Annotated in this window: 50 protein-coding genes and 3 pseudogenes; 22 read left to right on the top strand and 31 right to left on the bottom strand. The window is 64.1% G+C overall.

Annotated elements, in window-relative coordinates:
• Positions 1-169: 169 nt before the first annotated feature.
• The 5 genes and pseudogenes from V5B44_RS25470 to V5B44_RS25455 all read right to left on the bottom strand — a co-directional run bounded on the left by V5B44_RS25470 (position 170) and on the right by V5B44_RS25455 (position 4,953).
• Positions 170-2,230, bottom strand: a complete 2,061-nt coding sequence (locus V5B44_RS25470) for a methyl-accepting chemotaxis protein (RefSeq protein WP_332362080.1) — start codon at positions 2,228-2,230, stop codon at positions 170-172.
• Positions 2,231-2,483: 253 nt separating this feature from the next.
• A pseudogene (locus V5B44_RS25465) lies at positions 2,484-2,684 on the bottom strand (isocitrate lyase); the annotation flags it as partial.
• Positions 2,685-2,787: 103 nt separating this feature from the next.
• A pseudogene (locus V5B44_RS26930) lies at positions 2,788-3,060 on the bottom strand (HepT-like ribonuclease domain-containing protein); the annotation flags it as partial.
• A 51-nt stretch (positions 3,061-3,111) separates the two neighbouring features.
• Positions 3,112-3,405 carry a nucleotidyltransferase family protein gene (locus tag V5B44_RS25460; protein ID WP_332362078.1) on the bottom strand — a complete coding sequence of 98 codons (294 nt, stop codon included), beginning with the start codon at positions 3,403-3,405 and terminating at the stop codon, positions 3,112-3,114.
• Positions 3,406-3,573: 168 nt separating this feature from the next.
• Positions 3,574-4,953, bottom strand: a complete 1,380-nt coding sequence (locus tag V5B44_RS25455; protein ID WP_332362076.1) for a pyridoxal phosphate-dependent decarboxylase family protein — start codon at positions 4,951-4,953, stop codon at positions 3,574-3,576.
• A gap of 381 nt (positions 4,954-5,334) precedes the next feature.
• On the opposite strand from V5B44_RS25455, the gene V5B44_RS25450 reads away from it, so the two are divergent.
• Positions 5,335-6,249 carry a retron St85 family effector protein gene (locus V5B44_RS25450; protein WP_332362074.1) on the top strand — a complete coding sequence of 305 codons (915 nt, stop codon included), beginning with the start codon at positions 5,335-5,337 and terminating at the stop codon, positions 6,247-6,249.
• A complete protein-coding gene (locus V5B44_RS25445; RefSeq protein WP_332362072.1) occupies positions 6,246-7,187 on the top strand; it encodes a retron St85 family RNA-directed DNA polymerase in 942 nt (313 codons plus the stop codon). The genes V5B44_RS25450 and V5B44_RS25445 overlap by 4 nt, the downstream gene beginning before the upstream one ends.
• Positions 7,188-7,628: 441 nt before the next feature.
• On the opposite strand, the gene aceA is transcribed toward V5B44_RS25445, so the two are convergent.
• The 15 genes from aceA to V5B44_RS25370 all read right to left on the bottom strand — a co-directional run bounded on the left by aceA (position 7,629) and on the right by V5B44_RS25370 (position 26,325).
• Positions 7,629-8,927, bottom strand: coding sequence for an isocitrate lyase (aceA, locus tag V5B44_RS25440; protein WP_332362069.1), 1,299 nt, complete (start codon positions 8,925-8,927; stop codon positions 7,629-7,631).
• 243 nt (positions 8,928-9,170) lie between these two features.
• A complete protein-coding gene (locus V5B44_RS25435) occupies positions 9,171-14,339 on the bottom strand; it encodes a RecQ family ATP-dependent DNA helicase (protein WP_332362068.1) in 5,169 nt (1,722 codons plus the stop codon).
• A 113-nt stretch (positions 14,340-14,452) separates the two neighbouring features.
• On the bottom strand, positions 14,453-15,715 hold the full coding sequence (locus tag V5B44_RS25430; protein ID WP_332362066.1) for an ABC transporter permease: 1,263 nt from the start codon (positions 15,713-15,715) through the stop codon (positions 14,453-14,455).
• Positions 15,712-16,425: an ATP-binding cassette domain-containing protein gene (locus V5B44_RS25425; RefSeq protein WP_332362064.1), complete on the bottom strand. Its 714-nt coding sequence runs from the start codon at positions 16,423-16,425 to the stop codon at positions 15,712-15,714. Before V5B44_RS25425 ends, V5B44_RS25430 begins: the two co-directional genes overlap by 4 nt.
• 9 nt (positions 16,426-16,434) lie before the next feature.
• On the bottom strand, positions 16,435-16,959 hold the full coding sequence (locus V5B44_RS25420; RefSeq protein ID WP_332362062.1) for a DUF2796 domain-containing protein: 525 nt from the start codon (positions 16,957-16,959) through the stop codon (positions 16,435-16,437).
• A gap of 297 nt (positions 16,960-17,256) precedes the next feature.
• Positions 17,257-18,015: an EAL domain-containing protein gene (locus tag V5B44_RS25415; RefSeq protein WP_332362060.1), complete on the bottom strand. Its 759-nt coding sequence runs from the start codon at positions 18,013-18,015 to the stop codon at positions 17,257-17,259.
• 81 nt (positions 18,016-18,096) lie between these two features.
• Complete coding sequence (gene malQ / locus V5B44_RS25410) at positions 18,097-19,623, bottom strand: 4-alpha-glucanotransferase (protein WP_332362058.1); 1,527 nt, start codon at positions 19,621-19,623, stop codon at positions 18,097-18,099.
• Positions 19,624-19,761: 138 nt separating this feature from the next.
• The gene (locus V5B44_RS25405) at positions 19,762-20,565 is read right to left on the bottom strand and encodes a flagellar brake protein (RefSeq protein WP_332362056.1); all 804 of its coding nucleotides are present in this window, start codon (positions 20,563-20,565) and stop codon (positions 19,762-19,764) included.
• 76 nt (positions 20,566-20,641) lie between these two features.
• Complete coding sequence (locus V5B44_RS25400; protein ID WP_332360325.1) at positions 20,642-20,965, bottom strand: EscU/YscU/HrcU family type III secretion system export apparatus switch protein; 324 nt, start codon at positions 20,963-20,965, stop codon at positions 20,642-20,644.
• A gap of 58 nt (positions 20,966-21,023) precedes the next feature.
• A complete protein-coding gene (locus V5B44_RS25395; protein WP_332362054.1) occupies positions 21,024-22,184 on the bottom strand; it encodes a flagellar hook-length control protein FliK in 1,161 nt (386 codons plus the stop codon).
• A complete protein-coding gene (locus V5B44_RS25390; protein ID WP_332362052.1) occupies positions 22,181-22,504 on the bottom strand; it encodes a flagellar protein FliT in 324 nt (107 codons plus the stop codon). Before V5B44_RS25390 ends, V5B44_RS25395 begins: the two co-directional genes overlap by 4 nt.
• Positions 22,501-22,914 carry a flagellar export chaperone FliS gene (fliS, locus tag V5B44_RS25385; protein WP_332362050.1) on the bottom strand — a complete coding sequence of 138 codons (414 nt, stop codon included), beginning with the start codon at positions 22,912-22,914 and terminating at the stop codon, positions 22,501-22,503. Before fliS ends, V5B44_RS25390 begins: the two co-directional genes overlap by 4 nt.
• 9 nt (positions 22,915-22,923) lie before the next feature.
• Positions 22,924-24,330, bottom strand: a complete 1,407-nt coding sequence (gene fliD / locus V5B44_RS25380) for a flagellar filament capping protein FliD (RefSeq protein WP_332362048.1) — start codon at positions 24,328-24,330, stop codon at positions 22,924-22,926.
• Positions 24,331-24,369: 39 nt separating this feature from the next.
• Entirely contained in the window at positions 24,370-24,741 is a 372-nt protein-coding gene (locus tag V5B44_RS25375) for a flagellar protein FlaG (protein WP_332362046.1), read from the bottom strand.
• An 87-nt stretch (positions 24,742-24,828) separates the two neighbouring features.
• Positions 24,829-26,325, bottom strand: a complete 1,497-nt coding sequence (locus tag V5B44_RS25370; RefSeq protein WP_332362043.1) for a flagellin — start codon at positions 26,323-26,325, stop codon at positions 24,829-24,831.
• 514 nt (positions 26,326-26,839) lie between these two features.
• Between V5B44_RS25370 and surE the strand changes: the two genes are divergently transcribed.
• The 4 genes from surE to rpoS are packed head-to-tail and all read left to right on the top strand — an operon-like array spanning position 26,840 to position 30,172.
• Positions 26,840-27,583, top strand: a complete 744-nt coding sequence (gene surE, locus V5B44_RS25365; RefSeq protein WP_332362041.1) for a 5'/3'-nucleotidase SurE — start codon at positions 26,840-26,842, stop codon at positions 27,581-27,583.
• Positions 27,580-28,239, top strand: coding sequence for a protein-L-isoaspartate(D-aspartate) O-methyltransferase (locus V5B44_RS25360; protein WP_332360320.1), 660 nt, complete (start codon positions 27,580-27,582; stop codon positions 28,237-28,239). Before surE ends, V5B44_RS25360 begins: the two co-directional genes overlap by 4 nt.
• On the top strand, positions 28,236-29,213 hold the full coding sequence (locus tag V5B44_RS25355) for a peptidoglycan DD-metalloendopeptidase family protein (protein ID WP_332362039.1): 978 nt from the start codon (positions 28,236-28,238) through the stop codon (positions 29,211-29,213). The genes V5B44_RS25360 and V5B44_RS25355 overlap by 4 nt, the downstream gene beginning before the upstream one ends.
• 2 nt (positions 29,214-29,215) lie before the next feature.
• Entirely contained in the window at positions 29,216-30,172 is a 957-nt protein-coding gene (gene rpoS / locus V5B44_RS25350; protein ID WP_332360318.1) for an RNA polymerase sigma factor RpoS, read from the top strand.
• Positions 30,173-30,180: 8 nt separating this feature from the next.
• Here rpoS and mltB read toward each other — a convergent pair whose 3' ends face one another.
• Genes mltB through V5B44_RS25330 form a run of 4 tightly spaced genes read right to left on the bottom strand, consistent with a single transcriptional unit; the run spans position 30,181 to position 35,042 of the window.
• Positions 30,181-31,182 (bottom strand): lytic murein transglycosylase B, encoded by a 1,002-nt coding sequence (gene mltB / locus V5B44_RS25345; protein WP_332362037.1) that lies wholly within the window; start codon positions 31,180-31,182, stop codon positions 30,181-30,183.
• Positions 31,179-33,152, bottom strand: a complete 1,974-nt coding sequence (locus V5B44_RS25340) for a transglutaminase TgpA family protein (protein ID WP_332362035.1) — start codon at positions 33,150-33,152, stop codon at positions 31,179-31,181. Before V5B44_RS25340 ends, mltB begins: the two co-directional genes overlap by 4 nt.
• Positions 33,142-34,116, bottom strand: a complete 975-nt coding sequence (locus tag V5B44_RS25335; RefSeq protein WP_332362033.1) for a DUF58 domain-containing protein — start codon at positions 34,114-34,116, stop codon at positions 33,142-33,144. The genes V5B44_RS25340 and V5B44_RS25335 overlap by 11 nt, the downstream gene beginning before the upstream one ends.
• A complete protein-coding gene (locus V5B44_RS25330) occupies positions 34,116-35,042 on the bottom strand; it encodes an AAA family ATPase (protein ID WP_332360314.1) in 927 nt (308 codons plus the stop codon). Before V5B44_RS25330 ends, V5B44_RS25335 begins: the two co-directional genes overlap by 1 nt.
• 110 nt (positions 35,043-35,152) lie before the next feature.
• On the opposite strand from V5B44_RS25330, the gene V5B44_RS25325 reads away from it, so the two are divergent.
• The 4 genes from V5B44_RS25325 (at position 35,153) to V5B44_RS25310 (ending at position 39,031) form a co-directional block, all read left to right on the top strand.
• On the top strand, positions 35,153-36,079 hold the full coding sequence (locus V5B44_RS25325; RefSeq protein ID WP_332360313.1) for a histone deacetylase family protein: 927 nt from the start codon (positions 35,153-35,155) through the stop codon (positions 36,077-36,079).
• A gap of 142 nt (positions 36,080-36,221) precedes the next feature.
• Positions 36,222-37,100, top strand: a complete 879-nt coding sequence (dapA, locus tag V5B44_RS25320; protein WP_332362031.1) for a 4-hydroxy-tetrahydrodipicolinate synthase — start codon at positions 36,222-36,224, stop codon at positions 37,098-37,100.
• A gap of 15 nt (positions 37,101-37,115) precedes the next feature.
• Positions 37,116-38,264: an outer membrane protein assembly factor BamC gene (bamC, locus tag V5B44_RS25315; RefSeq protein WP_332360311.1), complete on the top strand. Its 1,149-nt coding sequence runs from the start codon at positions 37,116-37,118 to the stop codon at positions 38,262-38,264.
• Positions 38,264-39,031, top strand: a complete 768-nt coding sequence (locus tag V5B44_RS25310; RefSeq protein ID WP_332360436.1) for an MBL fold metallo-hydrolase — start codon at positions 38,264-38,266, stop codon at positions 39,029-39,031. Before bamC ends, V5B44_RS25310 begins: the two co-directional genes overlap by 1 nt.
• Positions 39,032-39,093: 62 nt before the next feature.
• Here V5B44_RS25310 and V5B44_RS25305 read toward each other — a convergent pair whose 3' ends face one another.
• Complete coding sequence (locus V5B44_RS25305) at positions 39,094-39,444, bottom strand: hypothetical protein (protein ID WP_434735530.1); 351 nt, start codon at positions 39,442-39,444, stop codon at positions 39,094-39,096.
• Between the two features lie 260 nt (positions 39,445-39,704).
• Between V5B44_RS25305 and V5B44_RS25300 the strand changes: the two genes are divergently transcribed.
• From V5B44_RS25300 to V5B44_RS25290, 3 genes are all read left to right on the top strand, one after another.
• Positions 39,705-40,109 carry a hypothetical protein gene (locus V5B44_RS25300; protein ID WP_332362029.1) on the top strand — a complete coding sequence of 135 codons (405 nt, stop codon included), beginning with the start codon at positions 39,705-39,707 and terminating at the stop codon, positions 40,107-40,109.
• A 127-nt stretch (positions 40,110-40,236) separates the two neighbouring features.
• Positions 40,237-41,484, top strand: a complete 1,248-nt coding sequence (locus V5B44_RS25295) for a NupC/NupG family nucleoside CNT transporter (protein ID WP_332362027.1) — start codon at positions 40,237-40,239, stop codon at positions 41,482-41,484.
• Between the two features lie 375 nt (positions 41,485-41,859).
• Positions 41,860-42,672, top strand: a complete 813-nt coding sequence (locus V5B44_RS25290; protein ID WP_332360308.1) for a fibro-slime domain-containing protein — start codon at positions 41,860-41,862, stop codon at positions 42,670-42,672.
• A 113-nt stretch (positions 42,673-42,785) separates the two neighbouring features.
• Here the strand turns inward: V5B44_RS25290 and V5B44_RS25285 are convergent, their stop codons facing one another.
• Both V5B44_RS25285 and cobT read right to left on the bottom strand, forming a co-directional pair.
• The gene (locus V5B44_RS25285) at positions 42,786-43,106 is read right to left on the bottom strand and encodes a heavy metal-binding domain-containing protein (protein WP_332360307.1); all 321 of its coding nucleotides are present in this window, start codon (positions 43,104-43,106) and stop codon (positions 42,786-42,788) included.
• An 81-nt stretch (positions 43,107-43,187) separates the two neighbouring features.
• Entirely contained in the window at positions 43,188-44,222 is a 1,035-nt protein-coding gene (cobT, locus tag V5B44_RS25280) for a nicotinate-nucleotide--dimethylbenzimidazole phosphoribosyltransferase (protein ID WP_332362025.1), read from the bottom strand.
• Between the two features lie 65 nt (positions 44,223-44,287).
• Between cobT and cobU the strand changes: the two genes are divergently transcribed.
• Both cobU and V5B44_RS25270 read left to right on the top strand, forming a co-directional pair.
• On the top strand, positions 44,288-44,833 hold the full coding sequence (gene cobU, locus V5B44_RS25275; RefSeq protein WP_332362023.1) for a bifunctional adenosylcobinamide kinase/adenosylcobinamide-phosphate guanylyltransferase: 546 nt from the start codon (positions 44,288-44,290) through the stop codon (positions 44,831-44,833).
• Between the two features lie 80 nt (positions 44,834-44,913).
• The gene (locus tag V5B44_RS25270; protein WP_332362021.1) at positions 44,914-45,378 is read left to right on the top strand and encodes a universal stress protein; all 465 of its coding nucleotides are present in this window, start codon (positions 44,914-44,916) and stop codon (positions 45,376-45,378) included.
• A gap of 82 nt (positions 45,379-45,460) precedes the next feature.
• Here V5B44_RS25270 and V5B44_RS25265 read toward each other — a convergent pair whose 3' ends face one another.
• Positions 45,461-46,939: a cobyric acid synthase gene (locus tag V5B44_RS25265; protein WP_332362019.1), complete on the bottom strand. Its 1,479-nt coding sequence runs from the start codon at positions 46,937-46,939 to the stop codon at positions 45,461-45,463.
• 34 nt (positions 46,940-46,973) lie between these two features.
• On the opposite strand from V5B44_RS25265, the gene cbiB reads away from it, so the two are divergent.
• The 4 genes from cbiB to V5B44_RS25245 all read left to right on the top strand — a co-directional run bounded on the left by cbiB (position 46,974) and on the right by V5B44_RS25245 (position 50,861).
• Positions 46,974-47,930, top strand: a complete 957-nt coding sequence (cbiB, locus tag V5B44_RS25260) for an adenosylcobinamide-phosphate synthase CbiB (protein WP_332362016.1) — start codon at positions 46,974-46,976, stop codon at positions 47,928-47,930.
• 113 nt (positions 47,931-48,043) lie between these two features.
• The gene (locus V5B44_RS25255; protein ID WP_332362014.1) at positions 48,044-48,940 is read left to right on the top strand and encodes a cobalamin-binding protein; all 897 of its coding nucleotides are present in this window, start codon (positions 48,044-48,046) and stop codon (positions 48,938-48,940) included.
• Positions 48,941-48,963: 23 nt separating this feature from the next.
• Positions 48,964-49,581 (top strand): PAQR family membrane homeostasis protein TrhA, encoded by a 618-nt coding sequence (gene trhA / locus V5B44_RS25250; protein WP_332362012.1) that lies wholly within the window; start codon positions 48,964-48,966, stop codon positions 49,579-49,581.
• Positions 49,582-49,724: 143 nt separating this feature from the next.
• Entirely contained in the window at positions 49,725-50,861 is a 1,137-nt protein-coding gene (locus V5B44_RS25245) for an EAL domain-containing protein (protein WP_332362010.1), read from the top strand.
• 101 nt (positions 50,862-50,962) lie between these two features.
• Here the strand turns inward: V5B44_RS25245 and V5B44_RS25240 are convergent, their stop codons facing one another.
• Positions 50,963-51,532, bottom strand: coding sequence for a lipid-binding SYLF domain-containing protein (locus tag V5B44_RS25240; RefSeq protein ID WP_332362008.1), 570 nt, complete (start codon positions 51,530-51,532; stop codon positions 50,963-50,965).
• A 237-nt stretch (positions 51,533-51,769) separates the two neighbouring features.
• Here V5B44_RS25240 and V5B44_RS25235 point away from each other — a divergent pair, with 237 nt between their 5' ends.
• Positions 51,770-53,182: a bifunctional enoyl-CoA hydratase/phosphate acetyltransferase gene (locus V5B44_RS25235; protein ID WP_332344952.1), complete on the top strand. Its 1,413-nt coding sequence runs from the start codon at positions 51,770-51,772 to the stop codon at positions 53,180-53,182.
• Between the two features lies 1 nt (position 53,183).
• Positions 53,184-54,369, top strand: a pseudogene (locus V5B44_RS25230) (acetate/propionate family kinase).
• 25 nt (positions 54,370-54,394) lie between these two features.
• Here V5B44_RS25230 and fabI read toward each other — a convergent pair.
• Entirely contained in the window at positions 54,395-55,243 is an 849-nt protein-coding gene (gene fabI / locus V5B44_RS25225; protein ID WP_332360295.1) for an enoyl-ACP reductase FabI, read from the bottom strand.
• A 68-nt stretch (positions 55,244-55,311) separates the two neighbouring features.
• Positions 55,312-55,572 (bottom strand): hypothetical protein, encoded by a 261-nt coding sequence (locus V5B44_RS25220; protein WP_332360294.1) that lies wholly within the window; start codon positions 55,570-55,572, stop codon positions 55,312-55,314.
• A gap of 391 nt (positions 55,573-55,963) precedes the next feature.
• Between V5B44_RS25220 and V5B44_RS25215 the strand changes: the two genes are divergently transcribed.
• A partial coding sequence (locus tag V5B44_RS25215; protein WP_332362006.1) for a hypothetical protein occupies positions 55,964-56,834 on the top strand: 871 nt, incomplete at its 3' end.

Below are 56,834 nucleotides of genomic sequence, written 5' to 3'. Positions count from 1 at the left end.
GGTGACCTTGACCTGCCGTCCGCTACAAGTTCGAGTTCACCAACTCGCTGGCGCCGTTGCGACCAACTATCGAGACAGGTTGGCCGCGTTGAGTTGGCCAAGAGTGATGCGAAGAGAAACGCCTCATCTCCGCTGGCCCAAGCCATCGATGCTTGTGATGGCTGATACTTCAATGCGGAAGAGGTGCAAATGCTCTATACGATACGGGAGGCTCTCCGGCGATGAACTCGGGATTCTTTTTGTAAAAACTGAAGCAGTTTTTCAGTTGGTTGGCCCTTGTTGAATCAAGATCCGTGAACTCAACCCCGCACAGGAATCCGTCAGCATCTTTCCTTTGCCAGGCGACCCGCGCGGTCATTCTCAATGGCTGCTGCTTCCGGTATGCGTCCAAGTCTTCGTTCGGCAAATAGAGCTGTAGCGCAAGCGGTTCATTTTGAGGCACCGCGTCAACGATCCTCAGGCGAAGGCCGTTCATCGAGAAGTCACTCGCGACAGCTTCAGTTTCGGTCGCTCCGCTTATCACTTTCACGCGCAGGCTATTTTGCGCTCGTGGCGCACGCCGTTTCTCATGCTGTCCGGCGCTGATCGTCTGCCCTCCCGTGAAGGTGAAGCCGTCCATGATGTCGTTCAGTCGGCCGGCCACGACGCGAAGATCCTCGCCAATGGCCGCCGTCGTCTGCACCTTCATCCCGTTGGCGTGCAAAATCTTGAACAGATCATCCTGCCGCGACTCCAGCAACCCGAAATGGTCCACTTGTTGTTGGCTGGCCTGGGATATTCCCTGATTTGACTTGACCGTCTCGACCGAGGTAATCGCAATGCCTTCGATGGTTTGTGCCATGGTGCGCGCCTGTTCCTGCGTGACGTCCACCTTTTCAACAACAACGTCCATCGATACCACCACTTGCTGAATTTTCCCTGACAACTGTTCGATGATCTGGCTGACTTCCGAGGCAGACTGGGTCGTACGCTCTGCGAGTTTGCGCACTTCATCCGCCACCACGGCAAATCCACGACCGGATTCTCCAGCTCTGGCCGCTTCGATGGCTGCGTTGAGTGCAAGTAAGTTGGTTTGGCCTGCAATCTCCTTGATGACGTTCACGATGCTGTGGATCATCTGGGCGAACCGTTCCAGTTCCTGGATTTCGCCCGATGCGTGGCCAACCTGGCGAGTGGTTGCCTCCATTGAAGCAATGTTCTGGCGCACGTTTTCAATCCCTTCCCTCGCCAGCTTCTCGACCTGATCCGAGCGATTCGCTGCGTCGATGGCTTGCACCTGGACGCCTGCAGATATCTGATGGACGTGGTGCATCGCCTTGCTAACCTCATCAGAACGGCATTCCTGCTGTTTGCTGACTTCGGCGATTTCATTCGATATCGCTGCCACCTGGAAAGCAGACTGTTCCATGTTGCGGCCGCAGTCATCGACCTCCTGCAGCACTGTCTGGAGTTTATGTTGCATCTTGTCAAGCGCCTGCAGCAGTTCCCCGATCTCATCACGCGATGCGACTTCGATGACGTTGTTCAGCTTGCCCTCCGCCACGAGTGCCGCAACGCCCAAAGCATCGTTGAGGGCTCGATTGATCCGCCGCACGATGAAGAACGACAACAACATCCCTGCCACCACCGCGGCAACAGCCAACAAAACGGAGAGTCGCTGCGCATGGGCAGCGGAGTTGACAACCTGCGAGCGCGATTTGGCCGCCATTGAATGCGATGACTGAATATTGTCTACGATCAGTTGCCTGATCTCGCGCCACGCCGGTGTTTCCTCCGCAATCGTCAGTTCTCTCGCAGTGGGAAGGTCTTTGGCTGCCGCAAGACTGACAATCTTCTCCTGAATCTGCCGCTGTTTCTCTCGTAGGCTCGCTATTTTTTGCAGCGATTCAGTGGATTTCGCGTTGTTTGCCGCCAAGGCTTGAGCCGTTTGAAAAGATTTTGTGAAATCAGCGGAGGCTTTCGAGAAATTGTCAAAACCTTTTTTGTTCTCCGGTTCAAGCTGTATGTTGCGTAGGGCTTGCCCCATCTGCAGACCTTGTGCGTACATCTCCGTGTACGAGAGCAGTTCCGCCTGGTCCTTATCGACGAAATTGGAAAACCGGCCTGCAGTCTCCCCAATACTCAGAATGGCAACAGCTAGCGCCACTCCAAAGAAAACGAATATCGTACCGATGAGCAGTGAGAACTGGGCGCGGATTCGCAGGTTGCAGAGAAATGAAGGTGTTTGCATGACCGCTGGATGCCCCTGTTATTGTGTATGGATTGATTCTACATTCCCGGGAGCATGAGCTTCAACAAGTGTAGGCGAGTCTTCGGGGCGCTGCCATTGCCCGTCCATGTCGGAGTACGGCCTCGGTCTCAGCCCCGCAGTCGATCAATGAGCTAGCATGGCGCGAGCAGACCACATCAGCGTGTGAAGTAGGATCAGGAAACGCGGTTTTCTGTCGTGTCGGCAGCTCGAGCCTGCGGGATTGCCTGATCGCTCAGTGGAAATGTTCTTCGGTCGAACCGGTCGGCGCGGTCACCGACGAGGTGCCGCCCTGGATGACGGTGGTGACTTCGTCGAGGCAGGCGGTACCCACTTCGTGCGGATGCGAGACGAAGCTGTCGCCACCATCGCGGGCCGCGAATTCCGGCTCCTGGACTGGCTCCTGGACCTTTTCGACGTCGGCCGTCATGCCGCGAGCAGAGAGAACTGTTCAAGCAGGTCAGGCGACGCCATTCGGTTCGAGGTCCAGGCGGCGAGGGGCTGTTGTCTCCCAAGCCAGATTCGATCAACTGTGCCTTGAGCACCGGCAGATGGTCCTGAACCCTTGTCCAGACCACTGAGGCATCGACGCGGAAATACTCGTGCGTCAGGATGATCCTCATTTCGTAGGCATTCCTGGACTGTTGCCACAGTGCTGAGTGCGCTTCCTGTAGCGACGGGTCAAGCTGCATGATCGTGTTGCCTGCCTCGCCGATGACGATCAGGCCTTCGATGACGGCTCGCTGCGTCTTGCCATCGGCCAGAAACCAATCCTTGCTCATTTCGCCAATGTCGGATTCAACATGGCTGATAGCTGAGCAGCATGTCCCGAATCCGCTCAGGCAGCCTGCGAGGTTTGCGGGTCATACGGATACAGCCTCCTGAAGCACGTTCTGTCGAAAGCGCTCGTGCAGTGCCATTGGCGTAAGCACGTCGGTCCTGACACCAAGCAGCGCTTCGACTTCTCGCTTGATTCTGACCAAGCTGATCAGCGAAGTCTTGCCGTCAATGGGGTCCACTAGCAGATCCAGGTCGCTGTCGTCAGTGTCGTCGCCATGAACCACGGACCCAAAGACACGAGGATTTCTGGCGTCGTTGGCTTCCACGATCCGGTGTAACTCGCCGCGATGCCTTTGCAGTGCTTCAGAGGGTTTCAATTGCGATTCCGCTCTCCAAGAAGTGCGCTAAAATTATTCAACCGTGTAGTGGCCGTGATCGACCCTAAGCGGAAGTAGCCCGATTGGGATAGCGGACGTTCAATGCTTCGCACGCAGCGGTGCGGCTCTGCCGCGTCCCGCTGCATGCGTTTGTTGGACGCCTCCATCCTACTGGAACTCCCTCAAAGCGGCCATCAACGCATCGACATCCTCCGGCTCGGCTCGGAAGCTAGTAACACAGGCGCGCAGCGAGGGTTTACGCCTACTGAGGCGAACCTCGGAGATCCATACGCCTTTGGCCTGGACCCCAGCGACTACTGCCGCTGCGCTCAGGCGCCCTGCTTCGAGAGCTGGTCCGGTGAAGCAAACAACAGGCAGGGGCGTATCGTTGACGATCCGCCAGCGCGCGGACAAGAGACGCTCGCGGATCATATCCCCGATATAAGCCTGATGCTCGATTGCGGCCCGATAGCCTTTCTCACCCAATTCCGCCAGTGCCATGAAGAGCTTGAGACCGATGAAGCGACGAGACCATAGGATGCCTGACACATACAGTTCTTTCACACCTGATGTTGATGGGGGCATGTAGCTGGGGTCCACCGCAAAGGCTGCGGCCACCGCGTCCCGGTGTCGACAGAAGAACATCCCCGCACCCATGGGTACTGAAAGCCATTTGTGGGCATCCCACGTGATCGAGTCGGCCCGCTCGATACCTGCAATGGCTGTCTTCAGACGCGGCGATAGACAAGCCGCGCCCCCCCAGGCTGCATCTACGTGGAGCCAGAGGGATTGCTCTCTGCTAAGGTCGGCAATAGAGGACAGAGGATCGACGACGCCAGCGCCAGTAGTCCCCGCCGTAGCGACCACCATCAAGGGTCGCCTGCCCGCTGCACGATCCGCTGCAATCGCTTCAGCCAATGCATCTACATCCATGCGCAGGGTTTCGTCCACAGGAATGACGCGCAGGGCATCACGCCCGATTCCTGCCCCATGGGCGATTTTCTCAAAGGAGTGATGGCTCTCGGCCGACAGGTAGATCGTTGGGCGCGACAGTCCGGCCGTCAGCCCGGAGCGCGCGAAATCCGGGAGGTCCCGTGTCATCGCCACGATGACGGCGCTCTGGTTGGCTTCTGAGCCCCCGCTAGTGAAGCTGGCGAACCATGCATCGGGATCGCCGCCTAGCTTACGGGTCAGAAAGCGCAGCGTGTGCCGTTCGATCTCGTTAGCGCCTGGCGCGTGTGAATAGACGCATATCTGAGGATTGGTCACAGCGACCAGAGCATCGGCCACAACGGCTCCTGGTTGGACACTGGGATTGAAGAGCCCGAAGTATCGCGGGTGCGTGGGCTGCACCTGCCACTCGGACAGCATGCGCATTACATCGTCCTGTAACGCCTCCGCCGACATCGGGACGGCGAACTCTCCGTAACGCTCTGCTAGATGAGCCCGGATCTCGGGCGTACTCACGCTTGGGCTCACCGGACGCTCCCCGACACTCTGGTAGAAGTCCGCAACAGCAGCCGCCATATGATTCCAGCGATCAATCATTGTTACTCTCCTCCAATCGCTCTATTTGCGTCCAACGTAGAGCTAAGCCGCCTGCGGAGGCAGACGCCGCTTGGCCGCGGAAGGCATGATGCCACCAGCGCCTGGAGCGGCCAAGCGACGGCTGTCGTAGCGAGTCAGCTTGAGCGCGGGGCTGGGCCTCGCTGCGCGGCCACGTAGGCCCGATGGCGCGAGTAGGCTTAGGCTTGGCCTGGGCCGGGCAATGCGTCATAATGGGGTGCCTAGCAATTGTTCGGCTTCGGCCGAATCGGGTTGCGGGTCGCAACCCGCCTTGCATTTTTGCCCATCTGGCGATGGAGTCCGCTTCGGATACCTGCCAGTCGGCAGGTATCCGAAGCGGACTCCATCGACGCTCAAGTAGGCATGCTGATACGCGCCATCAAGCACGAGAACAGCGCGATCGGCGCTCGGGTTAGAAAGTTCGGGCTGGCCATCGCGGCCAGCCCACCTCTTTTGGGCCGTTCGAATCAGCTCATGTTCTTGTGCGGCGCGAACAGAGCCGCTGGCGTGCCGTCGGCTCGACGGGAAGCGATCAAGCGATTTGTCGAGAAGCTTTCGCCCGACTACCGGGTGATCTACGCCGAAGGTGTGTTCAGTGAGCTGACAAAGATTGGTCACTCTAAGAACGTTTTGGACCTTGAGCATGAGATCTCTGACATCGCGGATAAGATTCTTATCGTCTTAGAAAGCCCAAGTGCATTCTGCGAGCTTGGTGCTTTTGCGCATCAGAGCTTTCGCAAGAAGCTCGTAATCGTAAACAACTCGGACTTTAGAAGTCAAAGCTCCTTCATAAACACCGGACCAATAGCCGCCGCAGAGGAGGCCAAAGCGCCAGTGCTCTGGTACCCGATGGCGCCGGACGGAGTTCACAGTGTCGATGGGATCGGGGCGACGTTTAAGCAGTTGAAGGAGGCGATTGAGGTTAAGTCTTCGGGCCGAGGAATCCGGGTGTCAGGCGATATCTCTAGGTTGGAGGCAAATAAGGTCAGTCTTTACTTTGTTCACGATCTCGTTCTGTTCACGGGGCCTGTCAGCCATGAGGAACTAGTTGAGTTCCTAGTTGCCGCCTTCGGAAAGAAGAGTTACGACATACTGAAAAGACTGCTTGGAGTGTTACGTTCGGCCGAACTAGTTCGTAGTTTCGACGCCGATGGCACTTGGGTTTATGAGTCGACAGTCGGGGCACCTTTTCTTAGTTTTGGCTTTAGGGTCAGCGCGCTGATAGCTGCATTTCGAGGCTTTCATTTTCGCAGTCAGCCATCAAGATTTGCCCGATGATTGACTTTGCCAAGCTCGTCGGGGAGCAGATGAAGGTGCATGCGGACCTTGTCAAGGACGCGCTCGCATTTGCTCATGTCCGCTACAGGAAGATCCGCATTAAGAAGCGGTCAGGTGGCGAGCGAGTCTTGGTTCAGCCCGCAGCAGAGTTGAAGATGGTGCTTGCGTGGCTTGATGCCGAGGTAATTTCAAGGCTCCCGATCAGTTCGGTTGCGACGGCATTTCGGCCTGGAGCGTCGATTGTTAAGAATGCGACCGAGCACCGGAATTCGCTTTACTCGGTAAGGGTCGACATCAAGGACTTCTTCCCTTCGGTTCGCACGAATGATCTGATGATTGTCGTGCGCAAGAACCTTCGCACGTTGCCATCGTTTGTTGGGGATTCCGGATTCGAGGAATTTGTTCGTAGAGGATGCTTTGATCGAGATGGAAGGCTGCCCATAGGGTATCCGACGTCTCCTGCGATTGCGAATGCTGTCATGTATGGTATCGACAGTGCGCTGTTGAAACTGGTCGCAGGCGATCCCACCAAGTTTGGCCAGGCGCGTTTGACGAGATACGCAGACGACTTCGTGTTCTCAACAGACAAAGCTGGGGCCTGTAGTGCGTTCGTGCATGACTTTCAGCAGCTCTTGGCAAAGACCATAAGTCCGCTACTCAGAATGAACACAAGCAAGACGCGCTTTATGAGTCGAGCAGGCGGCTCAACTCTCATAACGGGGTTGCGCATCAATCAGAGCGGTTTGGTTCGAGTGCATCCGACTTATAGAGATCACGTGCGTTTGCTGATGAAACACCTTTCCGCGGGTACGCTGAACGGGGATGACGTTCCTCGACTGATAGGTCACCTTGCTTTCGTGGAGCACGCAGACCCTCGTCTTTTCACTCGGCTCTCCTTTCGCTACTTCGAAGAGATTGCGAAGCTGAGAGGTAGGTGAGGCGGCAGGAGTGAGTCGCGAGGCCTAACCTTGTTATCGGGAGCAATTTTGCTGCAAAACTCCGGCGCCTGCTCCCTAACTCGGCGTCGCCCAGGGCATGAAAAGCCCCTCCACGACAGGCTTTGCGGCATTTTAGCGAGGGGTTTTACAGTACCAAAAACCGGCACCTTGAAATATAGAGTCCCAGCATACACCGATAAGGCATAAACGGCCGCTTTATGGCATCGTCGCCATCGGCTCCTTCTGGCCGGCTGCGGCCATTGCTCTTTCATGTCTGAGCTCTCATGGTCGCAGCAGGCAACGCCAGCGTCTGAACAGCATCATGAAACACGGCTTGTCATCATGTCGTCACCTCAGACCAGCGGGTTTTATCGATGACGAAAAAACGATCGCCAAAAAAAAGCCGCGCCAGAGCGCGGCTTTCCGGAATTGCCTGATCGCTCAGTGGAACTGTTCTTCTTCGGTCGAACCGGTCAGCGCGGTCACCGACGAGTGGCCGCCCTGGATGACGGTGGTGACTTCGTCGAAGTAGCCGGTACCGACTTCCTGCTGGTGCGAGACGAAGGTGTAACCACGGTCGCGCGCCGCGAATTCCGGCTCCTGGACTTTCTCGACGTAGGCGGTCATGCCGCGGGCGACGTAGTCCTGCGCCAGGTCGAACATGTGGTACCACATGTTGTGGATGCCGGCGAGAGTGATGAACTGGTACTTGTAGCCCATCGCGCCGAGTTCCTTCTGGAACCTGGCGATCGTCGCGTCGTCGAGGTTCTTCTTCCAGTTGAACGACGGCGAGCAGTTGTAGGCGAGCATCTTGCCGGGGTGCTTGGCGCGCACGGCCTCGGCAAATTGACGCGCGAATTCGAGATCCGGCGTGCCGGTTTCGCACCAGACGAGGTCGGCGTACTCGGCGTAGGCGACGGCGCGTGAGATCGCCTGCTGCAGACCCTTGCGTGTCTTGTAGAAGCCTTCGGAGGTCCGCTCGCCGGTGACGAAAGGCGTGTCATTGGAGTCGCAGTCGGAGGTCAGCAGGTCGGCGGCTTCGGCGTCGGTGCGGGCGATGACCAGCGTCGGCACACCGCAGACATCGGCAGCGAAGCGGGCGGCGATCAGCTTCTGGACGGCTTCCTGCGTTGGCACCAGAACCTTGCCACCCATATGGCCGCACTTCTTGACCGAAGCCAATTGGTCTTCCCAGTGCACCCCGGCGGCGCCGGCGCGGATCATTGCCTTCATCAGTTCGAAAGCGTTCAGCACGCCACCGAAACCAGCTTCGGCGTCAGCCACGATCGGCGCGAAGTAGTCGATGTAGCCCTTGTCGCCCGGATTGATGTCCTTCGAGTACTGGATTTCGTCGGCGCGACGGAACGAGTTGTTGATGCGCTCGACCACCTTGGGTACCGAATCGACCGGATACAGCGACTGGTCGGGGTACATCGCGGCGTACGAGTTGTTGTCGGCAGCGACCTGCCAGCCCGACAGATAGATTGCCTTGACGCCGGCCTTGACCTGCTGCATCGCCTGGCCGCCGGTCAGCGCACCGAGGCAGTTGACGTAGGGTTCGTTATTGACCAGATTCCAGAGCTTTTCGGCGCCGCGGCGGGCGACGGTGTATTCGATCGGGAACGAGCCGCGCAGGCGGACGACATCGGCAGCCGAATAGCCGCGCTTGATTCCCTTCCAGCGGGGGTTTTCGGCCCAGTCTTTTTCCAGTTCGGCGATCTGTTGCTCTTTAGTGCTCATGTTTTTCCTCACGAAAAATTATGAAGTGCGGTTGGGACCATGGTGACACCGGCGAGTCGAATTCGGAAGCATTGCAGGCACCAACTCGGGGCGACCAATGGCATGAAGTATAGAGGGCTTTTGTCTTGTAGGCAACAGTCTTATATAAGACATAAGATGTATTTTTTAGTCTGGCGAAACAGCGGGTTGCCGATTTCTTTCCGCATTGTGAAAAGAAATTCTCTTGCGTGAAATGCCTACTGCCTATGCCCGACGTATTGCCGGCGCGAAGACCAGTTCCGGCAGGACGACTTCCCAGCGCTGGCAGCGAACGCGGGCGAGGTATTCCGGTTCACTGTCTGCCCGGTCGCGGACGATGATCGCCGCCACGCGTGCCGCAACGCAGTCCATGCCAGCCGGCGGCGTGTAGCTGGCGGCGAGTTGGCCGACCGGATTGCCCTGCCCATCGCGCAGCAGCCAGCGCCGACCTGCCTGCTGCAGATGCAGCACCGTGCCGGGCGCCAGCGCGGCGATGGCCCGATGCACCGGTTGTGCCGGCGCCTGCCGGCCGGCAAAGCCGATGTCCACCTCGCCGGGGTTCAGTTGCCGGTAGCACCACGATAGTTCGGGGGTCGGTGGCGGCAGTTCGCTCGCCGTACGGCGCAGCAGGGAGGGCACTGCCGGTAGCTGATCGAGGAGGCGGTGTCCGCGATCGAATCGCGCCAGCAGCAAGGTCAGCCGGGCGCGGGTCATCGCCACGTAGTACAGCCGGCGCTCGGCGTCGGCGTCGGCGCCGCCGTCCTGACGATCGCGACCGGTCAGCCAGCCACCGTCGAGCACGGCGACATGGTCGAATTCAAGTCCTTTGGCGCGGTGCGCGGTGAGCAGCAGCAAGCCGCTTTGCCGGCGGCGCGCTTCGCGTCCCCATTCGGCCAGCCACTCGATGAAGTGCTGCCGGGGCAGGTCGGCGCCGCCGGTTTCGCGGGTGTACTCGGCGGCCGCTTCGTCGAGCATGGCGCGCACCGGGCTGGCCGGCTGGCCGGCCAGCCCGGCAGCGATCGCGGGACCGTTGACCAGGCTGCGCGCGTCGTCATGCAGCCAGTCGAGCAGCCATTGCGTGTCGCGCTGGCGCCAGAACTGCGCGCTTTCTTCCCGCGCCATCTGCACCGGGATGCCGTGCAGTTCGCAGAAGCTGCGCAGCGGCTGCAGCCATTGCCATTCGCGGGCAATCACCGCACAGTGCGCCCAATCCCAGTCCGTGCTCAGGCCGGCCAGGCGCTGCAACTCGCCGAGCACGGCCACCGCCTGCGTGCGCGCGTCATGGCCGACCGGCAGGATCTGGACGCGGCCCTTCGCCAGCGGGTCGATCTTCGTCCATGCGCCGCCGGGCGGCAGTTGCCGGCGGGCACGATCGATGCGGATCGGTTCCGCCGCCTTCATGCGGCCTGCCGCCGGCGCGATCAGCCGGTTAGCGGCATCGATCAGGTGCGCCGTCGCGCGGTAGTTGTCGACCAGATGCACGGCGCGGGCGGCATAGTCGGCCTCAAAGCGGCGGATGAACTCGACCGAAGCGCCGCTGAAGGCGTAGATGTTCTGGTCATCGTCGCCCACCGCGAAGAGATTCAGGCGCGTGTCCTCGTCGGTCCGGCTGCGTCCGGCGAGGGCGCCGATCAGTTCGTACTGCTGCGGCCCGATGTCCTGGTACTCGTCGACCAGAATCCAGCGGAAGCCGCCCAGCAGGCGGTCGCGCTGTTCATCGGCCTGCTCTGGCGGCAATTGATCGCCACGCAGCAGCGCGATCGCCTGCCGGCGGATTTCGTCCAGCGCGGCTGCGAAGCTCTCGTTGGTCAGCAGCCTGTCGCGGCCAACGAAGCTCGCGCCGACCAGCCGCATGGCCAGGGCATCGCAGGTGAGGACGCTGACCGCACGGGCGTCGTCGCCGATCAGATCGCCGAGGCGCTGGCGAATCTGCGCCGCGGCATGCTGGTTGTAGGCCAGCGCGACGATGCCGCGCGGGTTCTCGCGGCGCACCCGCACCAGGTAGGCGATGCGGTGCACCAGGACGCGCGTCTTGCCCGAGCCGGGGCCGGCGAGGACCAGCACGTTGCTGTTCTCGCGATCGTCGGCGACGATACTCTGCTGCACCGGGTTGGCCAGCGCCTCCACGATCCGGCGCCACGATTCCGGCGTCGTCTGCCGCGCGAGTTCCTGCTCGCGGTCGGGTAACCAGCGCTGCATGAAGGCGTCACGCGGCAAGCGGAAGTAGTCGAGCGTCAGGCGCAGGGCATCGGCCATCGCCTGTAGGCCGCGCTGCACGTACTCGGCCATGACGTGAATCTGCACCACCTGTTCGTCGTAATGCAGCTTCAGAGGTGCGAAGTCGGGTTGCCGGAACTGCCGCTTCCAGTCGGCGTCGAGGCGGATGGTCATCGCCGGGCGGAAGACCGCCAGTCCCTTGTTGAGGCGGATCACTTCCTGTTCGTGCAGCCAGAGCAGCGCGCGGTCAAGCAACCGCGAGGTCTCCCTGACCTCCGACTTGAGAAGCAGGTCGGCGTCGACCGCGGCGAGCAGGCGGCCAAGCGTCGTTTCGGCGAGCAGGTCGGTGCCGCGCGCTCCCGCCGGCAGGCAGGCGAGCAGGTGGCCGAGCAGATGCGAGGCAGCGGTGCGCCGCAATTGCGCGGTCCTGGCCAGCGCCGACCAGTCGCGCTGCAGGCGGAGCGAAACCGTTTCGGCATCGATCCGCCGCAGGGCAATGCTGCCGAGGCCGCCTTCGTCAGTGCGGCCATCGCCGGCGAGGCTGGCGAGCAACTGGCGCAGCCGTACCGGCAGAGCGCCGGCGTGGCCGGCGTCCTGCAGGCCCTGGCTCAGCCGCCGCAGGTGCAGCAGCGAGCTCTCGCCACGCGCCAGGTCGGGCGCGTGCTCGCGCAGCAGGTCGATCAGCGCGACTTCGAGCTGCGCGCTTCGTTCGAGGCGCTGTGCCGACGAGTTTTCGACGCCGACCTGCAAATAAGCGGTCAACGCCGTGTCGTTGCTCGCTATCCCCAGGCGCTCGAGATCGTGCAGGGCTGTCCGCAGCTTTTCCGAGCCCAGTCCGGTGACGCCCATCAGCTCGTCGGTCGACAGCCCCTCGTCGGCCGGTGCGCCGATCAGCGCCCCGACCAGCGCCAGCAACTGCCGCTGGTAATCGCCCTGCAGCGACGCGCGCGCCAGTCGCTGGCGCGCCTCGTCGAGCGAACCGACGCGCAGCGATGAGGGGAAAACCTGTACCTGATTCTCTTCGCGGCTCAGCAGGCGTGCTTCCTCGAGCCAGCAGACGGCGGTTCGCACGCGCGTATCATCGGTGGCGCTGTCGCGTTCGAAGCCGCCTTCTTCGTCTTCGGCGAGGATTTCGCCGGGCGTCGCGATCACCTCGCCGTCCTTGCGCTTCTTGCGGTCGAGCTGGCGCAGCGAGCGCAGGATCGCCTGGATTTCCTTGCGGCTGAGCCGCGAGCGTGCCGACATGCCGAACTGGCGTTCGACGTCCTCCGGCGAGTAGAGCAGAATACAGCGCGCGGCCTGCTGGTCGCGGCCCGCGCGGCCGGCTTCCTGCAGGTAATTCTCGAGCGAGCCGGGAATGTCGGCATGGATCACCAGGCGCACGTCGGGCTTGTCGATCCCCATGCCGAAGGCGTTGGTCGCGGCAATCACCCGCAGGTCCCCGCGGATGAACGCCTCCTGCACGTTCTTCTTGCTTTCCGGTGGCAGCCGGGCATGGAAGTACGCCGCGAGCAGGCCGTTCTGCGTCAGGAACGCCGACACCTCCTCGCTGTTTCGGCGCGTCGCACAATAGACGATGGCGCCGCCCGGTCCGTCAGCCGGCAGTTCGGCCGCCAGCAGCTGGTGGATGTGCGCCAGCTTTTCCGCCGGCGTCGTCGGCAACACCGCGAAGTCGAGGTTGCTGCGGCTCGCGCCGCCGTCGAAGCAGCGCAGGTCGACGCCGACCTTTTCGGCAAAGTGGGCGACGATGTCGGCGACCACGTCGGGTTTGGCGGTCGCCGTCAGGCACAGCACCGGCGGCACCGGACCGTCGCCGGCTTTCTCGCGGATGAAGCGCCCGACATAGCGGTAGTCGGGACGGAAATCGTGTCCCCACTTCGACAGGCAATGCGCCTCGTCGAGCACCCAGGCGCCGATCTCGCGCTGGGCGAGCACCTTGCGCAGCGTCGGATTGCGCAGCTGCTCGGGCGAGATGATCAGGATGCCGGCGTCGCCGAGGCGGACGCGGTCGAGCGCGTCGGCTCGCTCGGGCATCGACAGCAGGCCGTTGATCGCCAGGCAGCTGTCGATGCCACGTGCCCGCAGCCCTGCCACCTGGTCGGCCATCAGGGCGACCAGCGGCGAGATGACGACGGTCAGGGCGCCGGTCTTTTCAAAGCGTGACAGCGCCGGGATCTGGTAGCACAGCGACTTGCCGGTGCCGGTCGGCAGGATGGCCAGCAGGTGTTCGCCGCGCAGCGCCGCTTCGACGATGCTCTGCTGCAGCGGGCGGCCGTCGGCGCCAGCCGGTTCCGGGCGGAAACCGGTGAAGCCGAACCAGCGGGTCAGTTCCCGGCTCGCGTCGTGGTGCTCGCTGCACCAGGCGCAATCGGGCCGGCCGCAGGCCTGGTCGCGCAGGCGCCGGATCAGCACGCCGGCGCCGGGGAACCGATGCCGCACCCACGGCGGCAGCACCGAGTTGCCGCCGGCGACCGACAGCCAGGCGAGCGCGTAAGCCAGCGACCAGTTGCTCTGCGCCGCATCGTCCACGACCTGCATCGCCTGCGTCCGGCAGCCCTTGCCGTCGAGCAGGCGGGCGATCGCCTGGCGCGCCGCGGCATCGCTCGGGCGGAGCTGGCGCCGCAGGGTCGTGAAGCAGCTGTTCAGTCCGGCAACCCGCTCGTCGAGCGTGGTCAGCCAGTGCCAGGCGAGCAGCAGTTCGGGCGCTTCCTGTTGCCTCTGCTGCAGCGCCTGGTACTGGTCGTGGAACAGATCGAGCGTCAGCTGCGCGTCGAGCAGCGGGTCGTTGAGCTGCCCGCGCCTCAGCCCTCCGTCCTGGTAATGCTTGACCAGGTGGTGGTAAGGGTGGCGCGGGAAGGCCAGCGGGTTGAGCCACAGCGTATCGATCACTGGCAACGCCAGGAGACGCAGCCCAGGCTGGGCCGCGGCAAGGTGTGGCCGGTCGAAGTGGATGAAATTGTGCCCGAGCACGAAGCTGCAGCCATCGGCCAGCGCATCGAGACGGCCGAGCGCGCTGGCCAGGTCGCCACCGTCGAACCGCAGGCTCTCGCCGCTGTCGCCGCGCAGCGCCGCCAGTTGCCGGATACGCCCACTGCGCAGGCCGACTTCGAGGTCGATCGACAGGCAGCGCGGCTGGAAGGGGAGGGCGTCTGGCGTGATCTCGGGCGAATCGCTCATCGGCGTCATCATACCCGGCGACCCGCGTTGCCGGCGCGCCGGCGCCTGCCATGCCCAGTCCAGGATCCCTGCCCGCCCGGCCGGAAGTCGTCGTCAGGTGGCTTGGCTGTGTATCAGAGGCGTGGTGTCAGGCCGTCAGCCAGTGACAGCCGGTAAGCGCGGTAGCCGGGTACCAGGCTGGCGAGCAGGCCAACAGCGACGACCGCGCCGAGCAAGCGCAGTTCATCGGCGGAAACCCCACTTGCCCGAAACGCCAGCCCGAAATGTGCCTGCGCCAGCGGCGCCAGCAGCGCCGTCAGCAGTGCGAGCAACGCCACGCCCAGCACTGCGCCCAGCACGGTGATGAAGAGTCCCTCCGCGCTCAGCAGCAGGAACACTTCGCCAGGTCGTGCGCCGACCGAGCGCAGGATCGCCAGTTCGCGACGTCGTTCGCCGAGGCTGGCGAGAACCACCGCCACCAGACCGGCGAGACCGACGGCCACGACCATCGCCGAAACCGCCAGCAGGGTGCGTTCGGCAAACCCGACGACTTGCCAGAGCTGGTCGAGAGCAACGCCCGGCAGCACCGCCAGCAGGGGTTCCGTGGCGTCGTTGTTGATCTGGCGCTGCACCTTGAAGACTGCGGCGCGGCTTTTCAGCCCGACCAGGACGGCGGTGATCTCTTTCGGCGTCAGGTCGAACTTGCGCACGTACTCGGCCGGAATCGACAGGCCGGGCAGCGGCGCGCCGCCCTGCCAGTCGAGGTGGATCGCCTCCATCGCTTCGAGGCTGACGTGCACCGTGCGGTCCACCGGCGTGCCGGTGCGGGCGAGGATGCCGATCACCTTGAAGGGCTTGTCGGCGTGCTCGGCGAGGCTGACGTCGCCCATGCCGTGATTGAGGACGATCGCGTCGCCCACCCGGTAGCCAAGCCGCTGCGCGACTTCGGCACCGAGCACGGCGTCGAACAGTTCGGCAAATGGCTTACCCGCTGCCAAGGTCAGCGCCTGCGAGTCGGCGTAACGGAAGTGCTCGAAGTAGGCGGCGGTAGTGCCAAGGACGGGAAAGCCGTGATGGGAATCGCCCAGCGACAGCGGAATCGACCAGGCGACGGCGGGATTTTCGGCGATGGCGCGGTAGCTTTGCCAACGGATGTTGTTGGTCGCTTCGCCGATGCGGAAGACGGCGTAGAGCATCAGTTGCACCGGGCTGCTGCGGGCGCCGACGACGAGGTCGGTTCCCGACACGGATTGCGCGAAACTGTTGCGGGCTTCCAGGCGGACACGCTCGACGGCGAGCAGCAGGGTGACGCTGAGGGCGACGGCGATCAGCGTCATGCCGAGAGTCAGTCGTCTGTTCCAGGCGCTGCGAGCCGCCAGGAGGAGCAGGAATTTCATGCCGCCTGCCGGTCGACGCCGGTCTGGCTGATCGACGCCAGCGACAGCTCGCGGTCGAAGCCTGCGGCCAGCCGCCGGTCATGGCTGACGAAGAGCAGTGTGCTGCCCGCGGCGGCGCACTCGCGCGCCAGCAGATCAAGGAAAGCACCCTGCCGTTCGGCATCGAGCGCCGAGGTCGGTTCGTCAGCAATGACGATCTCGGGGCGCCCGATCAGCGCCCGCGCCGCCGCGACCCGCTGCTGCTGGCCGACGCTCAGGCGGGTGACTTGCCGTTGGTGCAGCGATTCCTCCAGATCGAGGTGCGTCAGCAAACGCCGGGCCTCGTCATGCAGTGATGTGCCGGCTGCCGTCGCCCGCGAGGACCGCCGGCCCGAGAAGCGGCAGGACAGGAGCACATTGTCGATCACCGGGAGGTAGGGGATGAGGTTGAACTGCTGAAAGAGGAAACCGACGTGGTCGGCACGAAAGCGGTCGCGGACCGAGGGCTTCAGTCGGGGCAACTCGCTGCCGAGCAGCCGGAGCCGGCCGCATTCTGGCACCAGCACGCCGCCGAGGAGCCCGAGCAGCGTGCTCTTGCCGCTACCACTCGGGCCGTACAGGAATACCCGCTCGCCGGCGCGCGCCGTGAAGGCGGGAATGTCGAGGCAGAAATCGCTGTCGACCGCCCAGCGGAAGCGCAGCTTCTCGATCTCGATGACCGCTTCCGTCATGGTCGGCGGCTACCAGGCAAGGCGCTTCTGTTGCGGCGACAGCCTGGCGGCCGATTGTCCGCGCGGCCCGGCTACCTGGACGTCGAGCCGGCGCAGCTTCGGGAAGTGCTGGAAAAGTCCCACTTCCAGCTCACGCAGGGCCGCAGGGTTTTCGCAGCGGAAGACGTATTCGCCGTCGAGATCGGCATGCCCATCGCCGGCAGCCTTTTGTCCCGGTTTCAGTGCCGCCGAGTCCAGCGCCACCGATACCGACGTGCAACGCGCCGCAGGCGAGGGCGAAAACAGCTCTCCAGGCTGGTTCAGACGCTCGCTCATTGCGCGCACTGCGGCCTTCTGCTTGTCGGTGCGCGGGGCATGTTCGAAGCCCAGCAGGTTTTCGAGCGGCGTCTCGAGATTCAGCGTCAGCGTCTGACCGTCGATCGCGACCTGGAGGCTGGCTGTGCCATGCACATGGGCGCCGCCCTTGCCGGCAAGAGCCGGCAGCGGCAGCAGACAGGCGGCGGTGAGGCAGCAGAGCAAGGGCGAGTGCTTCATTGAGTTGGCTCCTGGAATCGTCGTTGCTGAATCAGCCGAGGCAGGGCAGGGGAATGGCGATCAATGGCGATCAATCGCTCTCGCGGCCGCCTGGAAGCTGAATGGGGATGATTTCCTGCGCGCAGATCTGAACACAACGGAATTGTAACTGCAACAGGGTTGCGTTTGAAAGTTCCCGACGCCATTGCCCGGATGTCAGCTGTTGGTCCGGTCAAAGCCTTGTGCCCGATGCCCGGTCAGGCCGTGCGGCGGCGAGGTCAGTCTGCTTCCGGACCAGCGGTCATCGTATTGGGGGTGCTACGGCGGAGATTGCCTGGTCCGGTCATGGTAGGCGATCAATTCGCTCGCCGGCAGCGGACGCGAGAAGTGATAACCCTGCCCCATCTGCACCCCGGCCGCCTGCAAGGCCTTGAACTGGGCGTCGGTCTCGATCCCTTCGGCAACCACCGTCAGGTCCATCGACGACAACAGGCCGGCGAGGCCACGCAGCCAGTTGGGGTCGGGGCCGTTCGGGTCCATGCCGGCGATCAGCGAGCGGTCGATCTTGATGATGTCGAAGTCACAGCGTGCAATAAAGGCCAGATTGGTCCCGTTCATCGTCACGTCGTCAAGGGCAACGCGGACGCCGCGCCGGCTCATCCCGTGCAATGCCATCATTCCCAGCGAGTCGGGGATGCCACGTTCGGTGACCTCGATGATGATCTGCGAACTCAGGCTGCGCAGCCCGGATTTGACGGCAGCGTATTCGAGGCCACCCCGGCCGAGGATTTCGGGTGGAACATTGAGGCTCAGATGCGCCTCGGGGTGGGCGCCCAGCCACTCACCGAGTTCACTGGCGACCGTGTCGATGACCCAGTAGGTGAGCAGACCGGAGAGCGGCGTATTCTCGATCAGCGGGATGAACTCCCCGGGGGGAACGACTCCCGTCGGCCGCCGCCAGCGGATCAGCGCTTCCGCTCCGAGACAGCGTTGATCGCTGAGGGAGATCGTTGGCAGATACTCGAGGAAGAATTCTCCTCTGTGCAGACCATCATGTATTTCGTCAAGCTCAGTCAAGGCAGGGTCTTTCGCATTCGCGCACCGTCGCGCAGGCGTTGCAGGCAGGTCCGGGCAGTGCGGCGAGACCGGCGGAGCCGGTCAACGCCGCCGGCGGCCATAGAGTCTTGCCATTTCTGCGAGTTGCCTGGCGTGTCCTGCGTCGACCTGCTGCCAGCTGAACCGCCACTCCCAGGATCCCTCGCTGCGGCTGGGTTCGTTCATGCGGTGCGAGGCGTCGAGACCGAGCACGTCCTGCATCGGGATGACGCAGAGCGAGGCGACGGAGGCACAGGCCAGGCGGATCAGACGCCAGGGCAGGCCTTCGTCCACCGCCTCGTCGACGCCGAGGTAGGCGCGCACATAATCCCTTTCCGGATTGGCGAGCGACTCCCACCAGCCACGCGTCGTGTCGTTGTCGTGGGTACCGGTGTAGACAACGGTGTTGGCGTCGTAGTTGTGGGGCAGGTAAGGGTTCTTGGCGTCGCCATCGAAAGCAAACTGCAGGATGCGCATCCCGGGCAGGCCGATCGCCTGGCGCAGGGCATTGACCTCCGGGGTGATGATGCCGAGATCCTCGGCGATGATCCTCAGTCGGCCTTGCGCGTCGCCCAACTCGCGGCGCATGGCGTCGAAAACGGCTTCCCCCGGCCCCGGCCGCCATTGTCCGTCGATGGCCGTCTCCGCCTCGGCGGGGATTTCCCAGAACGACTCGAAGCCACGAAAATGATCGATTCGCACGACATCGCAGAGCTTCATCGTTTGTCGCATCCGCTCGACCCACCAGCGATAGCTCTCGGCGGCGTGTGCCGGCCAGCGGTAGAGCGGATTGCCCCAGCGCTGTCCGGTGGCACTGAAGTAGTCCGGCGGCACGCCGGCGACCACGCGCGGGCGCCCGTGTGGATCGAGATCGAACAGCTTGGGATTCGACCACACGTCGGCACTGTGCGCGGCGACGAAAATCGGCAGGTCGCCGACGATTTCGATGTGGCGGGCATTGGCATAGTGCTTCAGCGCTGCCCATTGCTCGTGGAAGCGCCATTGGCAGAACTTCCAGAAACTGATTTCCTCGCCCTGCCGGTCGCGCGCTTCGCGCAGTGCGTCCGGCTGGCGGTGCGCCAGCTCTGCCGGCCAGTCCTGCCACATCCTGCCGTCGCCACCGTGCGTCATGTCCAGTGCCATGAACAACGCGTAGTCGTCAAGCCAGGCGTGGGCATTGGCGCAGAAGGCTTCAAAGGCGGATCGCTGAGGAACCTTCTTGGCGCCAAAGAAGCGCTTGGCAGCACGTCGCAGGTGGGTCATCCTGAAGCGCCGGACCGCGTCGTAATCGACCCGGTTGGCCGGGAAAGCAGGCACTGACTTGAGGTCGGCATCGCTCAACCAGCCGGCGTCACGGAGCTGGCCGAGGTCGATCAGCAGTTCGCTGCCGGCAAAGGCCGAGGGGCTGATGTATGGCGAGTTGCCGGGTCCGACGCTGCCGAGTGGCAGTACCTGCCAGAGCGACTGGCCGGCGCCAACCAGCCAGTCGACGAAGTGGTAGGCGGCGGGGCCCAGATCGCCGGAACCGTGCGGGCCGGGTAGCGAGGTCGGGTGAAGGAGGATGCCGTTGTGGCGGGGAAGGGATTTCATGCCGGTCCTCTTGCTTGATGCGGATGTCTGGGCGTGGTCGGGCCGCCGCGCAGGCGTCATCCTAACCTGCTTTGGCCGGATCCGTCACTTTCGGGGGTAGCCCTTGACCACCGCCGGCGACCTCCACAGCACGAAGGGCTAGGTCATCCCGCTCAGCCGGGCCTTTCGCTCACGCTCGACGCGGGTGATGTAGCGCTGCAGCATGGTCATCCGTGCCCCTGGCAGGGCAACGAACTGGCAGCCGACGCGAACGTAACGGGCGCCTCCCCTGGTTGCGACGTCAAGCTTGTTGCGGACGCACAGGCTGGCGACCAGCAGGCCCTCGTCAGGCAGGGTCATCTTGCAGTCGTTCAGCAGGTCGCTGCGCTGCAGGAGGGCGGCGAGATTGGGTGGTGCCATCAAACCGATGCCGCCACCGCTGATATCCAGCAAGGATGCCTCGGCGAGCAGGGCGCTGCCATCCGTTCGCCTGATGGTGGCAACGAACTTGACTGGTTTGGTGAGCGGCGTCGACAGGCGATAATACTCGCGCCGCTGCAGTCTCAGGATCTGGCCGGGCAGCGCGGCGCTGAAGGCCGGCAAACCGCCGCTCTGGGTCTCCGAGAGCTTGCCCAGGGTGAACTGGACCTTCACCTTGTCGACCGTGGTGGTCAGAAGCACTTGCTCGGCGAGCAAGGCCAGGCGGTTGACCTTTTCCTCGCGACCCCAGTCGAGGACCAGTTCACCGGCTTCCAGGTCGAGCCCCAGCAGCGAGGTTAGCAGAAAGGATTGGCCCTGGTCGAAGTAGGCGCTGATCAGGGATCGCCGCTGGATCAGCGAGCGAAGCACCGCCGCAATCTCGGCTCTGGAATGCAGGAGGTACTGACCGTAATCCTCGGGTCGCTCGATTTCGAATCGGACCGCTGCCTTTTCTGCTTGTGCCTGAACGTCCGTTTCTTCCACTGGCTTTCCTGGAATCGGCTGGAGTAGCCAGTTTAAAGCAAAAGTGGGACCGCGGTAAGCTGCGGCGCCGCCGTCATCAGGGTGGCGGCTGTTCAGCGCTGGCCGGGAAGAGGGGGGCCGTCGACGCCTCCAGGCCATTCTCGAGCCGATAGAGCCAGGCCAGCAGTTCAGCCACGGCGAGATAAAGCTGCGGCGGGATATGCTGATCCAGATCGACCTGCATCAGGAGCGAGACCAGTTCCGCCGATTCATGGACATACACGCCGTGCTCATGCGCCCGGGCGATGATCTGCTCGGCCAGCAGGCCGCGCCCTTTGGCGACGACACGCGGCGCCCCGTCGGCCTGGCTGTAGGCCAGGGCGACGGCGTTCTTCAGCGGGTTATCGGGGGCTTTGGCCATGCGCCTGTTGCTCGTGCAAGCAGACCGCGAGATCTCTGCGGAGGCTCATCTCGAGCCGTCACGAAGGCTCCGGCGGCGCCTGAGCTTCGGGCGGCGCGGCGATGCCCAGGGAAGCAAGGTCCAGCCCTGCCTGTTCGAGTTGGCCGCGTAGGCTGGCTACGTCGCTGCGTAGCAGCGCGCGCGTCTCGACGTCGTTGGCGACAACCGACAGTGAGATCTGCCGGTCGTGGATGTGCAGCCGCGCATCGACCTCGCCGAGATGGGGGAGTGTCAGCCGCAGCCGCGTCTGCCATTTTTCGCCATCGCTGCCGACATTGCTGTCCTCGCGATCGCCGCGCGCTCGCTCGTGCTCGATCTCCCAGTCCATTTGTTGACCTGGCCAGACCTGGCCTTGCCAGGCAAAATTCTGGGTGGCGAAGGCTTCGAGCTGCTGCTGGACCAGCGCCAGGGCCTGTGGGGCGACCGTGGGCGCCGCCGGCGCCGGCTGTCCAGTTGCAGCCTGCGTCGTTTGGAGAGTGCCGATGAGCGAGTCGGTTGATCGCGTCGGCAGTGGTCCGGCGACGTCGGCGGCTACGCGTCCGCTGCTGGCGGATTCGCTGGCGTGCAGTGATTCCGGGCGGGCTGCCGTCAGCGGTGCCAGTTTCCCCTGCGGCTCCTGCAGAAGCTGGGCCTTACTGACGCGGCCCTCGACCCATTCCGCCTGATGCGATTCGTAGAACATGCCGCTTTCGCTGATCGCCTGCCTGAGCAGCGGCAGCAGGTCCTGTGCCTTGCCCGTTGGGCTGGCCGCAATCGGCTGGTTGCCGTTGAGCGGCAATGCCACCGGGCCGCTCCTGGCGTCGCGCGCGCCGCCAAGCAGATGGCTGATCAGCACGCCGGTGCGGCTCAGGCTGGTCGCGGCCGAGTCGCCGTCACCCTGGCCGCCCTCCGATGCCGCTTTCGAGACAACCGCCAGGGTCAGTTTGCCATCACTTTCGGCGACTTCCAGCTCGATCGCGTCGCCGGTCTTGGCGGCAAAGGGCAGCGCGAGCGTCACGCTGCGCTGGTTGATCAGCGCACGGTAGGTGCCGTTGGGCATCAGGGACTGGATCTCTGCCAGCAGTCGTTGTCCGGCGACGAGTCCGGCGAGCTTGTCGGTGATTTCCTGCGCGGGCAGCGCCGGTCGCAGCGCCAGGTCGGCCGCCGGCTGCAGCCGGTTGGCGACGTCGGCGCGGATCATGGCGCTTGCGCGCCGGCTTGCATGCCTGCTTTCGTACCCGCTCGCGCTGCGCGCAGAACGACGCGCAGTTCGCTCAGGCGCGCGTCGACCAGCGGCCGGACGCTGGCATCACAGCGCTGGCAAGCCTCGATCAGCGTGCGCGCCTTCGCCTGCATGGCAGTCGGGAGACTGGCCGACAGACTGGCAGGCAGGCTGTCGGCGAGCGCGCGCCGTGCGGCCTCGTGGGCGGCCAGCGTCGCCCAGTCGCCGCTTTCGGCAGCGCCTAGCATCGCCTCGGAGAGTGCCAGCAGTTGCTTCAGCGCAGCCAGCGAGGAGGTCATGCCACGGCTTGTTGCAGGGCGCTGGGCGAGATCTCCCGCCAGGCACCATGGATTTCTTCAAGCAGGCCGGCGACTTCCTCGAGCGCCGACAGGTCGTTGTCCAGGTTGGCGCGCAGCAGCCGCAGCACCAGGTAATCGTACAGCGCGTCAAGCTGCCCGGCGATCTCACCCCCCTGTTCGAGGTCCAGGCTGACCTTGAGGCCGTTGCTGATGATATCGACCGCTTTGGAAATCGCTTCGCCCTTGGCTGCGATTTGCTGTTGTTTCATCGCGGCGCGCGCGTTGCCGATCGCGGCCTTTGCACCGGCGAAAAGCAGCAGGATCAGCCGGTGCGGGTCGGCGACTTCGATCGCGGCGTCGACGCCCACCTTCTGGTAGGCTGAAATCGCGTTACGTGCACTGCCGAACATTCGGGGCTCCTAGTTGTTGTTGTAGGTGGGCAGGTTGGCGAGTTGCTGAGCCAGGAAGTTGCTGGTCTTGGTCATCCCTGAAATGGCCGTATCGAGCGCCGTGAACTGTCTGCGATAACGCGCTTCGATCTGCGCCAGCCGGCTGGAGATTGCTTCGGATTGTTTGCCAAGGCCCTTGATCGAGGCGTTGAGTCCTTCGGTACGGGCAGCGAGGCTGCCGTTCGTACCCACCAGCGCATCCGTGGCGCCCTTGAAGATGCTGCCATAGGCGGCAACGAGATTGGCCACGCCGGCCAGATTGTCGCTGATCGCTTTTGTCAGCTTGCTGGAATCGACCGCCAGGGAGCCGTCCTTCTGCAAGCTGACACCAATATCCGACAGGCGCTGCAGGGTGGCGCCCGTTACCTCGGAGGGGATGTTACCGACCAGCGAGCGGACGGTGCCCTGTACCGAACGCAATGTGCTATCGCCATTGAGTGCGCCGGCCTGCTTGGTCGTGGCATTGTAGCTACCGAGGTCGGTGGTGGTCTTGTTCAGGTCGTTATAGGCCTTGACAAAGGCATTGACGCCGGCCGTCAGGCTCGAGGTGTCACGCGCGACGGTCAGGGTGGTGGATACGCCGGCAGCACTCTGCTTGGTCAGCGTCAGCGTGATGCCGTCTATGGCGGTGCTGACGGTGTTGCTGCTTGCGGCGACCGCGATGCCGTTCAGTTTGAACGTCGAACCCTGCGCCGCCTGCAACTGCGCAAACTCGTCGGCATCCCCGCCGACGCCGTCGTACGACAAGCCAGCCACGCCGGCGAGCTTGATGAACTGATCATTCCCCGGCTTGTCGCCGACCAGGACCAGTTGTTTGCCATCGACGCCATTGATGACCGTCGCGGAAACGCCGGCATCGGCGGTGTTGATGGCATCGCGAATAGCTTCGGGCGTCGCGCCGTCGGCAATGGTGACGTTGGTTGTCTTGTTCGGACTCACACCGCCGTCGGTGTCGAGCGAGATGGTCAGCGTGCCACCGCCACCCAGTAGCTGGCTATTGGCGTCAAACGGACTGGCGATACCCGTTGCTGTAGCAACGCGGTGCTCCTGGGCGAGCTGGGTGACTTCCAGGCTGTAGGTGCCGGCGACCGCGCTCGAAGTGGTCGTCGCCGAGGCAATGGCGGTATCGGCAACCGTACTCTTGAAAACGCTGAACTTCTCCAATGCGCTGCTGCCGGTGGCCGGGACCAGTGCAGAGGCGGCGGTCTGCAGGGCCGAAAGGGCGCCCTTCAATGAACCGAGGGCCGAGATCTTGCCCTGGAAAACCGCTTCCTTTCGGGCCAGCGCGGTCAACGGGCGCTGTTCCAGCGACATCAGCTGGCTGATGATGCTGTTCACATCGAGGTTCGAGCCCAGGCCCGGGGACGAAATCGCCATGTTCTTCTCCTGCTGCCATTCGCTGCAATAGTGCGACTATCAGGCCGTTTGCTTGACAAACAGGCCCTTGATGCTATCCAGCGCCTTGGCAAGTGCCAGCATTTCCTCCGACGGCATCTGGCGAATCACTTCCTTGGTACTGCGGTCGATGATCCTGACGACCAGTTGCCCGGTATCGTCGTTCACGCTGAATTCCAGATTGCTGTTGATTGGCTGGACAAACTCACGAACGCTCCTGGCGGCCGCTTCGACGGTGTCCCGATCGGGCTGTTGGACGCGCAGTGGCGACTGAAGTGCGTCGGAGATCGGGCTGGCTTTTTCGTTACTGGGTGTTCTGAGTTCTCGCGTCGTATTGCTGACCGCCAGGTTGCCCTGCGGCGGCAGAGAAACGACCGTGGGTTGGATGTTCATCGCACGCTCCTTGGTGAAGAGACGCCAGGGCGCGACCACGTTGCCGCGATCGCGCCCCTGATGTTACCGCTATTCAAACGGGTCTGCCTATCCGCGTAACAGCGAGAGAACGTTCTGCGGCAGTGAGTTAGCCTGCGCCAGCATCGCCGTGCCAGCCTGCTGCAGGATCTGGTTGCGGGTCAGATTGGCGGTTTCCGCCGCGAAGTCGGCATCCTGAATGCGGCTGCGGGAGGCGGAGAGGTTCTCCGACGTCGTCTGGAGATTGGAGATGGCCGAACTGAAGCGGTTCTGGTAGGCACCCAGGTCACCACGAGACGCATTGATCTGCGCCAATGCTTGATCAAGGGCCCCGATTGCCGCTTGAGCTCCAGTTGCGGTTGACAAATTCAGCGCGGCGACGGACTGGAAGGCGCTGTTATTCACACCGGCGGCGGCGAAGACGTCGGCATTAGCAGTAGCAGTAGCAATTGGCCCTCGCGTGCTCGACAGCGAAACGGTTCCTGTAACGACGGCGTTGGCCGTTGCGGCTGCTCCATCCGTCAGCAGGGAGCCACCGAAAACAACCGTATCACCTGCTGCGCCTGCAGTGTTGTTAAAGGTGTCGATACCGATGTTGCGGCCATCCGTCGTGCTTAGCGTAATGGATGCCTTGCTGCCGGTGGTTGTGAAGGCTGCTGTGATCCCGGTGGTGCCCTGCACTCCGTTGATCGCCGAAACGAGATTACTCAGGTCGTTCTGGTCGGCAATTACCGCGGTTACTAACGCACCTTGGCTGGCGGAGGTCGCGCCACCAAACAACGTAAACGAGACGGTGCCCGCGGCGCTCAAGCTGGCCAATGTGGTGCTATTGGCGGCGGTGGCGGTTACCCCGATGCCGGAGGCAGCATTGTTGATGGCGGTGGCTATGGTTGCGGCCGTGGAGTTTGCGGCGTAGGAAATTGGACTCGTTGTGCCGGCATCCGTTTGGAGGGTTAGGTTGGCCTCGACTGTGACGGCGTTCCCGGTCGATGCCGCCGTAGCACCTACCAACGTGCTCCCTGTGGCGGTCCCGTCTGCCACGAGGACGTGGCTGCCGAGTGCGGAAGCACGCGCATCGGCAATCCGGGAAATGTCAATGGTCTGGTTGGCGTCGGCGCCGACCTGAAACTTCTGATTCTGGAAAGTGCTGTCGAGCAGCTTCAGGCCGTTGAAAGAAGTTTGTTCGGCAACGCGCGTGATTTCCGCCGTCAGCTGACTGGCCTCCGCTTGCAGCGAAGCGCGATCGCTGGCGCTGTTGGTGCTGTTGGCGGACTGCACTGCTAGTTCTCGCAGGCGTTGCAGATTGTTGCCGATCTCGCCCAGTGCGCCTTCGGCCGTCTGCGCCAGCGAAATGCCATCATTGGCATTGCGCGCGGCCTGGTTCAGGCCACGAATCTGAGATGTCATACGCTCGGAGATGGCCAGGCCGGCGGCGTCGTCCTTGGCGCTGTTGATGCGCAGGCCCGAGGAAAGGCGCTGCAGCGAAGTGGCCAGCGAGGTCTGCGACATGTTGAGGCTGCGTTGCGAGTTCAGCGACGCGACGTTGGTGTTGATGACTTGGGGCATTTTCCTTCTCCTATCACTATCAAGTTGACCTCTGGTTTCCGGTGACCTGCCTGGAGGGGCATTGGCCGGTCCATCCTTTGTGGCAATTGCTTTGCTGACGTTTTTTCTAACGACCTGCTGGCGAGGAACTTTAGTGATTTTCTTCCGGCCGGCCGTGTAAGTTCTCTATCGGCAGTCGGGTAGCGAAGTTGAGGGTTCCGATACCAGGGGGAAACCCGTATGCGCAGAGATAACAGGGGTGAGGTGGTGCGATGCTCGTCGATACCGATGGGTTGATCCGGTGCCTGCGCGGCGATCACCATGTGGCGCGGTTTCTGAGACGCTGTCTCGCTACGAGGCCGATCCGGTCACCGTGCGGGCACTGCGGCAGCTGAGGGGAGGCCGGGTATTGACTTCGTTCTGATTCGGCGGCGGAGGCGGTTATAATCGAGCACCCTGCCTGGCAGGATCATGGCGGCTGAGTTGGGTGGCAGCTGGGTGTGTGACGAGGTACTTCGGCATTGGTGGATGGACTATGCGGATCCTGCTCTGTAACGATGACGGCTACTTCGCTCCGGGGATCGAGCTGCTGGCGCGTGCGCTGTCGGAGATCGCGGAGATTACCGTGGTGGCGCCCGAGCGCGACCGCAGCGGGGCCAGCAATTCCCTGACGCTCGATCGTCCGCTGTCGCTCAAACGGGCGGCGAACGGTTTCTACCACGTCAACGGCACGCCGACCGACTGTGTTCACCTCGCCGTCACCGGCATGCTCGAAGGGCTGCCGGACATGGTGGTGTCGGGGATCAACATCGGCGCCAACATGGGCGACGACACCATTTATTCGGGGACCGTCGCGGCCGCCACCGAGGGTTTCCTGCTCGGCGTTCCGTCGCTGGCGATTTCGTTGTGCAGCAAGGAGGGGGCGCACTTCGCAACCGCCGCGCGGGTCGCCCGCGAACTGGTCGAGCTGTTGCAGAAACAGGCGCTCAGCGAGCCGGTGCTGCTCAACGTCAATGTGCCCGACGTCCCCTGGGGGCAACTTCGCGGCACCGTCGTCACCCGTCTTGGCAAGCGCCACAAGGCCGAGCCGGTGGTGCGCACGCTGTCGCCGCGCAACGAGACGGTGTTCTGGATCGGCGCTGCCGGCGAGGCTCAGGACGCCGGCGAGGGCACCGATTTCCACGCGGTGCAGAACCATCAGGTCTCGGTGACACCGCTGCAGATCGACCTCACGCATAATGCGCAACTGCCCCTGATGCGCGAGTGGCTGGCGCGATGAGCGGCGCCGTCTCCGGGTTTGGCATGACCTCGCAGCGGACGCGGACGCGAATGATCGAGCGCCTGCGTGAGCAGGGCATTGTTGACGAAGAGGTGCTGGCGGCGATCGCAGCCGTGCCACGCCACGTTTTTGTCGAAGAGGCGCTGGCCTCACGGGCTTACGAGGACACGGCGCTGCCCTTGGGTTTCTCGCAGACGATCTCGCAGCCCTATGTCGTGGCACGGATGATCGAGGCGCTGCTGGCTGGCCGCGACGACCTTGGCAAGACGCTGGAGATCGGCGCCGGCTGTGGCTACCAGGCGGCCGTACTGGCGCAGTTGACCGACGAGGTCTATGCGGTCGAGCGAATCGCGCCGTTGCTCGCCAAGGCCAAGGCCAACCTGCGCGCCATCCGGCAACTCAAGGTGCGCCTGAAGCATGCCGACGGCCAGCTCGGCCTGCCGGAGGCGGCGCCGTTTGATACGATCATCGTCGCGGCGGCAGCGGCGCGTGTGCCGCGCGCCCTGTTGCAACAACTGGCACCCAACGGCAGGCTGATCCTGCCGCTGGGCGCGGCAAGCCAGCAGCTCGTGCTGATCGAACGACGGGCCGAGGGTTTTGTCGAAACCCGCCTGGAAGCCGTGCGTTTTGTTCCGTTACTGTCGGGAGTCGAATGAAGGACCAAGGGTTTTTTTCTCGCCACCCGGGCGCTCTGATCTTGTCGGCATTGCTCGTTCTGGCGGGCTGCGCCAGCAAGTCGCCGGCGCCGGCCGGCGACCGTGGGGGTCAGGCGGCGACTGCCGGTGCGTCGGTTGCCAGCAAGGATCTGTACACCGTCAAACGGGGCGACACGCTGTATTCCATCGCTCTCGATCATGGGCTCGACTACCGGGAGCTGGTGGCCTGGAACAACATCGACAATCCGAATCGCATCCTGGTCGGACAGTCGCTGCGGGTCAGGGCTCCCGGTGCCGCAGCGGCGACCGAGGCGGTCGTGGTGCGGCCGATCAACACCGGCACGGTGGTCGAACAGCGTTCCCTTGGCAGCAGTAGTCCGGCTGATCTCCTGAAGCGTGAGCCGAGGGCGGGCAAGGAACCCTACTCCGAGCAGGCGCTGGCGCGTGCGCAGGCGCAGGCGGTTGATCCGGTGACGGTGACGCCTGTCGTCGCAAGGCCTGAAGCAAAGCCGGAGGTCAGCCCGGCAGCGCGGGTCGAAGCAAAGTCCGAAGCCAGGCCGGAAAGCCGGCCGGATGCGTCGGCGGGCGATGCGGCGTCGGGGAGCGAGGACGTCGCCTGGATCTGGCCGGCCAATGGCAAGCTGATTGGCACGTTCAGCGAGGGCGGCAACAAGGGCATCGACATCAGCGGCAAGGCCGGCGATAGCGTGCTGGCCGCCGGCGGCGGCAAGGTCGTCTATAGCGGTACCGGCCTGCGCGGCTATGGCAAGCTGGTGATCGTCAAGCACAACAATACCTATCTCACGGCCTACGCGCACAACCAGAATGTGCTGGTCAAGGAAGGTCAGAGCGTCGGCAAGGGGCAGAAGATAGCCGAAATGGGCAATACCGACGCCGACCAGGTCAAGCTGCACTTCGAGATTCGCCGTCAGGGCAAGCCGGTCGACCCGCTCAAGCATCTGCCGCAGCGCTGACCATGTCGGGTGCTTTCGATCCGGATGCCGATTCCTGCGAAGACGATCTTGAGCAGCCGGAACTGTCATTTTTCGATGCGCTCCCGAGGCTGGAGCCGGCGGACCTGGTGCCGTCGCCCGAGGCGGAACTGCTCAATGACGTCACGCAGCATTACCTGAACGAAATCGGCGCCAAGCCGCTGTTTTCGCCGACCGAGGAGGCTGCCTGGGCACGGCGCGCGCGCGCAGGAGAGTTCCTGGCCCGGCAGAAGATGATCGAGCACAACCTGCGGCTGGTGGTGAATATCGCCAAGCACTACCTCAACCGCGGACTGCCCTTGCTCGACATGATCGAGGAGGGAAATCTCGGTCTCATCCACGCGATCGAAAAGTTCGATCCCGAGCGCGGATTCCGTTTCTCGACCTATGCCACCTGGTGGATCCGGCAAAGCATCGAGCGGGCAATCATGAATCAGTCGCGGACGATCCGCCTGCCGGTGCATGTGGTCAAGGAAATCAACCTCGTCCTGCGCGCCATCCGCCATCTGGAGTCGGCCAACGGGCGGGAGATCTGTGTCGACCAGATTGCCCATCTGATCGATCGGCCAAGTGCCGATGTCCGGCGGGTGATGAACCTTAACGAGCGCATTGCGTCACTTGATGCGCCTCTGCAGGTAGACCCCAGCCGCTCGATTGGCGATGTCATCCCCGACGATAGCCTGATCGATCCGGATGAGCTGCTGCAGTCAAGCGAGATCGGGGTCTTGTTGAACCGGTGGGTGGGGCAGCTCGGCGACAAGCAGCAGGAGGTCCTGCAACGTCGTTACGGTCTTGGCGGCACAGAGTCGTGCACCCTCGAGGAAATCGCCCTCGACCTGAATCTGACCCGTGAGCGGGTTCGCCAGATTCAGATCGAAGCGCTCGATCACCTTCGCCGCATCATCCGGCGCGGTGGCGGGACCGCCGACAACCTGCTCTAGGATTGGCTCTACAATTGGCTGCGCCCGGCGCGCAGGGCTTCTGCCAACTGGAAGACCGCCATCGCGTAAAAGCTTGAGCGGTTGTAGCGGGTGATGACGTAGAAGTTGTCGAAGCCAAGCCAGTACTCGGTTGCTGCCCCCGGCGTGACCAGGTCGATCAGGGCCGCCGCCTGCTCGCTGGCTGCGGGCGCCACGACACCCAGACCGGCCATCTCTCCGACAGTCAGCGAGGGCTTGATGCCGGCGGCGATCAATGCGGCCGGATCGCCATTGACGTTTGCCGGCACGGCGACCGGCGCGCCTTTCTGCCAGCCATGCTGCTGCAGGAAGCGGGCGACGCTGCCGATGGCGTCGGTGTTGCTGTGGCGCAGGTCGATGCGGTCGTCGCCGTCGAAGTCAACGGCAAAGCGGCGCTGGCTGCTGGGCATGAACTGCGGGATGCCCATCGCGCCGGCGTAAGAACCCTTGATTTCGAGTGGGCTGACGCCGTTTTCGCGCGCCAGGAGCAGAAACTGCTCGAGTTCGCCGCGGAAGAACTCGGCCCGTGGCGGGTAATTGAAGGCCAGTGAGGCGAGCGCCTCGAGGACGCCAAAACTGCCCATGTTCTGACCGTAGATGGTCTCGACGCCGATGATGGCGACGATGATCTCGGGCGGGACGCCGTAGATCGCCTCGGCGCGCTGCAGCGTGGCCGCATGCTGCTGCCAGAAGGACAGGCCGCCGGCGATGCGTTGACCGTTTACAAAGCGCTCGCGGTAGCGTTCCCATGAGCGCTGCTTTTCGGGGACGGAAGGCGGACGGATGGCGCGCAGCACGGTGGCGTTGGGCCGGATGGCGGCGAACTGCCGCGTCAGGTGGGCAACGTCAAAGCCGTGCTGTTCGTGCATGCTGAGGATGAAGGCCCTGACTTCCGGGTCCTGGCTGAAGCCGGCGCCCTGCTGGCTGTGGGCGGGCAGCGCCAGGACGCTGCCGAGCAGGCCGAAGAGGAGGGTGACGCATTGTTTTTTCAAGTTTTTCTTCTCCTTTGCGGGGGTAGTCGCTGCACGCATTGTTGCAGCCGACGCAGTGGTTCGCCGTCGCTATCGCCGTCACCGTAGCGCAGCTCGGCATAGTGCCGGGCGGCTTCGCTGGTGAGCGTGGCCAGCTCGGGTTTTTCGCGTGCCACACGTTGCGCGAAATCGAGCGGGCCTTCCCAGTCGGCGCGAATGATGCCGCGGCGCCCGAGTTGCGCGCAGTATGCCTGCCAGGCACGCTGGACCGGATCGTCGCGGCGGCGTCCTGGCAGCGTCCACAGCGCGACGACCAGCAGCGCCAGCCCGCAGAGCACGGCCAGCGAGGCGGTCATGCTCTGCCAGTCGGGGTCGGGCCAACCGAGCCGCGACAGGACTTCGCGCTGGCGCTGCGGATTGTAACCGAGCACCCACTGATTCCAGGTATTGTTTGCCGCCTCCCAGCGGTTGCGCAGGTCGCGCATCCAGTCGGCGTCGAGGCGGATGATGCCGGGCAGGGGCTCACCGGCCGGCAGCGCGGCGACGATGCCTTGCTCGATGCGTGACGGGGCGACTGCGGCTGTCGGGTCAATGCGCAGCCAACCTTCGTCGGCGAGCCAGATCTCGGCCCAGGCGTGGGCATCGGACTGGCGCACGGTGAGATAGCCATCAACCGGATTCAGCTCGCCGCCCTGGTAGCCGGCAACCACGCGCGCCGGCACGCCGGCCGCACGCATCAGGAAGACGAAGGCCGAAGCGTAGTGCTCGCAGAAGCCACGCCGACTGTCGAACAGGAATTCGTCGATGGCGTCCGCACCGAGCAGCGGTGGGCGCAGGGTGTAGTGGAAGTCTTCCTGGCGAAACATCGCCAGAGCCGCCTCGGCGATCCTTGCTGGTGGTCGCGACTGCCACTCGCTGGCGAGGGCACGCGTGCGCGGATTACCTTGCGGCGGCAGGGTCAGCGCCTGTTGCAGGCTGGCCGGCGCTTCCATGCGGTTGGCGCGATAGTCGAGCACCGAGCTGAAGGAAAAACGGGAGCGGATGCGCAGCGGTTCGCGAGACTGTGCTTCGAGCGTTGCTGCCAGCGAACTGTCGGGGGGCAGGCGGGTCGGTACGTCGAGTGCCAGCAGCCAGCGCTGGTTGTGGGCTTCGAGGATGCTGCTGTAGTCATGCGCGGGGCCACGCGCCTCGATCACCGGCGCCGGCGCTGGTGATCTGCCGTGCTGCCGGCTGGCACGCCAGGTGACGCCGTCGTACTCGTCGAACACCGGGCCACGCCAGTAGAGGTCGGCCTGCTCCGGAATCTCGCCGGCGAAGCGGCTGCGAAAGGCGATCGCGCCGGACAGCGTGAGGTTGCTGATCGACCCCGGCGACATCTGGCTGGGCAAGCCGCTGAGCCCGGCATGGGCATCCTGTGGCAACCCCCAGAGCGGACCCGTGACGCGCGGGAACAGGAGATAGAGCAGCAGCATGAAAGGCAGCGCCTGCAGGAGCAGGAGGCCGGCCTGCCGGGCAATGGCGATGACCGGCTGGGCGCCGCCATGGAGCCTGAGCAGGGCACCGGTCAGCAGCGTGCAGGCGGCCAGCAGCCAGAGGCCGGTGGGGATGCTCTGCGAGTAGAAATAGTGGGTCAGCAGGAGAAAGTAGCCGAGCATGATGACCACCAGCGCGTCGCGCCGGCTGTGCATTTCGAGTGGCTTGAGGGCCATGAACAGGACCAGCATGGCGACGCCCGCGTCTTTCCCGAACAGGCTGCCGAACTGCCAGCCGATCGCTGCGACGGCGGCGATCACCAGCAGGGCGAGCGACCAGCGCGGCGGCATTCGCCGCTGTTGATGCCATAGCCAGGTGCGCCAGAGCAGGGCGGCGGCAACCAGCAGCGTCAGCCAGGCTGGCAGGTGCTCGGCGTGCGGGCCGGCGGTCGCCAGGGCAACCACCAGCAGCCATGGCACGGCGTCGTGTTCGAGCGCCGCCGGCGGTCTAGCGCGCATCCCGCGCTTCGGTTTCACCGTACAACGCCAAGGCCTGCAGGCAGCTGGCACGATGCGCATCGCCCTGGGCCGGGGCGATCTGCTGGCCCGGCAGCCGCAGCCCGTAGCACGCCTGTTGTTCGTCAGCCGCCATGATCCAGCCCGCGAGTATCGACAGGCGATCCTCGTCGCCACGCTCGCCCGGGGTCAGCCACCAGTCGAGCCAGAGTTCATCCATGGCTCCGCCGGCGAACTGCTTGACCAGCAGCGCCTGCTCGTCGGAGCGGCGGGCCACCGCTTTCCACGCGATGTGCCGGGTCGGATCGCTGATCTGGCGCGGTCGGAGACCGGCGAAGTCTTCCTGGCCGCTGTCACCCTGGCGGTGATCGGCATGCGCTCCAAGCGAGGCTCCCGGCAGTGGTGTGCGCAGCGGCTTTGGATAGACGACGCAGGAAAAGGGTGGATAGGGGTAGCTCCAGGCGCGGAAGAGGCCCAGCGGATAGCGTGTGGTGAGCGTGACGCGACCCGGGTCAAGGCGTCCTCGCTGGTGTGTGACGAAGGGAACGGCAATCGTCGCGCGGCCCTGCGGTGAAAGGTCAGCCGTGACCACCGGCTGGTCCTTGAAGGAAAACTCGAGGGCGCGGCGCGGCTGCCGGCGGGGGTTTTCCAGAGCCAGCGGGAAGCGTGCCAGGTCGCCGGCGAAGGCGGGTTCTGCGCGCCCCGGCGTCAGGCGCATGCCGAACAGATTGTGGAAGGTATGCACCATGGCGACCAGCCCGAGTCCGGCGAGCAGAAAGGTCAGGGCATGGCCGAGGCTGAGGTTGTAATTGATGGCGCCGATCAGCATCACGGCCAGAACAACGGCGAACAGAAGCCCACCGGACGTCGGCACGATGAAGATGCGGCGTTGCGTGAGGACGATCGGCACCCGGTCGTCACGGGCAAGGTGGAACAACCAGCGCTGGAATCTCTCGCGTCGGCGCATCAGGCCAGCGGCACGGAGCGAATCAGGAGGGCGATATCCTCGGCGTCGGCATGGCTGCCGCTGACCAGCCGTAGCCGGTGGCGGGCAACAGCCGGCAGCACCGCCTGCACGTCTTCCGGCAGGACCATGGCGCGGCCGCCGGTGAATGCCCAGGCGCGGGCAGCGGCAAGCAACGACAAGGCGGCCCGTGGACTCAGACCGTGTACGAAACGCTGCTCCTTGCGCGTTGCTTCGACCAGCAGTTGCAGGTAGTCGAGCAGGGCTGGCGAGACGTGCACCGCCGCCGCCTGCCGTTGCAGCAGGGCGAACTCGCCGGCGCCGAGGCGGGCGGCGAGTGTCGGCAACTGCTCCCGCCGGCCACCGCTTTCGAGCAGTGAGCGCTCGGCGTCGTGGTCGGGGTAACCCAGGTCGATGCGCAGCAGAAAGCGATCCAGTTGTGACTCCGGCAAGGGGAAGGTTCCGATCTGGCTGGAGGGGTTCTGGGTGGCAATGACGAAAAACGGCTCCGGCAGCGGTCGGGTTTCGCCTTCGGTGGTCACCTGGCCTTCTTCCATGGCTTCGAGCAGGGCGCTTTGCGTCTTTGGGGTGGCCCGGTTGATTTCGTCGGCCAGCAGCACCTGCGCGAATACCGGTCCGGGCAGGAACCTGAAACTGCTCTGGTCGCGGTCAAAGACCGAGACGCCGAGGATGTCCGCCGGCAGCATGTCGCTGGTGAACTGGACGCGCGAGAACTGGAATCCGAGCAGGCGGGCCAGGGTGTGCGCCAGAGTCGTCTTGCCGACGCCGGGCAGATCTTCAATCAGCAAATGGCCTCTTGCCAGCAGACAGCACAGGGCGAGTCGGGTTTGCGTGCTCTTGCCGAGGATCACCGCATTGGCGGCGGCGAGGATTTCGCGGACTGGGGAGGGTCTGGTCGTGGGCGGCATGGCTTGTCGTGGTGGCGCAATTGGGATGATAATAAACCATCAGCCAATAACTCGATTTATCGGAGATCGCCGCGTTCATTGCGGCGCCCATCTGCGGCAGAAAGGCCATAGTGACGAGCACTGCATTCATCACCCATCGCGATTGCCAACTGCACGACATGGGTTCCTACCACCCCGAGACCCCTGAGCGCCTGAATGCCATCAGCGATCACCTGATCGCTCAAGGACTGGATTCGTACTTTTCCTATCACGACGCGCCGCAGGCCAGCTTCCAGCAGCTCAAGCGCGTGCATGCTGCGGCGCATCTCGAGCGCCTGAAGCGCGCCTCGCCGGAGTTGGGCATCGTTCATCTCGATCCGGACACGGCCATGAACCGGCACACCTGGCAGGCTGCGCTGCGGGCTGCCGGGGCGGGCGTACTGGCGGTTGATCTGGTGATGGCGGGTGAGGTCGAGAACGCTTTCTGCGCCGTCCGCCCGCCGGGTCATCATGCCGAGCGCTCGTCGGCGATGGGTTTCTGCTTCTTCAACAACATCGCGGTGGCTGCGGCGCATGCGCTGGCGGCACACCGGTTGTCGCGAGTGGCGGTGGTCGATTTTGACGTACACCACGGGAACGGTACCGAGGACTGCTTCAAGGGCGACTCGCGGGTGTTGATGGTCAGCATCTTCCAGCATCCGTTCTACCCTTACAGCGGTACCGAGCGCCCGGCGGCCAACATGCTCAATGTGCCCCTTGGCAGGGGCGCCGACGGTGAGGAATTCCGTCGCGTGGTGAGCGATCTCTGGCTGCCTCGTCTGCGCGAGTTCAAGCCGGAGATGCTGTTCATCTCGGCGGGTTTCGACGCCCACTACGAGGACGAGATGGGCGGTCTGAGGCTGCTCGAGAAGGACTACGCCTGGGTGACCGAGCAGATGAAGCAGATCGCCGACGAGTTTGCGCAGGGGCGCATCGTGTCGATGCTCGAAGGGGGTTATTCGCTGTCGGCGCTGGCGCGCAGCGTGGCCGCCCATCTGCGGGTGCTGGCCGAGCTCTGATCCTTGCCTGGCTGCCAGCCGCCAGGGTTCTCCTGGCGGCGACGTTTTTCATCGCAGCCCGCTTGCTTTCGGTTAGAATTCAGTGTTCTGATTTCCTAGGCGAAACCCTCCCGGCGAAGCTGCCGGGCGCCCACCCAAGACCATGATTACTGGATCGATCGTAGCGATTGTCACTCCCATGCACGAGGATGGCAGCCTTGACTTGCCCGGCCTGCGCCGGCTGGTCGATTTCCACGTGCAGGAAGGTACCGACGCGATCGTCATCGTCGGCACCACCGGCGAGTCGCCGACCGTCAATCTGGAAGAACACTGCGAGCTGATCCGCCTCGCCGTTGATCAGGCAGCCGGCCGGATCCCGGTGATTGCCGGCACAGGCGCCAATTCGACCGCGGAAGCGATCGCCCTGGCTCGCTTTGCCAGGCAGGCGGGCGCCGACGCGGCGCTGTCGGTCGTGCCGTATTACAACAAGCCGGCACAGGAGGGTCTCTACCGCCATTTCCGGGCAATCGCCGAAGCCGTAGATATCCCGCTGATCCTGTACAACGTGCCGGGTCGCACGGTGGCCGACCTGAGCAACGAGACAGCGCTGCGTCTGGCCGAAATACCCAACATTGTCGGCATCAAGGATGCCACTGGCGGTATGGATCGCGGGATTGAGCTGATCGCCCGTGCGCCCGCGGGTTTCGCCGTCTATAGCGGTGATGATGCCAGCGCCTGTGCCCTGATTCTGATGGGTGCCAGCGGCGATATTTCGGTGGTCGCCAACGTCGCACCGCGTCTGATGCACGACATGTGTGCCGCAGCGCTGGCTGGCGACGTGGTCAGGGCGCGTCAGTTGAATGCTCGTTTGCTTGGCTTGCATCGTCAGTTGTTCTGTGAGGCCAACCCGATCCCGGTCAAGTGGGCATGCAGGGAACTCGGCCTCATCGATGGTGGGCTGCGGCTACCGCTGACACCCCTGTCGCCCGACTATCACGAGCGGGTTCGTGCGGCCATGCGTCAGGCCGGCGTGCTCGTCTAGAACCAGGGTTTTCCAATGAGTTTTGTCGTTTCGCGCTTCCGGTTTGCCTTCCTGCTCCTGCTCCTGCTGCTTGCCGGTTGCACGGGTTCGCTGCTTGAACCCAAGAGAATCGAATACAAGTCGGCATCCGGCAGCAGTGTGCCACCGCTCGAAGTGCCCCCCGACCTGACCTCGCCCACCCGTGATGACCGTTATGCTGTTCCGGACACCGCCGGCAAGGGAACGGCCACTTTCTCGGCGTACGCGGCCGAGCGTTCGCCGCAGGCACGGGCTCAGCAGAAGAGTGAAGTCCTGCCGGAGGTGGATCAGGCCCGCATCGAGCGTTCGGGAACCCAACGCTGGCTGGTCGCCACTGGCTCGCCTGACAAGCTTTGGGGAACGGTCAAGGAGTTCTGGCAGGAGACCGGCTTTCTGATCAAGCTGGAGTTGCCAGATGCCGGGGTAATGGAAACCGACTGGGCGGAGAACCGCGCCAAGATCCCGCAGGATTTCATCCGGAACGTTCTTGGCAAGGTCATCGATTCCGTCTATTCGACCGCCGAACGGGACAAGTTTCGCACCCGTCTGGAACCCGGGACCACTCCGGGGACCACCGACATCTTCATCAGCCATCGCGGTATGTACGAGATTTTCGTTTCCGAGGGCAAGGATCAGACCAAGTGGCAACCACGCCCGGCCGACCCGGAACTGGAGGCGGAGATGCTGCGCCGTCTGATGATTCGCCTGGGCAGCGAGGAAAAGCGCGCCACGGCGGCCATCCAGGCAGCACAGGAGAAGCCCCTGGAGCGCGCCAGACTGTCGCGAGGCGCTGACGGTGCCGGGACGCTGGAGGTCGAGGAAACCTTCGATCGCGCCTGGCGTCGAGTGGGCCTGGCGCTGGACCGCGTCGGCTTCACCGTCGAAGACCGGGATCGCTCGCGGGGCCTGTACTTCGTTCGCTATGTCGATCCGGAAACCGACAACGAGAAGAAGGAGGACAGCTTTCTGTCGAAGCTCAACCCCTTCAAGGGGAGCTCTGCCGGCAAGACACAGATCCAGTACCGTATATTCGTCCGCGAGGCGGGGGGCAAGTCGACGGTCCAGGTGCTGTCGCTTGAGGGGGGTGTTGACCAATCGGAGACGTCGAAGAGGATTCTCAACCTGCTTTACGATCAGTTGAAGTGATCCGCTTCGCCTCGTTGGGCAGCGGCAGTCAGGGAAACGCGCTGATTGTCGATGCCGGCGAGACCAGGGTGCTGCTGGATTGTGGTTTCTCGAGCCGTGAGGCAGCAGCGAGGCTGGCCAGACTCGGTATGGCGCCCGATGAGTTGACCGCGATCGTGGTGACGCACGAGCACGGTGATCACGTCGGCGGTGTTTTCGCCTTTGCCCGTCGTCATCGGCTGACGGTCTATCTCACGCACGGCACGCATGCCGCCGCTCCGCGCGGAAGTGCTCCCTTGCCCGAGTGCCGTCTGATCGAAGGACACACGCCTTTTGCGATTGGCAGCCTTCAGGTGCAGCCGTTTCCAGTGCCCCACGACGCCCGCGAACCGGTACAGTTTGCGTTCAGCGACGGCGTGCGCCGGCTTGGCGTGCTCACCGATACCGGCACAATCACGCCGCACATTGTCGATACTCTGCGCGTCTGCGATGGCCTGGTTCTGGAGTGCAACCACGATCACGCGCTGCTCGCGGCGTCGCGCTATCCGGCATCACTCAGACGACGGATCGGTGGGCGCTTTGGCCATCTGGAGAACGAGCAGGCGGCGGCATTGTTGCGACAGATCGACACCGGGCGGCTACAGCATGTCCTTGCCGCACATCTGAGCCAGGAGAACAACCGGCCGGAGCTGGCGGCAAGGGCTCTCGCATCGGCATTGGGCTGCAGCGAGGACTGGATCGGGGTTGCCGACCAGGACGGCGGGTTCGACTGGCGGCAGTTGCGTTGATCCTTCGCCCACAAAAAAAAGCCGGCGCGAGCCGGCTTTTTTTTGTGATTCCTGGAAAAAGATTACTTCTTCATTGCGTCCTTGGCGGCGTCAGCAGCCGTACTGGCAGCCTTCGCGGCATCGGTAGCGGCGCCAGCAGCTTCCTTGGCCTTGTCAGCTGCAGTGGCGGCGGCTTCTGCCGGCTTGGCGGCATCCTTGGCGGCATCGGCAGCCGTGCCAGCGGCCTTCTCGGACGCCTTGGCGGCATCGGTGGCAGCAGCAGCAGCGGCCGGAGCGGCAGCAGCAGCAGCAGCGGCCGGAGCGGCAGCAGGAGCAGCAGCGGCCGGCGCAGCGGCTGGCTTGGCTTCTTCCTTCTTGCCACAGGCGGTAACAGCAAGGGCGATCAGCGCAGCAACGAGGAGGGAGTTCTTCATGATGGGGTTCCTTATCGACAATAAAAATGAGTACAACGAGCCAATAGCTAAATGGTTGACCGGCTGGTACGTCGATCAACTATAAATTTTACCATCAATCCGCCCGAAATTGCCCGATGATCTGGAGAACTCCCCGATCACGTGGACTGATCGCTGCTGGCTCGGCATGCCGCAGGCGTGCAGGATGCGGCGTGCCAGTCGCCGGGGCGGTGATCACTTCCCGGCAAGCGCGCGCTCGGCAGGTGCTACACTGAACTACCGTGCGCGCCTACTTCCTTCTTGCTGCTGCCTACGCCTGCATCGCCCTTGAGGCCACTGCAGCGAGCTATGTTGTCGGTGGCGAGGTGGTCGTCGGCCCGTGGTTCGCTCCCTACGGTACGGTGGTGCCGCCTTGGACCATCTACGATTCGTTCGGTCCTTGCCTTTCCCCCCGCAATTGCTCGGACTACGAACAGATGCGACGTTTTCTCGATCGCTACGAGCGCAACTACGGCGCGCGCTTTGCCCCGGACAAGCCGGCGTTCGCTGCGCCGGTCCAGCCGCGCGACGTTCCGCCCACGCCTGAAGCAGACATCCAGCCGGGCTATCAGGGCGCCAGTCAAATCCGGCCAGAGTTCGAGCGGGTGGGGAAGCCGGTCGACCGGCGCTCCCGGATGGGCAAGTAGACTCTGGCAGAGACCCATCAACGGTTGCCGTGCGGCTGACTGATGAACGGACCGCAAGAATGAGTGAAGCCCCCGGCGAGGCTGGTGCCATGGCCGTTGTATTCGCTGGGTTTGTGGAGACCGGAAAGTGAATCCGCTTCTGCAGGCCGTCGTCGGCTACCTCTTGCTTCTTGGCCTTGCGTGGACGCTCTCGTCCAGACGCCGCGCCATCCCCTGGCGTACGGTCCTTGGCGGGATCGGTCTGCAGTTGGCGCTGGCGCTGCTGATCTTCCGCTTGCCCGGCGCACGCGAGCTCTTTGCCGCAGGTAACGACGCACTGCTGGCGATTGCCGCAGCGACCCGCGAAGGCACCACACTGGTGTTCGGCTTCCTCGGCGGGGCGTCGCTGCCCTACGCAGAAACCGTTCCTGGAAGCAGTTTTGTCCTCGCCTTTCAGGCCCTGCCGGTGGTGCTGGTGATGAGTGCGCTGTCGGCGGTGCTTTATCACTGGCGTGTCTTGCCCTGGCTGGTCAGGGGCTTCTCGGTGTTGCTCGAGAGAACGCTTGGCGTCGGTGGCGCGGTTGGCATGTCAACCGCGGCCAATGTGTTCGTCGGCATGGTGGAAGCGCCCTTGCTGATCCGTCCCTACCTGGCGAGCGTCAGTCGTGGCGAGATGTTCATCATCCTCAGCGGTGGCATGGCTGGCGTCGCAGGCACGGTGATGGCTTTGTACGGCAGCATTCTCGGCCCGGTGGTGCCCGATGCGCTGGGTCACATCCTCGCAGCCTCGTTCATCAGCGCGCCCGCGGCGATCGTATTTGCCGTCATTCTGGTCCCCCCCGAAGGTCAGGCGACCGGGCAGCACCTGCAGCTGCCACCGACCGATCACAGCACCATGGAGGCCATTACCCGTGGAACCGGCGAAGGCGCCACCCTGTTGATCAACATCGCCGCCATGCTGATTGTCCTGGTGGCGATGGTCAGCCTGACGAATCAGGTGCTTGGCCTGTTGCCGACGGTAGACGCTGTCCCCTTGTCCCTGCAGCGCCTGCTGGGCTGGCTGATGGCGCCCTTTGCCTGGATGGCCGGCATTCCCTGGGCCGAATCCGCTGTTGCTGGCTCGCTGCTGGGGACCAAAACAGTCCTCAACGAGTTGATCGCTTACCTCGACATGGCGCGGCTTTCCGAGGACGTGCTGACGCCGCGCAGCAAGGTCATCATGACCTATGCCCTGTGCGGTTTCGCGAATCTCGGAAGTCTCGGCATTCTTCTCGGCGGCATGTGCGCCATCGCGCCGGAACGTCGGCGCGAAATCGTCCAGCTCGGCCCTTGGACGCTGGCTTCAGGCACCCTGGCGACGCTCTCCTGCGGCAGTGTCGTGGCCATGCTACTGTGACGCAAACGTCCGGTATGAACGCTGCCCACAGGTTTTCCTGACTATCCGCCGATAGCGCAAGCCCAGGTCAGCGCCGCTTTTTCCGCCGGGCGAGCAGGGTCGGCTTGATGCCCGCAGGAAGCAAGCAACTGTCAATAAATCTTACGGATGTAGGGCGCCTGGCATTGGCGAGGTGCGCGGGTGACTCCCGGTAAATTCTCTAACAATCTGTAAGATTGAGACTTTTTTCCTGTTCTCCAGGGATTGGCATCAATTATGCTTATTCCGGTCAGGGTAGCCTAATCGTCGTGTGACCCGCCGGGCGCTTGCCTCGTGGTTGTGTCAAGCGCCGTTTCGGTCCCTGCCTCTTTGTCCAATTCCTCAGGAGAACATGAAATGAACTACCAGAAACAATCCCGTCGTGGGACAAGCCTGCTGCCGGTCCTGGCGCTCTTGGGCCTTGGTTGCAGCGCTTCGGCCATGGCCGCCGACGTGACGCTGACCGGGACGATTCGCGATTTCTGTGCGCCGGGCATCGCCAACAGTTGTACGCAATTGTCGGACTTCGAAGGAGCCATCCCTGGCGTGGTCACTGGCATGGTGGCGTCAACCCTCAGCGGAGGCTTGCCGACCGCTGGTGCGAACATCGTCGCCGGTGCCTCTACGGCAGCGAACTTTGCCAAGTGGTACGTCGACACCCCGGGGTTCAATCTCTCGAAGCCGACCTCGCTTCTCCTGACCGAGGGGCCGGCGGGAACCTATACCTACAGCAACAACGCTTTCTTCCCGATCGACGGCCAGCTATACGGCGATCAGGGCCGCTCGCACAACTACCACTTCACCATGCAGCTCGAAGGACAGCTGGCGTTCAGCGATCCTGCCTTGGGACCGAACAAGAGCTTTACCTTTACCGGTGACGATGACCTCTGGGTGTTTGTCGACGGCAAGCTGGTCCTGGACCTTGGCGGCGTTCACGGTGCGGCAACCAAGAGCTTCACTGCGCAAGACTTGAAGAACCTGGGCCTGGTGGCCGGCACCCCTTACGACCTCGACATCTTCTTCGCCGAGCGGCACACCTCGCAGTCGAACTTCGCCATCACGACCACCCTGGATATCACGCCGCCGCCTGAGTTGCCCGAGCCGGGAACCTTGCTGCTTGCATTACCCGCCCTGGCCGCTCTCGTTGCCCGTCGTCGGCGCGTCGCGTAATCTGGCTGCGCAGTCGTCGCGATGTGCTCGCGGGGAGCGGGGAATGCTGTCCTCTTCCGTCAGTTGTGCCGCCGGATCCTGGGTCACGCCGCGCGGGGTGACCCAGGGTCTGTCTACTCCACGACGACAGCCGTGCCGCTCGCCGAAACCATGAGCATGCCGTTCTTCTCGCCGAGAACCTCGTAGTCGAGGTCCACGCCAACCACTGCGTTCGCTCCGAGTTCCTGCGCCCGTTCCTCGAGTTCCTTGAGCGCGATGTCGCGCGCGCGCTGCAGTTCCTTTTCGTAGGTGCCTGACCTGCCACCGACGAGATCGCGAATGCCGGCGAACATGTCCTTGAAGACATTGGCGCCGAGAATCGCCTCGCCGGCGACGAGGCCGTAATAGCGCGTGATGCGCTTGCCTTCGATGTTGGCAGTGGTGGTGATCAGCATGTCTGCTCCTTTGGGGTGGTGATGGGAAGAGTCGCGAAGGCTGCCTGAAAAACGATCCGGGCAAGGGTTCGCGGTAGCTGTTCAGGACTGGCTGCTGACGCCGGCTGACTCGAAGCTGGCCATCTCGTTGAGGAAAGCGGCAGCGGCGCGCACTAGCGGCCAAGCGAGAGCGGCGCCGGTTCCCTCGCCGAGGCGCAAGCCGAGATCGAGCAGCGGTTCGGCATTCAGTGCGCGCAGTTGGGCCAGATGGCCGGGTTCGGCAGAGCGATGGCAGAAGACGCAGTAGTCGCAAATCGCGGGTGCGAGACGGGCGGCGACGAGCAGCGCCGAGGTGACGATGAAGCCATCGATCAGCAGCAGCAGGCCCCGCTCGGCAGCGGCGAGCATGGCGCCGCTCATCATCGCGATTTCGAAGCCGCCGAATTCGGCGAGTACGCTCAAGGCATCTGCATCGGGCGCAAGCGCCGCTCGCCGCGCCGCTTGCGCCAGCAGTGCCTGCTTGCGCGCCAGTCCGGCATCGTCGAGGCCGGTCCCTCGTCCGACGCAGTCCACCAATGGCGTGCCGGTCAGGCAATGGGTCAGCAGCGAGGCGGCGGCGGTATTCCCGATCCCCATCTCGCCAAAGCCGATCACCCGGCAGCCCTGTTCGGCCAGGGCGTGAACGATGGCCGCGCCACGGACCAGGGCGGCGTCGCGCTCGGCGCTGCTCATCGCTGCCTGTTCGAGGTAGCTGCGCGTCCCGAAAGCGATCTTGGCGTCGACGAGACCCTGGCGGGCGCCGAAGTCGTGCGCCACGCCGGCGTCGATCACCTGCAGTTCGAGGCCGTTCAGGCGGGCGAAGACGTTGATTGCCGCGCCACCGGAGAGGAAGTTCTCGACCATCTGCCAGGTCACCTCCTGTGGATAGGCCGAAACGCCGGCGCGGGCGGCACCGTGGTCGCCGGCGAAGACCAGCAGCCGAGGACGGTCGAGGCTTGGCGTCAGCGACTGCTGCACTTGGCCGACCTGCAGTGCCAGGCGTTCAAGCTGGCCGAGCGAACCGGGCGGCTTGGTCTTGCCGTCGATCCGGGCCTGCAGGCCGGGGACGGTAGCAGTTGGCGCGATGGAAAAGTGCATGCGGTGGCCTGTCGGGGACAAAGGCGCCGATTATACCCATCGCCGGCCATGCTAAGCTTCGCGGCATGCGAGAACTCATCATTGGCGGCGCCCGTTCGGGCAAGAGCCTGCTGGCTGAGCGCCGGGCGAGCGAGAGCGGACTGAACGTCGTTTATGTGGCGACCGCACAGGCGCTCGACGCCGAGATGTCAAGACGCATCGAACACCATCAGGCGAGGCGCTGTCGGGAGTGGGGACTGGTCGTCGAGCCGCTCGATCTGGCCGCGGCCTTGCGTCGACATGCAGCGCCCGAGGTCTGTCTGCTGGTTGACTGCCTGACGCTGTGGTTGTCGAATCTTCTGTTTGCCGGCGAAGCGGTCAGCCAGGCCGAAGCCGGGGAGCCGTTGCGCTGCCCGCGGCTGGCCGGTGCGACGCAGGCATTGATCGACCTCCTGCCGCAACTGCCCGGGCGGGTCATCCTGGTCTCGAACGAGGTCGGTTGGGGTATCGTGCCGATGGCGGCGGTCGCGCGGCTGTTTGCCGATGAGCAGGGGCGGCTGAACCAAAGGGTGGCGGCGGTGTGCGAACGGGTGACGCTGGTGGCAGCGGGTCTGCCGCTTACGCTCAAGTAGTGTCGAGGTGCTCGGGGGTGGGCGATGAGTGCTATTCTTGCGGTTGTCTGACAACTTTGCCGAACGAGGATCAGAGAACTATGTACAAGCGAATCATGGTTGCCGTTGATGAGAGCTTCATGACCAGCCAGGTGATGAAGGCAGCGGTCGAACTCGCCAGGAGTACCGGTGCGCAAATGGCGATCTGCCATGCGGTCGACGAGACGATTCTGGCGCAGCGCGAAGTGGCGATGATGCTGCCGAACAGCGTCGGCAAGACCGAGGCCCGCATGCGCCTGGGTGCGCAGGGCCTTCTCGGCCGCCTGGCGGAAACGGCGCGCGCGGCCGGGATCGAGGTCGAAATCAGGCTCGTTGAATCGGAGCAGAAGCATGTCTCGGACATGCTGATCGATGCGGCGACAGAATGGCAGGCCGATCTGCTGATTGTCGGCACGCATGGGCGACGGGGCATCGAGCGTTTCTTTGTCGGCAGCGTCGCCGAGCGCCTGGTCCGCAAGAGCCAGGTTTCGCTGCTGCTGGTGCGCGGCCAAGAGCCGGACGAATGAGCGATCGGCGGTTCCCCAGGTCAGTGCGGTCGCTGGCTGGGTCAGGAGCGCCGGCATTGCTGAAGAAGTGCTGAATCGATCATCAGGCGATCGCGTGCGCAGGCAGCCAGGCGGCCAGTGGGCGCAGATCGAGGTTCGCCTCGACGGCGTCGGCGAGTCGCTCGATATCCTGCTCGCGGCGCAGGCGCGCGTCGAAGGGCTGCGTCGGTCGGTGTCCGGCCCAGGCCAGCAAGGCCGACAGCGCTGACGGTGAATCGAACAGGCCATGGCAGTAGGTGGCGAGAATCTGGCCATCGTCGGACAGCGCGCCGTCCGCCTCGCCGGCGAGGATGGCCGCCGGCTTCAGCAGGGCCGCGCCGCGGGTGACGCCCATGTGGATGCGGTAACCGGAGACCGCCGGCGCTTCCGGCAGCAGCAGTTCACCGCTGACATTCTCCAGTCTTTTTTCGGTCGCCAGCTGCGTTTCATAGTCCAGCCAGCCCAATCCCGGTGTGCTGCCTGCAGGCCCTTCCAGCCCCAGCCGATCGTGCAGCTGGCGGCCGAGCATCTGCAGGCCGCCGCAGATGCCGATCAGCTTGCCACCGTAGCGCAGGTGGCGGCGGATGGCTTCCTCCCAGCCCTGAGCGCGTAGCCAGGCGAGATCGGCTTGCACCGCCTTTGATCCGGGCAGCACGATCAGATCACAGGGCGGTGGCCGGTCGGCTGGGCCGATGAAGCGAAAGTCGACTTCCGGGTGGAAACGCAGCGGGTCGAGATCGTTGTGATTCGAGATTCGCGGGTAGGCCGGCGCGATGACCCGCAGGCTGGTCGTCGCCTTTTCCTCCGCCTTGCGCGGCAGGGCGTCCTCGGCATCCAGATAGAGACCGTGCAGATAGGGCAGCACGCCCAGCACCGGCTTGCCGGTGCGCTCTTCCAGCCAGCGCAGGCCACTCTCGAGGAGAGCGATGTCGCCGCGAAAGCGGTTGATCACGAAGCCCTTGACGCGCGCCTGTTCGGAAGGCGAGAGGAGGTCGAGCGTGCCGCAAAAATGCGCGAAGACCCCGCCACGATCAATGTCGGCGATCAGGATGACCGGGCAATCAACCGCCTCGGCAAAACCCATGTTGGCGATGTCGCGGTCGCGCAGATTGATTTCGGCGGGGCTGCCGGCGCCTTCGACGAGCAGGCATTCGTACTGCGCGCAGAGGCGCTGCCACGATTCGAGCACGGCCTTCATCGCGCGCGGCTTGTAGGCGTGGTAGTCGCAGGCATCGAGGTCGCGCAGCGCCTGGCCGTGAATGATCACCTGCGCCCGTCGGTCGGTTGCCGGTTTCAGCAGTACCGGATTGAAATCGGAGTGCGCCGGCAGCCCGGCGGCGAGCGCCTGCAGTGCCTGCGCGCGGCCGATCTCGCCACCATCGACGGTGACCGCCGAATTGAGCGCCATGTTCTGCGGCTTGAAGGGCGCAACGCGCACGCCGCGGCGGCGCAGGATGCGGCATAGTGCGGTCACCAGGATGCTCTTGCCAGCATCGGAAGTGCAGCCCTGGACCATCAGGCTGGGGGTGGGGGGCTCGTTCATCGTAGAATCCGGATTCATTCAACCCGATTGTCGCATGCCTACTGTGCTTTCTTCACTCCCACTCGCTGCCGAAACGTCGACTGCGCTGATTCTGTCGCTGGCGGCGGTGACCGGTGCCGGCCTTGACCGGCTGCTCGGCGAGCCGCGGTGCTGGCATCCTCTGGTCGGTTTCGGTGTCCTTGCCGAGGCCTGCGAGCGGATACTCAACACCGGTCAGCAGGGTCGCCTGTGCGGTTTGCTGGCCTGGTCGCTGCTCATCCTGCCCTGGCTGGCACTGGCGCTCTGGGCGATCCCACCGGGTCTGCCCGGCGGGATCATCGACGCCATCCTGCTCTATCTGGCGCTGGGTGGGCGCAGCCTGGGCGAGCACGCCCGGCGCGTCGCCGACGATCTGGCACGCGGTGATCTGTTTGCGGCGCGCCAGCACGTCGGCTGGATGGTCTCGCGCCAGACCGAAGACCTCGATGCCGCCGGTGTCGCTGGCGCCTGCATCGAATCGACGCTGGAGAACGGCAACGATGCCATCTTCGGTGCGCTCTTCTGGTTCGCGCTGCTCGGCGGACCGGGCGCGGTTCTATTCCGGCTGGCCAACACGCTCGACGCGATGTGGGGTTACCGCAACCAGCGCTTTGCCGACTTTGGCTGGGCTGCGGCGCGCCTCGACGACCTGCTGAATCTTGTCCCGGCCCGTCTCACCGCGCTGTCCTACGGCCTGTGCGGCAGCACGCGCACGGCGCTGCGCTGTTGGCGGCAGCAGGCGCCGCGCTGGAAGAGCCCGAACGCCGGTCCGGTGATGTCGGCCGGGGCCGGCAGCCTTGGCCTAGCCCTCGGTGGAACCGCGGTTTACCACGGCCGCAGCGAGCTGCGCCCGCTGCTCGGCGAAGGGCGACCGGCGTCTGGCGAGGACATCGGGCGCGCGCTGACGCTCGTTCGCCGCAGCCTGTGGCTGTGGCTCTCGGCATTGCTCTGCTGGGGACTACTCCGTGCCTGACGAACAGCTCGCCGGCTGCGCGCTGCCCAACCCGCAGTTTTCGGCGCACAGTCTGCCCGTCAGGCCGGCTACGCGGCGGTGCCTCAACGCACCGGCGAAGCGGATTCCCTGACATGCATTGCTCGCTCTTCAGGCAACTCCTCGTCGTCTGCTTGCTGGCTGCCGGCCAGCCGGTGCACGCCGATGTCAGCGTCACCGACGATACCGGTGCGACGATCCGCCTCGTGCAACCGGCGAAACGCATCGTTAGCCTGGCGCCGCACCTGACCGAGACGCTGTTCGCTGCCGGCGCCGGCGAGCGCATCATCGGCACCGTCGAGTACAGCGAGTACCCCCCGGCGGCGAGCCGGATCATGCGTGTCGGGGGCTACTCGCGGATCGACCTCGAGCGAGTCACGGCACTGCGGCCAGACCTGATCGTTGCCTGGCAGAGCGGCAACGCCGCTGCTCACCTCGACCGCTTGCGCGGCCTGGGGATTCCGATCTACCTTTCGCAGCCCAATCAGCTCGCCGACGTGGCTGGCGAGATCGAGCGCCTCGGCGTGCTGGCCGGCAGCGCAGCAGTCGCCAGGAGCACCGCCGAAAGGTTTCGCCAGCGCCTGGCCGGCCTGCAGAAGCGCTACGGTAGCCGGCCACCGGTGCGCACTTTTTACCAGATCTGGAAACAGCCACTGATGACCGTCGGCGGCAGGCAGATCATCTCCGACGTCATCCACCTGTGCGGCGGCAACAACGTTTTCGGCCAGTTATCGACGATGGCGCCGACGGTGACGGTCGAAGCGGTCATTGCCGCCAACCCTGAGGCCATCGTCGCCAGCGGCATGGACGAGGCGCGCCCCGAGTGGCTCGATGACTGGCGGCGTTGGAGCTCGATCACTGCCGTCGCCCGCGGCAACCTCTTCTTTGTGCCGCCCGATCTGATCCAGCGCCACACGCCGCGGCTGCTCGAAGGCGCCGAGCGCCTCTGCCAGCACCTCGAAACGGCGCGTAGCCGCCGGCCCGCAGAATGACCCCGGGTTGACCACGCTCTACGATGTACTATGGGGAAAAACTTAACGCGTGGACGCATCTGGTGGGGGCCGTTCTCGCCGTCGCCGGCTCGATCGTCCTGGTGGTGCTCGCGGCGCAGGGTGGCGACCCGTGGAAGATCATCAGCGTCTCGATCTACGGTACCACGCTGGTGTTGCTTTACAGCTTTTCCGCCCTGTACCACAGCTTTCGCGGGCGCGCCAAGGACATCCTGCGCAAGCTTGACCACCAGAGCATCTACCTGCTGATTGCCGGCAGCTACACGCCGTTTTGCCTGGTCACTTTGCGCGGTCCCTGGGGCTGGTCCCTGTTGGCGGTAGTGTGGGGGCTGGCCCTGGTCGGCGGCCTGCAGGAGTTGTGGCTGAAGAGCGAGGCGCGAGTCCTGTCGGTGGTCATTTACGTCGTGATGGGCTGGGCGGTGGTGGTGGCCATGGTTCCGCTGCTGCAGGCACTGGGCACGGCAGGGTTCGCCTGGCTCGCCGTTGGCGGCGTGTTCTACACGACCGGGATCATCTTCTTTGTTCTTGACACCCGGCTCAGACACGCGCATGGTGTGTGGCACCTGTTCGTGCTGGCCGGTAGTGCTGCCCACTACTTCGCGATCCTGTTCCACGTCCTTTGACGCGCTGCCCTTCGGGCCGCAGCCGTCTCGGCCGGTTGCGGGAGACATCGCGCTGATCTGCGCCAGGGCTGCTACTATCCGACGGACCGGGCGAAATGCCGGATCCGATGCGAGCGGCGCAATACTTGACAGTGGAGATTGAGTTGGACGGCCAGTGGTTAGTCGAGTCCAAGATCGAGTTGGACAGTCCGTGGTTCTTCGAGTCCATTGCCGCGGATGGGTCTCATGTCACCTACAACATCACCCACCTGCCGTTCCGCGTCGGGCGCGACAAAAGCAACGATCTGACGGTGGCCTCGTCCGACCTCAGCCGGCACCACGCCGTGCTCACGGCCGACATCAGCGGCCGCATCCGTCTGACCGACCTGAACAGCACCAACGGCAGCTCGGTAAACCGCGAGCGCGTCGAAGGCTCGTGCCTGCTCAACGAGAACGACATCGTGCATTTTGGCCCCGTCGAGTTTCGCGTGGGTATCCGCCGAGTGGAGCTTGCCCGCGTCGACGAGGCGCGCACCATGCTGGCTCCCCAGGGTCTGGCTCTCTCGGAGCTTTTCGTGCCGAACGAGTCCCAGTTCTACGAACTGCTTGCCGGCCAGGGAATGTCCGGCGCAGCTCAGCCCATCGTCGAGGCAGCCGGTGGCCGGATCGTCGCCTACGAATTGCTCGGCAGGGCCAGTCACCCCGGGCTGCCCGGTTCCCCGGCTCGCCTTTTTCAGATGGCCAGAGCCCTGGGGCGCGAAGAGGAGCTCAGCGAGGCTTTCCGCAACTTCAGCATCGACGCGCTGGCGCCTCGCCTGGAAGGCTTCACGCTGTTCGCCAACACGCATCCGAACGAAACGTTCAGTGAGGCATTCCTTGCCTCGCTCGCCGATCTGCGGCGACGGATGCCGGGACTGGATCTGGTGATCGAGATCCACGAAACCGCGGTGACCGAGAGCAGACGCCTCGTCGAGTTTGCTGCGCGGTTGCGCGACATCGGCGTGCGCTTCGCCTACGACGATTTCGGTGCCGGGCAGGCACGCTTGAGTGAACTCGGCGAGGCGCCGGCCCATTTCGTCAAGTTCGACATGGGCCTGGTGCACGACCTTCACCTGGCTAGCGAACGCAAGCGCCACGTCGTCCGCGACCTGGTCAAGCTGGTCCTGGAGCTTGGCTCGGTGCCGCTGGCCGAAGGGATCGAAAAGGAAGCCGAAGCGCAGATTTGCCGCGAGATGGGCTTCCAGCTCATCCAGGGCTTCCTGACCGGCAAGCCACTGCCACTAGATCAGCTCCCGGCATAGCCTAGCCGGGACCTGGGCCGCCTCATCTGGCCCGCTCCGGCCGCAGAGAAGTCCCTGCCGCCGGGAGGCGTCTGGAATTGGCCGCAAAAACCCGCCAGCGATCAATCGGCCAGCCGGGTGATCTTGTTGCCCTGCAGGCCAATGCCGGCCATCAGGCCCTTCTGGCTGAAGATGAAGGCGTAGATGTCGTCCTTGGCGGTCGTCGTGGTCAGCGACTTGCCCATGCCCTGGTCCACCACTACCACGCTGGGACCAACACCGACTTCGAAGCCATCATTCTGATTCAGAGCATTCAATGACTTCTCATTCATGAAGAACATGGCATAACCGAATTGCTGGGCACCGGCCTGCAGTCCGTACGAAGCGCCGGCGGTGTTGTAGTAGCCGGCGGCCTGACCGCCCCTGAAGAGCACGCCGTCTCCGTACTGGCCGCCGACGACGAGACCGGCCTTGGTGATCTTTGGAAACACGAGGACGGCGACCGCATCCCTGGACAAGGCTTTTGCCCCACTGACGCGGGTGATCAGCTTCTGATAGGCACTGTGCGCATCCCGTTCGAGCGCTGCACGGTCCGCCGCGATGGCGTTTGCCGAGCCCACCAGGGCTGCGATGACGGCAAGCAGGAACAGCCGGGATGCTTGAGCAACTTGCGAAAAGACGGTCTTGTGCATGTGGTCACCTGTGAATGGTTGTTATCAGGGAAGGGTCAAGCTGCTTGGACAAGCAAGCCATGATAAGCCAAAACCTGCCGGGTCGGGAGCCACCCCGCCCGGTCACGGGATGCCCGTTTTAGGTAGGGCTATTTGCCGGTTCCGACGACACAGGCGACGCTATAATGATGCGCGGCACGTGCGACGAGCGATCCGTGGCCGGTCAAGAACCATCACCATCATCCCAGTGAGCAGATCATGAGATCAGAAACCCTCCAGAATCGTTGCTTCGCCGAAATCAGCATCGGCGACAGCGCAAGCATCACCCATACCCTGACCTTGCGTGACGTGCAGCTCTTCGCGGCTGTTTCGGGCGACATCAGTCCGACCCAGCTCGACAGCGAACTTGACAGACAGCTTGGTCCGTCCGACCTCGGCGCACAGAGCATGTGGCTCGGCGCCCAGGTTTCAGGACTGCTCGGCAACCAGCTTCCCGGTCCGGGAACGGTACACTCGGGGCAGGATCTGGAGTTCCTGGCACCGGTGCCGATCGGCGACAAGGTCACGATCTCGATCACCGCCACCGCCAAGGATGTGGCAAGCCACCGGGTCACTTTCGACTGCCGCGGCGTCAATGCCCGCGGCGAGACGATCATGACCGGCACGGCACGAGTCATCGCGCCACAGGTCAAGATCACGATGGAACGGCCGGAGGCAGCCAAGGTGGCGATCCAGAGTCACGACAACTTCGCCCGCTTCGTCGAACGCTGCCAGCAACTGCCGCCGGTGCCGGTAGCGGTGGCGCATCCCTGCGACGAGTCGTCGCTTGGCGCTGCACTGCAGGCGAGGCGCGAAGGGCTGATCGAGCCGATCCTGGTCGGACCGCTGGCCAGGCTGCAGTCAGTCGCCGAACAGGCTGGCCTCGACCTCGCCGGCGTACAGATCGAGGACGTGCCGCACAGTCATGCCGCCGCTTTCCGGGCCGTCGAACTGGTTCGCCTGGGCAAGGCGACGGCGTTGATGAAGGGCAGCCTGCACACCGACGAACTGATGGCCGAAGTCGTCAGCCGTGACACCGGGCTGCGCACCGAGCGGCGGATCACGCACGCCTTCCTGATGGACGTGCCGACCTATCACAAGCCGCTGATCGTGACCGACGCCGCGATCAACATCGCCCCCGACCTCGACACCAAGCGCGACATCTGCCAGAACGCGATCGATCTGGCACACGTGCTGGGCATCGAACGACCGAAAGTGGCGATCATCTGCGCCGTCGAGTCGATCAATTCGCGCATGGTCTGCACCACCGACGCCGCCTCGCTGTGCAAGATGGCAGACCGTGGCCAGATCACCGGCGCGATCCTCGATGGCCCGCTGGCCCTCGACAACGCGATCAGCAAGGAGGCGGCACGCATCAAGAAGATCGACTCGGCGGTCGCCGGTGATCCGGATATCGTCGTTGTTCCCGACCTCGCCGCTGGCAACATCCTTGCCAAGCAACTGACTTTCATGAGCAATGCCGATGGCGCCGGCGTTGTCCTCGGTGCGCGGGTGCCGATCATCCTCACCAGCCGCGCCGACAACCGGCGCACCAAGCTCGCCTCGTGTGCGGTCGCCGTCCTGATGGCCACCGCCGCGGCGGCCCAATCCCCGATCAAGGCAGGGGCGTGAAATGGAAAAGCTGATTCTGGTCCTCAATGCCGGCTCGTCGAGCCTCAAGTTCTCGCTGTTTGCAGTGCCTGCGGCGGGGGAGATGCGCGCCGTCGCGGTCGGCCAGATCGAGGGGCTCGGTACCGCGCCGCGTCTCAAGGTCAAGGATGGTGCCGGCGAGCGGATTGCCGACGAGCAGTGGGATAAGAGCGAGGTCAGCGGCCATGCGCAGGCACTGCAGCGGATCGCAGGACTGTTGCGCTCGCGTTTCCAGGGCAGCGTGCTGGCTGGTGTCGGTCACCGCGTCGTGCATGGCGGCCCGGACTATGCTGCCCCCCTGCTGGTGACGCCGGAGGCGATGCTCCGCCTCGAGGACTTCATACCCCTGGCGCCACTGCATCAGCCGCACAACCTGGCGGCAATCCGTGCGGTGCAGGAGGTGCAACCGGAGCTGCCGCAGGTCGCCTGTTTCGATACCGCCTTCCATCAGACGCAGGAGCGGGTCGCGCAGTTCTACGGTCTGCCTTACGAATATTTCGAGCGGGGCGTGCGCCGCTACGGCTTCCACGGACTCTCGTACGAGTACATCGCCGCCGCCCTGCCAGGTGTCGCGCCAGCCGTGGCGGGCGGGCGGGTGGTCGTCGCCCACCTCGGTAGCGGCGCCAGCATGTGCGCGATGCATGCGGGTCGCAGCGTCGGCAGCTCGATGGGCTTTACCGCGCTCGACGGCCTGCTGATGGGGACCCGCCCGGGCAACATGGATCCTGGCATCGTCCTCTACCTGCTGCAGCAGGAGGGTCTGAGCGCCGAAGCAGATCGAGGATCTGCTCTACAAGCGCTCCGGCCTGCTCGGCCTGTCCGGCATCGGCAACGACATGCGGGTGCTGCTGGCCAGCGAGGAACCACGCGCCCGGCTGGCGATCGACCACTTCGTGTACCGCATCAGCCGTGAACTCGGCGCGCTCGCCGCCGTGCTCGGCGGCCTTGATGCGCTGGTATTCACCGCCGGGATTGGCGAAAACAGCGCGCGTATCCGGCAACTCGTTTGCGAGAAGGCGCGCTGGCTCGGCATCGAGATCGACGAGGTGGCCAACGAACTGGCCGGCCCGCGCATCAGCAGCGCCGGCAGCCGGACCTCGGCGTGGGTGGTGCCGACCAACGAAGAGCTGATGATCGCCCGCCATACCCGCCAGCTGCTGGCCCTGTAAGTTCCGCGCCTGGCGGGAAGTCGCTTCAGCCGACGACGTGGTAGCCGCCGTCGATGTGCATCGTCTGGCCGGTGATGAGCTTCGCGTAGTCGGAAGCGAGGAAGGCGGTCGCCATGCCGACATCCTCGATGGTGGCCAGCATGTGGCTCGGGGCGCGCTTCGCGGCGATGTCCATCAACTCGTCGAAGCGATCGATGCCGCTGGCGGCGCGGGTCCTGATCGGGCCAGGCGAGATCGGGTGCACCCGAATCCCTTTCGCTCCCAGTTCGGCGGCGAGGTAACGTGCCGACGCCTCGAGTGCGGCCTTGACCGGGCCCATGAGGTTGTAGCGATCGACCACCTTCTCGGCGCCGTAGTAGCTCATGGTGAACAACGAGCCGCCATCCTTCATCAGTGGCTCGGCAAGTTTGGCCATGCGGATGAACGAGTGGCAAGAGACGTCCATGGCCATCAGGAAGCCGTCGCGCGAACAGTCGGTGACGCGGCCGTGCAGATCGTCGCGTGGCGCGAAGGCGATCGAGTGCAGGGCGATGTCGAGGTGGCCCCAGGTTTTCTCGATCGCTGCGAAAACCGCTTCGAGCTGTCCGGGGATGCGTACGTCGCAGGGGAGATACAGCGCCGGGTCGACGCCCAGGTGGTCGGCGAGTGCCTGGGTGTACGGCTTGCTCTTTTCGTTGAGGTAGGTCATCGCGACGCTCGCGCCGAGCGCGCGGAACGCGAGCGCGCAGCCGTAGGCGATGGACTGGCTGTTGGCGATTCCAATCACCAGCGCCTTCTTGCCGTCGAGCGCGCCGGCCGGACCTTTCACCTTCTCCGCGAGGTCGCGAAAGAAGGCCTCGGTTGGGCTGAGTTGTCTTGTGTCGAGTGCGGTCATGTGTTGCTTCCCTCATCAGGTGGTCGGATTCAGTTGATCGGATCGGGCGGTGGCTGCCGGACGATGCGTCACGGCCGATCGTTGCGTTTGCGCATCGCAACCCTGCCTGAAGGCTGTCCTGGCGTGCCACCCGTTTGCTCTTCCTCGGCCAGGAAACGCTCGTTCGCCGTCCAAGCATTGTACAGCAGGCGCCCAGAGCCCAGCTTGTCGGCCAGCCGCGAGCGTCGCACCCCTTCGAGCACGCCCGGGTTGAGCCCGACCAGCCACAGCGCCGGCGTCGGTTCGCTGGCGCGGTTCTCCCACTCCAAGAGCAGTTGCCGTGCCGACAACCCGATATCGGTATCCTCACCTTGCAGGCGCCTGGACTCGCGGGTAGAGTGAGAACTACGTTGCGAGGGCGGCCCGTGTCCATTTCGCCAGGATCAATTCGTATCGAGTTTGCGGAGATCTCCAGGATGAAGATTGCCATTGTTGGCGGGGCTCGAGGCTAGATCCACGATTCGCAGAAGCCGAAGGAACAGCCTACGAGAAAGGCGTTCAGGCAGGTCAGTCGCAGCGGAAGAAGCAGTCGCGCCGGTGCGGTGGCGATTGATCTGCTGAACGATAAGGTGCTCGGCAAGCGACATGATCGGCTGCGCGTCGTTCTCCCACAGGACTGGCCGCCGGCGGTGAGTGGCTTTACCATGAGGTGGCCAGTACCTTCCATTGGAGGAAGAGGAAATGGGTATTCTCGACTGGTTCAAGAACCGCGCTGGTCAATTCGACCCTGATCGCGCCTCTGACGAATTGGTTCGCTGGGCGGTCGAAAAGGCGATCACGCTGACCAATCCAAGGCTCAAGCTGCTTTCAAACTGCCACAAACGCCTGACACCTGCGGTCGAGACCACGATCGCCTTCCTGCGCGCGCAGGTCCAGGCACTGCCGCCCGTGCGACCGGTCTCGTCGACAGTCTGGTCTTCCGACCCGGCCTTGCGGGCATTTTTCGTCGCACCGTCGGATATCCCCACGGTCCTTGGCCGCTCGGACAATCTGCGCACGCTGTTCGACAGGTTCCCGGAAATTGACGAGGCTTACCTGGTCCTGGGCATGGCGTTCAACGAGCAGCGTGTTTTCGGCATGGCGCTGCACGGGAACATGGTACAGCGCGATGTGGCCCAGACGAGTGTCAGTTTCTCGGACCACAAAGCGCGCATTTGCGACCGCGATCAGGTGCTGTTGCGCCGTGTCATTGGTGTCGAGGTTTTCGAATATCTGGTCGCCCACGCCTTGGCCGAGATGGGCGCCGAGCGTGTGGAACGGCAGGAACTGGAGGGGAATCGTTCGCTGATTCGGGCGCGTCTGCGCTTGCTGCAACAACACGGACCAGGCCTTGGGTCAATGTTCGGCGAGGCCCCGGCGGCGCCAAGCGAACAGGCCAGACTGGAGGCTGCGCTGCTGGAAAACGAGCGACAGCTGGAAGCGATCGGGGGTGGTGAGTCGGTGCTGGAGGCGGAACTCGAATGTCTGCAGGAGATCCTCGCGAACCCGCACCGTTATCTGCGCATCGAGCCGAGGCAATTGCGGCTCAGCCCGATGAACCTTGTGCTTGACG

Source organism: Candidatus Accumulibacter necessarius (assembly GCF_036625085.1).
The sequence above is the reverse complement of the archived record's forward strand: the minus strand, read 5'-3'. Positions and strand labels throughout refer to the sequence as shown.

Bases quoted from the DNA above. Each gene is read 5' to 3' on its own strand.
- V5B44_RS25470 (WP_332362080.1), bottom strand. From the start codon at position 2,230: ATGCAAACACCTTCATTTCTCTGCAACCTGCGAATCCGCGCCCAGTTC.
- V5B44_RS25455 (WP_332362076.1), bottom strand. From the start codon at position 4,953: ATGATTGATCGCTGGAATCATATGGCGGCTGCTGTTGCGGACTTCTAC.
- V5B44_RS25450 (WP_332362074.1), top strand. From the start codon at position 5,335: ATGCTGATACGCGCCATCAAGCACGAGAACAGCGCGATCGGCGCTCGG.
- V5B44_RS25445 (WP_332362072.1), top strand. From the start codon at position 6,246: ATGATTGACTTTGCCAAGCTCGTCGGGGAGCAGATGAAGGTGCATGCG.
- aceA (WP_332362069.1), bottom strand. From the start codon at position 8,927: ATGAGCACTAAAGAGCAACAGATCGCCGAACTGGAAAAAGACTGGGCC.
- V5B44_RS25435 (WP_332362068.1), bottom strand. From the start codon at position 14,339: ATGAGCGATTCGCCCGAGATCACGCCAGACGCCCTCCCCTTCCAGCCG.
- V5B44_RS25430 (WP_332362066.1), bottom strand. From the start codon at position 15,715: ATGAAATTCCTGCTCCTCCTGGCGGCTCGCAGCGCCTGGAACAGACGA.
- V5B44_RS25425 (WP_332362064.1), bottom strand. From the start codon at position 16,425: ATGACGGAAGCGGTCATCGAGATCGAGAAGCTGCGCTTCCGCTGGGCG.
- V5B44_RS25420 (WP_332362062.1), bottom strand. From the start codon at position 16,959: ATGAAGCACTCGCCCTTGCTCTGCTGCCTCACCGCCGCCTGTCTGCTG.
- malQ (WP_332362058.1), bottom strand. From the start codon at position 19,623: ATGAAATCCCTTCCCCGCCACAACGGCATCCTCCTTCACCCGACCTCG.
- V5B44_RS25400 (WP_332360325.1), bottom strand. From the start codon at position 20,965: ATGGCCAAAGCCCCCGATAACCCGCTGAAGAACGCCGTCGCCCTGGCC.
- V5B44_RS25395 (WP_332362054.1), bottom strand. From the start codon at position 22,184: ATGATCCGCGCCGACGTCGCCAACCGGCTGCAGCCGGCGGCCGACCTG.
- V5B44_RS25390 (WP_332362052.1), bottom strand. From the start codon at position 22,504: ATGACCTCCTCGCTGGCTGCGCTGAAGCAACTGCTGGCACTCTCCGAG.
- fliS (WP_332362050.1), bottom strand. From the start codon at position 22,914: ATGTTCGGCAGTGCACGTAACGCGATTTCAGCCTACCAGAAGGTGGGC.
- fliD (WP_332362048.1), bottom strand. From the start codon at position 24,330: ATGGCGATTTCGTCCCCGGGCCTGGGCTCGAACCTCGATGTGAACAGC.
- V5B44_RS25375 (WP_332362046.1), bottom strand. From the start codon at position 24,741: ATGAACATCCAACCCACGGTCGTTTCTCTGCCGCCGCAGGGCAACCTG.
- V5B44_RS25370 (WP_332362043.1), bottom strand. From the start codon at position 26,325: ATGCCCCAAGTCATCAACACCAACGTCGCGTCGCTGAACTCGCAACGC.
- surE (WP_332362041.1), top strand. From the start codon at position 26,840: ATGCGGATCCTGCTCTGTAACGATGACGGCTACTTCGCTCCGGGGATC.
- V5B44_RS25360 (WP_332360320.1), top strand. From the start codon at position 27,580: ATGAGCGGCGCCGTCTCCGGGTTTGGCATGACCTCGCAGCGGACGCGG.
- V5B44_RS25355 (WP_332362039.1), top strand. From the start codon at position 28,236: ATGAAGGACCAAGGGTTTTTTTCTCGCCACCCGGGCGCTCTGATCTTG.
- rpoS (WP_332360318.1), top strand. From the start codon at position 29,216: ATGTCGGGTGCTTTCGATCCGGATGCCGATTCCTGCGAAGACGATCTT.
- V5B44_RS25340 (WP_332362035.1), bottom strand. From the start codon at position 33,152: ATGCGCGCTAGACCGCCGGCGGCGCTCGAACACGACGCCGTGCCATGG.
- V5B44_RS25335 (WP_332362033.1), bottom strand. From the start codon at position 34,116: ATGCGCCGACGCGAGAGATTCCAGCGCTGGTTGTTCCACCTTGCCCGT.
- V5B44_RS25330 (WP_332360314.1), bottom strand. From the start codon at position 35,042: ATGCCGCCCACGACCAGACCCTCCCCAGTCCGCGAAATCCTCGCCGCC.
- dapA (WP_332362031.1), top strand. From the start codon at position 36,222: ATGATTACTGGATCGATCGTAGCGATTGTCACTCCCATGCACGAGGAT.
- bamC (WP_332360311.1), top strand. From the start codon at position 37,116: ATGAGTTTTGTCGTTTCGCGCTTCCGGTTTGCCTTCCTGCTCCTGCTC.
- V5B44_RS25305 (WP_434735530.1), bottom strand. From the start codon at position 39,444: ATGAAGAACTCCCTCCTCGTTGCTGCGCTGATCGCCCTTGCTGTTACC.
- V5B44_RS25290 (WP_332360308.1), top strand. From the start codon at position 41,860: ATGAACTACCAGAAACAATCCCGTCGTGGGACAAGCCTGCTGCCGGTC.
- V5B44_RS25285 (WP_332360307.1), bottom strand. From the start codon at position 43,106: ATGCTGATCACCACCACTGCCAACATCGAAGGCAAGCGCATCACGCGC.
- cobT (WP_332362025.1), bottom strand. From the start codon at position 44,222: ATGCACTTTTCCATCGCGCCAACTGCTACCGTCCCCGGCCTGCAGGCC.
- cobU (WP_332362023.1), top strand. From the start codon at position 44,288: ATGCGAGAACTCATCATTGGCGGCGCCCGTTCGGGCAAGAGCCTGCTG.
- V5B44_RS25270 (WP_332362021.1), top strand. From the start codon at position 44,914: ATGTACAAGCGAATCATGGTTGCCGTTGATGAGAGCTTCATGACCAGC.
- V5B44_RS25265 (WP_332362019.1), bottom strand. From the start codon at position 46,939: ATGAACGAGCCCCCCACCCCCAGCCTGATGGTCCAGGGCTGCACTTCC.
- cbiB (WP_332362016.1), top strand. From the start codon at position 46,974: ATGCCTACTGTGCTTTCTTCACTCCCACTCGCTGCCGAAACGTCGACT.
- V5B44_RS25255 (WP_332362014.1), top strand. From the start codon at position 48,044: ATGCATTGCTCGCTCTTCAGGCAACTCCTCGTCGTCTGCTTGCTGGCT.
- trhA (WP_332362012.1), top strand. From the start codon at position 48,964: ATGTACTATGGGGAAAAACTTAACGCGTGGACGCATCTGGTGGGGGCC.
- V5B44_RS25240 (WP_332362008.1), bottom strand. From the start codon at position 51,532: ATGCACAAGACCGTCTTTTCGCAAGTTGCTCAAGCATCCCGGCTGTTC.
- V5B44_RS25235 (WP_332344952.1), top strand. From the start codon at position 51,770: ATGAGATCAGAAACCCTCCAGAATCGTTGCTTCGCCGAAATCAGCATC.
- fabI (WP_332360295.1), bottom strand. From the start codon at position 55,243: ATGACCGCACTCGACACAAGACAACTCAGCCCAACCGAGGCCTTCTTT.